52 protein-coding genes and 3 pseudogenes (2 of these 55 running past the window's edge) are annotated in these 57,113 nt (G+C 62.6%); 23 read left to right on the top strand and 32 right to left on the bottom strand.

Going from position 1 to position 57,113, the window contains the following annotated elements; genetic code table 11:
* Nucleotides 1-377 carry the end of a xanthine dehydrogenase family protein subunit M gene (locus J0I47_RS09540; RefSeq protein WP_294046679.1) on the top strand. It extends 610 nt beyond the left edge of the window, so only the last 377 of its 987 coding nucleotides appear in the window; its start codon lies beyond the left edge, outside the window; the stop codon is at nucleotides 375-377.
* Nucleotides 374-2,734 (top strand): xanthine dehydrogenase family protein molybdopterin-binding subunit, encoded by a 2,361-nt coding sequence (locus tag J0I47_RS09535; protein ID WP_294046677.1) that lies wholly within the window; start codon nucleotides 374-376, stop codon nucleotides 2,732-2,734. The genes J0I47_RS09540 and J0I47_RS09535 overlap by 4 nt, the downstream gene beginning before the upstream one ends.
* Before the next feature lie 147 nt (nucleotides 2,735-2,881).
* Here J0I47_RS09535 and msrA read toward each other — a convergent pair whose 3' ends face one another.
* The 4 genes and pseudogenes from msrA to J0I47_RS09515 form a co-directional block, all read right to left on the bottom strand.
* The gene (gene msrA / locus J0I47_RS09530) at nucleotides 2,882-3,391 is read right to left on the bottom strand and encodes a peptide-methionine (S)-S-oxide reductase MsrA (RefSeq protein WP_294046675.1); all 510 of its coding nucleotides are present in this window, start codon (nucleotides 3,389-3,391) and stop codon (nucleotides 2,882-2,884) included.
* On the bottom strand, nucleotides 3,388-3,813 hold the full coding sequence (gene msrB / locus J0I47_RS09525) for a peptide-methionine (R)-S-oxide reductase MsrB (protein ID WP_294046673.1): 426 nt from the start codon (nucleotides 3,811-3,813) through the stop codon (nucleotides 3,388-3,390). Before msrB ends, msrA begins: the two co-directional genes overlap by 4 nt.
* Before the next feature lie 955 nt (nucleotides 3,814-4,768).
* Nucleotides 4,769-5,308: pseudogene (locus J0I47_RS09520) on the bottom strand (Plug domain-containing protein); the annotation flags it as partial.
* Between the two features lie 151 nt (nucleotides 5,309-5,459).
* A complete protein-coding gene (locus J0I47_RS09515) occupies nucleotides 5,460-6,338 on the bottom strand; it encodes a LysR substrate-binding domain-containing protein (RefSeq protein WP_294046671.1) in 879 nt (292 codons plus the stop codon).
* 149 nt (nucleotides 6,339-6,487) lie between these two features.
* On the opposite strand from J0I47_RS09515, the gene J0I47_RS09510 reads away from it, so the two are divergent.
* From J0I47_RS09510 to J0I47_RS09495, 4 genes are read left to right on the top strand one after another with little or no spacing between them, the layout of a single operon-like run.
* Nucleotides 6,488-6,799: a putative quinol monooxygenase gene (locus J0I47_RS09510; protein WP_294046670.1), complete on the top strand. Its 312-nt coding sequence runs from the start codon at nucleotides 6,488-6,490 to the stop codon at nucleotides 6,797-6,799.
* A 2-nt stretch (nucleotides 6,800-6,801) separates the two neighbouring features.
* Nucleotides 6,802-7,530: a glucose 1-dehydrogenase gene (locus J0I47_RS09505; protein ID WP_294046668.1), complete on the top strand. Its 729-nt coding sequence runs from the start codon at nucleotides 6,802-6,804 to the stop codon at nucleotides 7,528-7,530.
* On the top strand, nucleotides 7,527-8,261 hold the full coding sequence (locus tag J0I47_RS09500; protein WP_294046667.1) for a glucose 1-dehydrogenase: 735 nt from the start codon (nucleotides 7,527-7,529) through the stop codon (nucleotides 8,259-8,261). Before J0I47_RS09505 ends, J0I47_RS09500 begins: the two co-directional genes overlap by 4 nt.
* Nucleotides 8,262-8,276: 15 nt before the next feature.
* Complete coding sequence (locus J0I47_RS09495) at nucleotides 8,277-9,401, top strand: NADH oxidase (RefSeq protein WP_294046665.1); 1,125 nt, start codon at nucleotides 8,277-8,279, stop codon at nucleotides 9,399-9,401.
* 2 nt (nucleotides 9,402-9,403) lie between these two features.
* Here the strand turns inward: J0I47_RS09495 and J0I47_RS09490 are convergent, their stop codons facing one another.
* The 3 genes from J0I47_RS09490 to J0I47_RS09480 form a co-directional block, all read right to left on the bottom strand.
* Nucleotides 9,404-10,606 (bottom strand): acetyl-CoA C-acyltransferase, encoded by a 1,203-nt coding sequence (locus J0I47_RS09490; RefSeq protein WP_294046664.1) that lies wholly within the window; start codon nucleotides 10,604-10,606, stop codon nucleotides 9,404-9,406.
* A 1,111-nt stretch (nucleotides 10,607-11,717) separates the two neighbouring features.
* Entirely contained in the window at nucleotides 11,718-13,988 is a 2,271-nt protein-coding gene (locus tag J0I47_RS09485) for a hypothetical protein (protein WP_294046662.1), read from the bottom strand.
* A gap of 10 nt (nucleotides 13,989-13,998) precedes the next feature.
* Nucleotides 13,999-15,015 (bottom strand): hypothetical protein, encoded by a 1,017-nt coding sequence (locus J0I47_RS09480; protein ID WP_294046661.1) that lies wholly within the window; start codon nucleotides 15,013-15,015, stop codon nucleotides 13,999-14,001.
* Between the two features lie 320 nt (nucleotides 15,016-15,335).
* Between J0I47_RS09480 and thyX the strand changes: the two genes are divergently transcribed.
* Nucleotides 15,336-16,271 carry an FAD-dependent thymidylate synthase gene (gene thyX / locus J0I47_RS09475; RefSeq protein WP_294046659.1) on the top strand — a complete coding sequence of 312 codons (936 nt, stop codon included), beginning with the start codon at nucleotides 15,336-15,338 and terminating at the stop codon, nucleotides 16,269-16,271.
* A gap of 81 nt (nucleotides 16,272-16,352) precedes the next feature.
* Here the strand turns inward: thyX and J0I47_RS09470 are convergent, their stop codons facing one another.
* The 12 genes and pseudogenes from J0I47_RS09470 to J0I47_RS09415 all read right to left on the bottom strand — a co-directional run bounded on the left by J0I47_RS09470 (nucleotide 16,353) and on the right by J0I47_RS09415 (nucleotide 27,896).
* The gene (locus tag J0I47_RS09470; RefSeq protein ID WP_294046657.1) at nucleotides 16,353-16,826 is read right to left on the bottom strand and encodes a hypothetical protein; all 474 of its coding nucleotides are present in this window, start codon (nucleotides 16,824-16,826) and stop codon (nucleotides 16,353-16,355) included.
* A gap of 9 nt (nucleotides 16,827-16,835) precedes the next feature.
* Nucleotides 16,836-17,966 carry a HigA family addiction module antitoxin gene (locus tag J0I47_RS09465; protein WP_294046656.1) on the bottom strand — a complete coding sequence of 377 codons (1,131 nt, stop codon included), beginning with the start codon at nucleotides 17,964-17,966 and terminating at the stop codon, nucleotides 16,836-16,838.
* 11 nt (nucleotides 17,967-17,977) lie between these two features.
* Complete coding sequence (locus tag J0I47_RS09460; RefSeq protein ID WP_294046655.1) at nucleotides 17,978-18,274, bottom strand: type II toxin-antitoxin system RelE/ParE family toxin; 297 nt, start codon at nucleotides 18,272-18,274, stop codon at nucleotides 17,978-17,980.
* 204 nt (nucleotides 18,275-18,478) lie between these two features.
* Nucleotides 18,479-20,023 (bottom strand): MFS transporter, encoded by a 1,545-nt coding sequence (locus tag J0I47_RS09455; RefSeq protein WP_294046653.1) that lies wholly within the window; start codon nucleotides 20,021-20,023, stop codon nucleotides 18,479-18,481.
* A gap of 198 nt (nucleotides 20,024-20,221) precedes the next feature.
* A complete protein-coding gene (locus J0I47_RS09450; RefSeq protein ID WP_294046651.1) occupies nucleotides 20,222-20,506 on the bottom strand; it encodes a hypothetical protein in 285 nt (94 codons plus the stop codon).
* 182 nt (nucleotides 20,507-20,688) lie between these two features.
* Complete coding sequence (locus tag J0I47_RS09445) at nucleotides 20,689-21,480, bottom strand: sulfite exporter TauE/SafE family protein (protein ID WP_366809983.1); 792 nt, start codon at nucleotides 21,478-21,480, stop codon at nucleotides 20,689-20,691.
* On the bottom strand, nucleotides 21,477-22,841 hold the full coding sequence (locus J0I47_RS09440) for a RimK family alpha-L-glutamate ligase (protein ID WP_294046649.1): 1,365 nt from the start codon (nucleotides 22,839-22,841) through the stop codon (nucleotides 21,477-21,479). Before J0I47_RS09440 ends, J0I47_RS09445 begins: the two co-directional genes overlap by 4 nt.
* Before the next feature lie 68 nt (nucleotides 22,842-22,909).
* Nucleotides 22,910-23,856: pseudogene (locus J0I47_RS09435) on the bottom strand (LLM class flavin-dependent oxidoreductase).
* Between the two features lie 62 nt (nucleotides 23,857-23,918).
* On the bottom strand, nucleotides 23,919-24,821 hold the full coding sequence (locus J0I47_RS09430) for an alpha-L-glutamate ligase (protein WP_294046647.1): 903 nt from the start codon (nucleotides 24,819-24,821) through the stop codon (nucleotides 23,919-23,921).
* A 171-nt stretch (nucleotides 24,822-24,992) separates the two neighbouring features.
* Complete coding sequence (locus J0I47_RS09425; RefSeq protein WP_294046646.1) at nucleotides 24,993-25,352, bottom strand: SLC13 family permease; 360 nt, start codon at nucleotides 25,350-25,352, stop codon at nucleotides 24,993-24,995.
* Entirely contained in the window at nucleotides 25,345-26,472 is a 1,128-nt protein-coding gene (locus tag J0I47_RS09420; protein WP_294046644.1) for a metallophosphoesterase, read from the bottom strand. The genes J0I47_RS09425 and J0I47_RS09420 overlap by 8 nt, the downstream gene beginning before the upstream one ends.
* A complete protein-coding gene (locus J0I47_RS09415; protein ID WP_294046642.1) occupies nucleotides 26,469-27,896 on the bottom strand; it encodes an MFS transporter in 1,428 nt (475 codons plus the stop codon). Before J0I47_RS09415 ends, J0I47_RS09420 begins: the two co-directional genes overlap by 4 nt.
* Before the next feature lie 660 nt (nucleotides 27,897-28,556).
* Here J0I47_RS09415 and J0I47_RS09410 point away from each other — a divergent pair.
* The 5 genes from J0I47_RS09410 (at nucleotide 28,557) to J0I47_RS09390 (ending at nucleotide 34,095) form a co-directional block, all read left to right on the top strand.
* On the top strand, nucleotides 28,557-29,102 hold the full coding sequence (locus tag J0I47_RS09410; protein WP_294046641.1) for a hypothetical protein: 546 nt from the start codon (nucleotides 28,557-28,559) through the stop codon (nucleotides 29,100-29,102).
* A 236-nt stretch (nucleotides 29,103-29,338) separates the two neighbouring features.
* On the top strand, nucleotides 29,339-31,414 hold the full coding sequence (locus J0I47_RS09405) for a catalase (protein ID WP_294046639.1): 2,076 nt from the start codon (nucleotides 29,339-29,341) through the stop codon (nucleotides 31,412-31,414).
* 28 nt (nucleotides 31,415-31,442) lie between these two features.
* On the top strand, nucleotides 31,443-31,907 hold the full coding sequence (locus J0I47_RS09400; RefSeq protein WP_294046637.1) for a hypothetical protein: 465 nt from the start codon (nucleotides 31,443-31,445) through the stop codon (nucleotides 31,905-31,907).
* Complete coding sequence (locus J0I47_RS09395; RefSeq protein ID WP_294046635.1) at nucleotides 31,904-33,586, top strand: FAD/NAD(P)-binding protein; 1,683 nt, start codon at nucleotides 31,904-31,906, stop codon at nucleotides 33,584-33,586. Before J0I47_RS09400 ends, J0I47_RS09395 begins: the two co-directional genes overlap by 4 nt.
* Nucleotides 33,583-34,095, top strand: coding sequence for a DUF1543 domain-containing protein (locus tag J0I47_RS09390; protein ID WP_294046634.1), 513 nt, complete (start codon nucleotides 33,583-33,585; stop codon nucleotides 34,093-34,095). The genes J0I47_RS09395 and J0I47_RS09390 overlap by 4 nt, the downstream gene beginning before the upstream one ends.
* A 40-nt stretch (nucleotides 34,096-34,135) precedes the next feature.
* Here J0I47_RS09390 and J0I47_RS09385 read toward each other — a convergent pair whose 3' ends face one another.
* From J0I47_RS09385 to J0I47_RS09360, 6 genes are all read right to left on the bottom strand, one after another.
* A complete protein-coding gene (locus J0I47_RS09385) occupies nucleotides 34,136-34,321 on the bottom strand; it encodes a helix-hairpin-helix domain-containing protein (protein ID WP_294046632.1) in 186 nt (61 codons plus the stop codon).
* Nucleotides 34,322-34,421: 100 nt separating this feature from the next.
* Nucleotides 34,422-35,201, bottom strand: coding sequence for a transglutaminase family protein (locus tag J0I47_RS09380; RefSeq protein ID WP_294046630.1), 780 nt, complete (start codon nucleotides 35,199-35,201; stop codon nucleotides 34,422-34,424).
* A 184-nt stretch (nucleotides 35,202-35,385) separates the two neighbouring features.
* On the bottom strand, nucleotides 35,386-36,816 hold the full coding sequence (gene cls, locus J0I47_RS09375) for a cardiolipin synthase (protein ID WP_294046628.1): 1,431 nt from the start codon (nucleotides 36,814-36,816) through the stop codon (nucleotides 35,386-35,388).
* Nucleotides 36,817-36,876: 60 nt separating this feature from the next.
* Nucleotides 36,877-37,092 carry a hypothetical protein gene (locus J0I47_RS09370; RefSeq protein ID WP_294046627.1) on the bottom strand — a complete coding sequence of 72 codons (216 nt, stop codon included), beginning with the start codon at nucleotides 37,090-37,092 and terminating at the stop codon, nucleotides 36,877-36,879.
* Between the two features lie 195 nt (nucleotides 37,093-37,287).
* A complete protein-coding gene (locus J0I47_RS09365; RefSeq protein ID WP_294046625.1) occupies nucleotides 37,288-38,307 on the bottom strand; it encodes an aldo/keto reductase in 1,020 nt (339 codons plus the stop codon).
* A 560-nt stretch (nucleotides 38,308-38,867) separates the two neighbouring features.
* Nucleotides 38,868-39,848: a YihY/virulence factor BrkB family protein gene (locus tag J0I47_RS09360; protein ID WP_294046623.1), complete on the bottom strand. Its 981-nt coding sequence runs from the start codon at nucleotides 39,846-39,848 to the stop codon at nucleotides 38,868-38,870.
* Between the two features lie 237 nt (nucleotides 39,849-40,085).
* Between J0I47_RS09360 and J0I47_RS09355 the strand changes: the two genes are divergently transcribed.
* Nucleotides 40,086-40,922, top strand: a complete 837-nt coding sequence (locus tag J0I47_RS09355; RefSeq protein WP_294046622.1) for a formate/nitrite transporter family protein — start codon at nucleotides 40,086-40,088, stop codon at nucleotides 40,920-40,922.
* Nucleotides 40,923-40,999: 77 nt separating this feature from the next.
* Here the strand turns inward: J0I47_RS09355 and J0I47_RS09350 are convergent.
* Nucleotides 41,000-41,197, bottom strand: a pseudogene (locus J0I47_RS09350) (transposase); the annotation flags it as partial.
* A 418-nt stretch (nucleotides 41,198-41,615) separates the two neighbouring features.
* Here J0I47_RS09350 and J0I47_RS09345 point away from each other — a divergent pair.
* Nucleotides 41,616-43,085, top strand: a complete 1,470-nt coding sequence (locus J0I47_RS09345) for a metallophosphoesterase family protein (RefSeq protein ID WP_294046620.1) — start codon at nucleotides 41,616-41,618, stop codon at nucleotides 43,083-43,085.
* 725 nt (nucleotides 43,086-43,810) lie between these two features.
* Here the strand turns inward: J0I47_RS09345 and J0I47_RS09340 are convergent.
* Entirely contained in the window at nucleotides 43,811-44,206 is a 396-nt protein-coding gene (locus J0I47_RS09340) for a BLUF domain-containing protein (RefSeq protein ID WP_294046618.1), read from the bottom strand.
* A gap of 250 nt (nucleotides 44,207-44,456) precedes the next feature.
* On the opposite strand from J0I47_RS09340, the gene J0I47_RS09335 reads away from it, so the two are divergent.
* Nucleotides 44,457-45,098 (top strand): SOS response-associated peptidase family protein, encoded by a 642-nt coding sequence (locus J0I47_RS09335; RefSeq protein ID WP_366809975.1) that lies wholly within the window; start codon nucleotides 44,457-44,459, stop codon nucleotides 45,096-45,098.
* Nucleotides 45,099-45,191: 93 nt separating this feature from the next.
* Here the strand turns inward: J0I47_RS09335 and J0I47_RS09330 are convergent, their stop codons facing one another.
* Nucleotides 45,192-45,389 (bottom strand): hypothetical protein, encoded by a 198-nt coding sequence (locus J0I47_RS09330; protein WP_294046614.1) that lies wholly within the window; start codon nucleotides 45,387-45,389, stop codon nucleotides 45,192-45,194.
* Nucleotides 45,390-45,605: 216 nt separating this feature from the next.
* Here J0I47_RS09330 and J0I47_RS09325 point away from each other — a divergent pair, with 216 nt between their 5' ends.
* From J0I47_RS09325 to J0I47_RS09315, 3 genes are read left to right on the top strand one after another with little or no spacing between them, the layout of a single operon-like run.
* Nucleotides 45,606-45,809, top strand: a complete 204-nt coding sequence (locus J0I47_RS09325; protein ID WP_294046612.1) for a hypothetical protein — start codon at nucleotides 45,606-45,608, stop codon at nucleotides 45,807-45,809.
* Between the two features lie 20 nt (nucleotides 45,810-45,829).
* Complete coding sequence (locus tag J0I47_RS09320) at nucleotides 45,830-46,798, top strand: SOS response-associated peptidase family protein (protein WP_294046610.1); 969 nt, start codon at nucleotides 45,830-45,832, stop codon at nucleotides 46,796-46,798.
* Nucleotides 46,798-47,130, top strand: a complete 333-nt coding sequence (locus J0I47_RS09315; RefSeq protein WP_294046608.1) for a hypothetical protein — start codon at nucleotides 46,798-46,800, stop codon at nucleotides 47,128-47,130. The genes J0I47_RS09320 and J0I47_RS09315 overlap by 1 nt, the downstream gene beginning before the upstream one ends.
* Nucleotides 47,131-47,281: 151 nt before the next feature.
* Here the strand turns inward: J0I47_RS09315 and J0I47_RS09310 are convergent, their stop codons facing one another.
* The 3 genes from J0I47_RS09310 to J0I47_RS09300 form a co-directional block, all read right to left on the bottom strand.
* A complete protein-coding gene (locus tag J0I47_RS09310) occupies nucleotides 47,282-50,107 on the bottom strand; it encodes a hypothetical protein (protein ID WP_294046606.1) in 2,826 nt (941 codons plus the stop codon).
* Nucleotides 50,108-50,677: 570 nt separating this feature from the next.
* Nucleotides 50,678-51,919, bottom strand: coding sequence for a hypothetical protein (locus tag J0I47_RS09305; protein ID WP_294046604.1), 1,242 nt, complete (start codon nucleotides 51,917-51,919; stop codon nucleotides 50,678-50,680).
* Nucleotides 51,909-52,607 carry a phytanoyl-CoA dioxygenase family protein gene (locus J0I47_RS09300; RefSeq protein WP_294046602.1) on the bottom strand — a complete coding sequence of 233 codons (699 nt, stop codon included), beginning with the start codon at nucleotides 52,605-52,607 and terminating at the stop codon, nucleotides 51,909-51,911. The genes J0I47_RS09305 and J0I47_RS09300 overlap by 11 nt, the downstream gene beginning before the upstream one ends.
* Nucleotides 52,608-52,740: 133 nt before the next feature.
* Between J0I47_RS09300 and J0I47_RS09295 the strand changes: the two genes are divergently transcribed.
* The 3 genes from J0I47_RS09295 to J0I47_RS09285 are packed head-to-tail and all read left to right on the top strand — an operon-like array spanning nucleotide 52,741 to nucleotide 55,276.
* On the top strand, nucleotides 52,741-53,079 hold the full coding sequence (locus tag J0I47_RS09295) for a hypothetical protein (RefSeq protein ID WP_294046601.1): 339 nt from the start codon (nucleotides 52,741-52,743) through the stop codon (nucleotides 53,077-53,079).
* Nucleotides 53,080-53,138: 59 nt separating this feature from the next.
* On the top strand, nucleotides 53,139-54,305 hold the full coding sequence (locus J0I47_RS09290; RefSeq protein WP_294046599.1) for a hypothetical protein: 1,167 nt from the start codon (nucleotides 53,139-53,141) through the stop codon (nucleotides 54,303-54,305).
* Nucleotides 54,302-55,276, top strand: coding sequence for a hypothetical protein (locus J0I47_RS09285; RefSeq protein ID WP_294046597.1), 975 nt, complete (start codon nucleotides 54,302-54,304; stop codon nucleotides 55,274-55,276). The genes J0I47_RS09290 and J0I47_RS09285 overlap by 4 nt, the downstream gene beginning before the upstream one ends.
* Before the next feature lie 423 nt (nucleotides 55,277-55,699).
* Here J0I47_RS09285 and J0I47_RS09280 read toward each other — a convergent pair whose 3' ends face one another.
* A complete protein-coding gene (locus tag J0I47_RS09280; protein WP_294046595.1) occupies nucleotides 55,700-55,948 on the bottom strand; it encodes a hypothetical protein in 249 nt (82 codons plus the stop codon).
* Nucleotides 55,949-56,358: 410 nt separating this feature from the next.
* Here J0I47_RS09280 and J0I47_RS09275 point away from each other — a divergent pair, with 410 nt between their 5' ends.
* Nucleotides 56,359-56,817, top strand: coding sequence for a helix-turn-helix transcriptional regulator (locus J0I47_RS09275; RefSeq protein WP_294046593.1), 459 nt, complete (start codon nucleotides 56,359-56,361; stop codon nucleotides 56,815-56,817).
* Between the two features lie 53 nt (nucleotides 56,818-56,870).
* Nucleotides 56,871-57,113: the 5' portion of a hypothetical protein gene (locus J0I47_RS09270; RefSeq protein WP_294046591.1), read on the top strand. Its footprint extends 111 nt past the window's final position; only the first 243 of its 354 coding nucleotides appear in the window; the start codon lies at nucleotides 56,871-56,873; its stop codon lies off the right edge, out of view.

Genomic DNA, 57,113 nt, shown 5'->3' with positions numbered 1-57,113 from the left:
TGCTGGAGCCCGGCGAATTGATCACCGCGGTCGAATTGCCCGCCTTGCCGATCGCGTCAAACTCGACCTATCGCAAGGTGCGCGACCGGGCGAGCTACGCCTTTGCGCTCGTGTCTGTTGCCGCCGCGCTGAAAGTGACCGACGGCCGGATCAGCGACGTCCGCATCGCGCTTGGCGGGGTCGCCCACCGGCCATGGCGCGCGTTGAAGGCCGAGATGGTGCTGCGCGGCAAGCCGCCGGGCGACCAGTCATTTCGCGACGCCGCCATTGCCGAACTCGCAGACGCTCGGCCGCTAAGCGATAACGGTTTCAAAATCCCGCTCGCCACGCGGACACTCGTCGCCGTGCTGGGCGAGTTGGCGGGAGGCGCGGCATGAGCATCGTCGATAACGCGAAGGGGATCGCGCAGGGTCTTCTGCAAGGCGCGATAGCCAAGTTGGTGCCGCTGGCGCCCGACAGCTGGATACCGGGGGGCAGGCCCGACCCGCTTATTGCGCGCAAGCATGGCCTGATCGGTTCGCCGGTGTCGCGGCTCGACGGACCGCTGAAGGTGACGGGTGCCGCCCGGTTCGCCGCGGAGTTCGCTTTCGACGACATGACCTATGCCGCGCTCGCCTTTGCAAAGATCCCGCGCGGACGGATCGTCTCGATCGACAGCGCCGCGGCCGAGTCCGCACCCGGCGTCGTGCTGGTGATGACCCATCGCAATGCGCCGCGTATGAACACGCCTGGCGTGTTCGGGTCGTCGCCGACTGCGGTCGGCCCCGCCGACCTGCCGATCCTACAGGACGACCGCGTTCACTGGAACGGCCAGCCGATCGCCTTGGTGCTGGCGGAAACGCAGGAGCAGGCCGATTACGCCAAATCGCTGCTCAACTTCACGTATGAGGCCGAGCCTTCGACGACAACTCTCGAAGAAGCGAAAGCGAACGGCGTCGAGCAGGGCCTCTTCATGGGCGAGCCGCTACTTGACGAGGTCGGCGATGCCGAAGGCGCGCTCCGCGATGCGCCGCATCGGGTCGATCACCTCTATCGGACGCCGCGCCACAACCACAATCCGATCGAACCGCACGCCGCGACGATCGCGTGGATCGACGGCGAACTGATCCTGCACGACGCAAGTCAGATGGTCACGGCGCAGGCGCAAACGATCGGCGAGGTGTTCGGCCTCGAGCCGGGACAGGTTCACCTGACCTCGCCCTATGTCGGCGGCGGGTTCGGCTGCAAGGGGCTGTGGGATCACCAGATCATCGGCGCGGCCGCGGCCAAACTGGCCGCGCGGCCGGTGCGCATCACGTTGTCGCGCGAAGGCGTCTATCGCGTGGTCGGCGGACGCACGCTGACCGAGCAGCGGGTCGCGCTTGGCGCGAACCCCGACGGCAGCCTCGAAGCGGTCATCCATACCGGCCTGTCGGTGATGACGCCGCACAACAACATGCCGGAACCCTTCATCTTGGGCACGCGTGCAGCTTACGCGTCGCCAAACATCAAGCTGCAGACGAATGTCGCGAGGATGAACATGCTCGCAAACACGTTCATGCGAGCGCCGGGCGAGTCGGTCGGGACATTCGCGCTTGAATCGGCGATTGATGAGCTTGCGGTCGAGCTGGACATGGATCCGATCGAGCTCCGGATCAGGAACGAGCCCGACAAAGATCCGGTCTCCGGACTGCCCTTCTCGTCGCGCCACATCGTCGAGGCATGGCGCAGCGGCGCGGAACGGTTCGGCTGGGCCGAGCGAAGCGCGGTGCCGGGGATGCGCCGCGATGGCGAGTGGCTGGTCGGCATGGGCTGCGCGACCGGCACCTATCCCTACTACCGCATGCCGGGGGCGGCGGCGCGCCTCACGCTGGTTCTTGACGGCGACGGTGTTCGCGCCAAGGTCGCGGTCGCCGCGGCGGAGATGGGGATGGGCACGTCGACCACCACCGCGATCGTTGCGGCGGAACGGCTCGGCCTGCCACTCGAGCGGGTCGAAATTGCCTATGGCGACTCCGCGATCCCCGGCGCGATCATGGCGGGCGGATCGCAGCAGACCGCAGCGATCGGCGCCGCGGTGATTGCGGCCCACAATGCGCTGGTCGCCGAGTTGCTGACGCTGGCCGGCAACGACTCGCCGCTCGCTGGTCTGTCTCCCGACGACGTCGGCAGCGAGGATGGCGGGCTGGCCAAGCTCGACGATCCGGCCCGCCGTGAAAGCTACGCGTCGATCCTCGCCCGCGCGCAACGTGATCAGATCGAGGTCACGCAGAAAGGAACGCCGCCGCTCGAGCTGATGCACTGGTCGATGCACTCTCACAGCGCCATCTTCTGCGAAGTGCGGGTGAACAGCGTCACCGGTGAACCTCGCGTCAGCCGCATCCTGGGCTCGTTCGATTGCGGCCGGATCCTCAATCCCAAGACCGCGCTTAGCCAGTTCCGCGGCGGCATCATCATGGGCCTCGGCATGGCGCTGATGGAGGAAACGCAGTTCGATGAACGTAACGGGCGGATCATGAACCCGAGCCTCGCCGAGTATCACGTGCCGGTCCACGCCGACCTGCCCGAGATCGATGTGATATGGACCGACATACCCGACCCGCACACGCCGATGGGCGCGCACGGGATTGGCGAGATCGGCATTACCGGCGTCGCAGCGGCAGTGGCGAATGCGGTCTACAACGCTACCGGAACGCGCATTCGCGACCTGCCTATAAGGCTCGACAAACTCTTTTTGACGGCGGGCGAAAGCTGACCTGCATTGGCGAACCACGGGCGGGATTGCGCCCCTTTGTCGTCGTTCGACGAGGGATCGAAGAACCTCAAGAGCAGACATGCATAAGAACTAGTCTCGGATCAGAAGCACGACCTCTCCGTTCAGAAGCGAATTCGAAACCGTCTGTCAGGTGAGGTCGGCGCGATGCGGCAGCCTCCAGCCCGGCCTGAAGAAGTGGCAGGTGTAGCCGTTGGGGATGCGCTCCAGATAATCCTGGTGCTCGGGCTCCGCCTGCCAGAAGTCGCCTAGCGGAGACACCTCGGTCACCACCTTGCCCGGCCAAAGGCCGGAGGCGTCAACGTCGGCGATGGTTTCCTCCGCCACCGCCTTCTGCTCGGGCGTGGCGTAGAAAATCGCGGAGCGGTAGCTTGCGCCCCGATCGTTGCCCTGCCGGTCGCGCGTCGTCGGATCGTGGATTTGGAAAAAGAACTCGAGCAGCGCACGATACGTCGTCCGCGTCGGATCGAACACGATCTCGATCGACTCGGCATGGTTGCCGTGGTTGCGGTAGGTGGCGTTAGGCACCTCGCCGCCGGAATAGCCGACGCGCGTCGAGACGACGCCGGGCAACTTGCGGATCAGGTCCTGCATTCCCCAGAAGCACCCACCGGCCAGCACCGCGCGCTCGGTGCTCATGCCACGTCCTCCACCTGCGTGAGATAATTGCCGTAGCCCTGGGACGCCATTTCGTCGCGCGGCACGAACCGTAGCGACGCGGAGTTGATGCAGTAGCGCAGCCCGCCCCGGTCGCGCGGGCCGTCGTCGAAGACGTGGCCGAGATGGCTGTCGCCGTGCTTCGAACGCACTTCGGTCCGGGTCATGAACAACGACTTGTCGACCAGTTCGGCGACGTTGGCCGGCTCGATCGGCTTCGTGAAGCTCGGCCAGCCGCAGCCGGATTCATACTTGTCCGCGCTGGCGAAGAGCGGTTCGCCGGAGACGACGTCGACGTAGATGCCCGCCGCCTTGTTGTGGAGCAGCGCGCCGGTGCCGGGCGCCTCCGTGCCGTTCTGCTGCGTGACATAATGCTGCTCGCAGCTCAGCGAGGCGACCGGCAACCGTTCCTAGGAGCGTCGAGCGGCAGACGACGTTGCCGGTCGCCGGGTCGACCACCGCGTCAGCGGCGTTGTACATGTTGCGGACGATCTGGGCGTTGGTCTGAGTGTAGACCACGTGCGATTCGCCATATTGGACATAGGCCGAGCCGCGCCAGCTGCCGCCGAACTTGGCGTCGAGGCCGCCGACGAAGCGCTTGGTCGTCGTGTCGTTGACGTCGTGCGTGGGACCGACCTCGATCGAGTTGCGCCCTAACGTGAAGGAGGTCAGCCCGGCATTGGCCATCGCGGCTTTCACCGCCTGCGGCAGATAGGCGTTGTCCGAGAAGATCGTGAACGCGTTCGCGCCGATATTGAAGGTCTCGAGCGTCGCCAGATAGTCCGAGTGAAGCTTGCCGTAGAGGCCTTCGCCATAAAGCGTCAGGTTCGGCGTGGCTTCCCAGGTCACCCGACCGAACACGTTGGCCAACTGCAGCGACGGCAGGAGATTGGTGCGCCGGGCGGTACCGTCACCGCCACTCATCAGACCCGACGTGACATATTGCCCCTTGTTGAATGCGATCAGCGAACCGTCCGGCGCGAACTGCATGTTGGCGAGCGCCGTCGGACACGCGACGGCCCCCGCGGCATTGCGGCAGCCGGTGATCAGCCCGCCGCGCGTGCCGTTCGAGTCTTCGACGTTCGGGGCGATCACCTGGTACGGGGAGGTCGTGCTCTCGCCGATAATGCCCCAGCCCTGCTCCGCCCAGGTCCGCCCGTTATAGTCGAGGTTGATCCCCTTCTGGCGGAAGAAATCCCCCGAGACGACGAGGTTGAGTTTGTTGTCGGGCGTACCGAACCCGAGCGTCAGGTTTGCCTTCATCGATGGTGCGTCGCCGCGACCGGCGACCCCGCCCTGAACGTTCCCCTTCACACCCTTGAACTTGGAATCGAGCACGAAATTGACGACGCCGGCCAGGGCATCCGAACCATAGGCGGCCGAGGCGCCGCCGGTGACGACATCGACCCGGCTCACCAGGCCTTGCGGAATGAGATTGGCGTCGGTGGTCCCGTAGAGCGTCGTCGGCGCGATACGGCGCCCATCGAGCAGGACGAGCGTGCGGAACGGCCCAAGACCGCGCAACGCGAGGAGATTGGCGCCAGCACCCGACGTGCCGAACGCGGCGCCGGCCGAGGACGGCCGCTGCGATCCGCGAAGCACGGGAATCTGATTGAGCGAATCGGCGAGGTTCCCCGGCTGGGCGGCGACGAGCTGCGCGGTCGACACGACGGTGACCGGGGTCGGGGCCGAGGCACCATTGGTGACCGTGCGCGAACCGGTGACGACGATGTCCTTGCCTGTGTCGGCGTCGGGCTGGTCCTTGGCGGGCTCGGTCGGTTTCTTGTCGTCAACCGGCTTGGTCTGGGCACATGCCGGCGCTGCGGCGGCGATCAGTCCAAGGACGCTGACACCAACGAGTACCCCGTATTTGCGTCGCGAATTGCGGGACCACGTCATACCTTCTGTCCTCCTCTCTGAACCCGCCGCACTCTGAGTTGCGTGTGGGTTGCCGATGCAGGGATCGACCGTGCCAGTAGAGGCGGAGCGATTGGACGCGACAAACGAAGCTTTTCCGCTTCGCATGAGCCAAGCTTAGGTGAAATGGTGGTCAGGCGGCGATGGGTGGCAGATGCGGTGTCTTGATTTCGTCGCGCAGCCAGCGCTCGATCCGACGGATCTTCATGGTATGCTCTTCGCCCCGGCGGCACGCGAACCAGTATTTGTACTGGCTGATGAGATCGTGATCGAACGGCGCCACGAGCCGGCCGGCTGCGAGATGCGACGCAACGATCACGCGCGGCAACAGCGATATGCCGAGACCGTCCAAGGCGGCTTGTACCGAGACGTTGAGCGTTTCGACCTGGAGCTCCCGGCCGCCGGCGACGGTGCGTCCGGTCCCGGCAAACCAGTTGGTCCAACCCTGCGCATGCTCGCGCACCAGCACGCGCTTCGCCTGCAGGAGGTCGTCGACCGTGTGCAGGTTCTCTGCCAGCGCCGGCACGCAGATCGGCGTGTAGGCGAGGTCGGCGATTTCCTTGGCGTAGAGGTCGGCGGGCGGATTGATCGAAAAGCGGATCGCGACATCGAGCCCGTCTGCCACCAGGTCCATCACCGAATGCGCGACGACCAACTGAAGCTCGAGTTGCGGGTTGGCGAGCTCGAACGCCCGGATGCGGTGGGTCAGGAAGGCGTTGGCAAAGGCGGGTGCGCAGGTCATGCGCAGGACGCGCGGATTGCGGACCTGTTGCACGGCGGCCGCGCCATTGCGCAGCTCGTTGAAACCCCGTTGGACGAACTGGTTGAGGATGTCGCCCGCCGAGGTCAGGCTGACCTTGCGGTGTTGCCGGACGAACAGGGGTTGGCCGAGCGTCGTCTCGAGATTGCGGATTTGATAGCTGATGGCCGACGGCGTCAGGCTCATTTCCTGCGCCGCCAGTTGGAAGGAGCCGAGCCGAGCCGCAGCTTCGAACGCGCGCAGCGCGCTCAACGATGGCAGAACGTCCAATGGCCCTCCTCTTGCCCAATCTTCGGTTGAGCCAGATTCAGCCTAAAACGAAAAGCTTCGTTTGTCGCGGACAAGTCGACACGGTCTTCTAGCGAGCACGACGCGGCGGATGACCGCGAGAAAGAGAGACCATGGCGGCCATCGTCACCGTTGTTCACATGCACCCGAAACCCGGCCAGCGCGACGCGCTGCTTGCGGCCGTCGAGACGATCGCGTCCGACATCCGCGCGGAAGCCGGCTGCGACCTCTACGCGCTCCACACGACCGACGACAGCGTCGTGACCATCTCGAAATGGGCCGATGGTGATGCGCTCGCGGCGCACGCGAAGGGCGAGCCGGTCGTCAGGCTTCGCGCTGCAATCGCCGACCTCGTGACCGGGCCGTCGTCGATCCTGCGCCTGTCGCCCACCAACACGGCGAGCGCCGAGCGAGCGGAGCTCTGAGGGTGCTCAATCGACGCACCGTCCTGATTACTGGAGCGGCACGCGGACAGGGTGCGGCCGCCGCCCGGCTCGTCGTCGAGGCAGGCGGCCGGGTTATCGTCAGCGATATTCGGGTGCCCGAGGGCGAGGCGATCGCCACCGAACTCGGCGCCGCCGCTACCTTCGTTCGCCACGATGTCGGCGACGAAAACGATTGGCGCCATGCCATCGAAATCGCGACGCAGATGGGGGGCCTGCACGGTCTCGTGAACAACGCCGGCGTGCTCCTGACGAAGGGGCTGAGGGAGACGACGCTGGACGAGTGGCAGAAGCTTGTTCGGGTCAACCAGACCAGCTGCTTTTTGGGGATGCGCGCCGCAGCGCCGCTGATCGAGCAATCGGGGGGTGGGTCGATCGTCAACATCTCGTCGATCGCCGGGCTGCGGGGTTCGGCCCGCAACTTCGCTTATGGCGCGACCAAATGGGCGATGCGCGGCATGACTCGTGCCGCCGCGGTCGATCTCGCGCCGCGCGGCATCCGCGTGAACGGCATCTATCCCGGCTCGATCGATACCGAGATGTTGTCGATGTGGACGCCCGAACGGCGGGCGGAATGGCTGCAGCGGGTGCCGCTCGGACGCATGGCCGAGCCGTCCGAAGTGGCCCATCTCGTCTTGTTCCTGCTGTCAGACGAGAGCCGCTTCATCACCGGGGCCGAGATAGCGGTTGATGGCGGGAGTTCTGCGACATGACCGCCATTCTCACTGGAAAAGTCATCATCGTGACGGGGGCAGCGCGGGGCCAGGGCGCCGCCGAGGCCGAATTATTCGTGAAGGAAGGTGCGCGCGTCGTACTGACTGACCTGCGCGACGCGGGTCAGGACGTAGCAGCCTCGCTTGGCGAACAGGCCCGCTTCGTCCGCCACGACGTATCGAACCCCACCGACTGGGACACCGTGATCGCCACCGCCGAGGACTGGGGGGGCGGGATTGACGGCCTCGTCAACAACGCCGGCTTGCTCGACCCCGCGCCACTTTTGGAAACGAGTCTTGAGCTCTGGGAACGCCATATCGCCGTCAATCAGACCGGCGTCTTCCTTGGCATGCAAGCGGCGATACCGGCGATGCTGCGTCGTGGCGGCGGGTCGATCATCAACGTCTCGTCCAGCGTTGCCATGCGGAGCGCGCCGCGCGGGTTCGCCTATGGCGCCAGCAAATGGGCGGTGCGCGGCATGTCGCGCGCCGCAGCCATCGATCTTGCCGCTTCCGGTATCCGGGTTAATTCGGTGTATCCGGGCCCGACCGATACCGGCATGCTTGACGCCTGGTCACCAGAGCGTCGCAAGGCGGCACAGTCACGTATCCCGCTCGACCGGTTCGGACGCGCCGAGGAAATTGCCCCGGCGGTTCTGTTCCTGCTGTCGGATGCGGCGAGCTTTGTGACCGGCGCCGAAATCTCGGTCGACGGTGGCTTTACCGCCTAACCCACAGGAGGAATCATGAGCGAGACCGTAAGCGGCGTCGAACTGCGTTCGCGCGTCGAGGCCGATGCTACCCTGACGATCACGCTTGAGACGGTCGAACACGAAAAACCGATCGGGGACGAGATCCTCGTTCGCATGGCAGCGGCGCCGGTCAATCCGTCGGATCTCGTCCTGGTGTTGGGGCCGGCCGATCTCGAAACAATGCGAGCGACGGCCGATGGGTTGGTGTTCGATATCCCGGCGTCGCGAATGTCCGCCCAGGCGAATCGTATCGGCCAGTCGCTGGTGGTCGGCAATGAGGGCGCCGGGATCGTAGAAGCGGCTGGTCCGGACGCCCAACAACTGATCGGTCGTAAGGTGGCGCTGACTGGAGGCGGCATGTACGCCAGCCTCCGCAAGATCAGCGCCACGCAAGCGATCGAACTGCCGGATGAGGTCAGTCCCGCCGACGGCGCCTCGGCGACGATCAACCCGATGACGGCCCTGGCCATGGTCGAGACGGCGCGGATGGGGGGTCACCAGGCGATCGTTCATACGGCAGCTGCGTCGAACCTCGGGCAGATGCTCAACCGCGTCTGCATCGAAGACGGAATCGGGCTGGTCAATATCGTCCGATCAGCAGCGCAGGCCAAAATCCTGCGCGATGCCGGTGCGCGCTATGTCGTCGATAGCTCGGCGGCCGATTTCTCGGAACAGCTCGACGCCGCGCTGAGTGCCACGGGCGCGGTGCTTGCGTTCGACGCCATCGGTGGTGGCGATCTCGCCGCACAGATCCTGGTCGGAATGGAGGCCGTCGCCAGCCGTGGCGCTGCCTTCAGCCGGTACGGGTCAGCGGTCCACAAGCAGGTCTATATCTATGGCCGGCTCAATCCGGCTCCGATCGCGGTCACCGGCAGCATCGGCATGGCGTGGGGCATTGGTGGATTCCTGCTCTCGTCCTTCCTTGCTCAAGCGGGCCCGGAGCGCGCGACGGCGATGCGCCGCCGGGTCATGGCCGGCCTGCGCACGACCTTCGCAAGCAGTTATGCCGGAACGGTCAGCCTGACCGACTTGCTGGAACCCGACACGCTGCGCAAGCTGACGCGCCGAGCGACGGGCGAGAAATACCTGGTCGACCCCTCCCTGCGCGATCCCGCATAGCTTTAGGGGCGGACAATCGACAGCGCGACGCCCTGCCCCACCCCGACGCACATTGTCGCAAGCGCCCGAGTGGCATCTGTCGCGGCAAGCGAGCGGGCCGCCGCGAGAGCGATCCGCGTACCCGACATGCCAAGCGGATGGCCAAGCGATATCGCGCCGCCATTCGCATTCACGTGCGGAGCATCGTCCGGCAGCCCAAATTGGCGCGTGCACGCCAAGACCTGCGACGCGAACGCCTCGTTGAGTTCGATGACGTCGAAGGCGCTGATATCGAGTCCGAGGCGGTCGCAGAGCTTTCGGGTCGCTGGGACCGGGCCGATCCCCATGACCCGCGGCGCGACGCCGGAAACGGAGGCGCCTTCAATGCGCGCCAGCGGGTTGAGACCGTAGCGCGCGACCATGGCCTCCGAGGCCAGCAATAGTGCCGCAGCCCCATCGTTCAAACTCGAGGAATTGCCGACGGTTACGGTACCGTCGCGCCGGACGTACGGGCGAAGTGCGGCCAGGCTTTCGGCCGATGTGGCCGGTCGCGGATGCTCATCGACGCTCACGCGTGCCGCATGGTTGCCAGCGGTCACGGTGACGATTTCGTCCGTGAACCACCCACGCGCCCTTGCGACCTCGGTTCGTTGTTGGCTGCGCAGCGCGTAAGCATCCTGATCCTCGCGGGAAATTGCGAAGTCGGACGCCAGATTCTCGGCGGTTTGCGGCATCGTGTCGACGCCCCAAGCGGCCTCGAGCTGCGGGTTCACGAACCGCCACCCAAACGTTGAGTCGAACATCGCCACGTCGCGGGCGAACGGCGTTGCCGACTTGCTGAACACGTACGGCGCGCGACTGGCACTCTCGACGCCGCCGGCAATAACCAGCCCGGCGTCACCGGTTGCGATCATTCGGCTGCCCACGATCACTGCTTCCAATGCGGAGGCACAAAGGCGATTGAGGGTTATCCCGCCAACGGCTGCCGGAAGCCCGGCAAGGAGCGCCGACATTCGGGCGACGTTGCGATTGTCCTCGCCAGCCTGATTGGTCGACCCCAGCAGAACATCGTCGACGTCGTTCCAGTCGATCTGAGGGAAATCGTCCATCAAGCCGCGGATGGCGATGGCCGCGAGGTCATCCGGTCTCACAGCCGCCAGTGCGCCGGCATAGCGGCCGATCGGTGTCCGCCGGCCACCACACAGAAAAACGGGTTCGCCCTTCATGTCATCCACCCCATCCTGAACAGCACGGTGGAATGACGACGATCAGAAGGGCCGGCAAACGAGGGTTTTCACCGCGACACGAGATCAACTTGAGCGAATCCCGGCGGCGACTGACAGTGAGCGGCCTGCACGTGTGGCCTAAACCATCGGCAGTTCGAACAGCGCCAATCAGGCGGAGCGAGATGCGTGTGAGCCTTATCGTCGTGCGGATCGGAATTCTTCGGCGCCGATACGCTGATGCAGCCAGCGTGCTAGTGCATATCGAGGGGGAGCTCAGCGGGCATCTCGCCGCCGACGACACCGCCAGCGCGTGCCTCGTGCCGTACACTTGGTCGAGCAAGTTCCGACTGAGAACGGCAATGCGTATCGAGCTGCCCGGCAGTCGATAGCCGATCTCTTTGTTCACCATCGCATAGGCGGCTGCGTCAGTCGCCCGTCGAGCGTGCGATCGTACGCGCCTGAGAACTGCGCGCCGGCATTTAGGGACAGGTCGCCACCGCCAAGCAGCGCATGAGTACTGTCGGTTTCTGATTTGGGTCGGCGGGGGCTTCGAACTGACTCATTGGTTCGTCCGGGTAAAAATAGCGCGAATGGTGGCCACTGCCCTCGTCCTTTCCGTCGGCGCCGTAATTTGGCTGGAAGCAGCGATCGGTCTGTTCAGTGTTATTCCCCTGCTGAAGGTGCAGTAGGTGATGTCGCCGCGTCGCGACCGTCGGACATAGACCTGTCCACAGACCAGCGAGCGCGGACACGACAGAATAGCGCGCCAAACGGCACCAAGTTCGGGTTGGTCGCTCGCTTGAGACAATTGTTTTTCCACGACCTCCCGCGTTCGCGAACCAAAGCGATCTAGCAACCGATCCGTAAGGTCGTCGAGCTTGTCAGCGCGGTGATCGTTGTCGTGCATCGGATAGGTCCGAAACGGCAACACCATCAATCGCGGACATCGCCAAGGCAGGAATTGTCGCAACACGTACGCTGGCGTCCGCACGGGCGCCTTGGCGAAGGCTTATTCGCTACAACCGCAAGTGGGCCGGTTTCAGACTGTCCGCTCTTGGGCTGCTGGCGGCAACAGTGGACGTTGGCCGATCTTGCGTCGGATCGAGACCAGCTAGATCTGACCGGCTTCCTTCAACTCCTTTAGCCGCTCGATCAAATACCCAGCCGAACCATCGGTCGTCAGCGACTGTATGCGGGCCACGAGCGATGCATCGGCAAGATTGATCGTCACCTTGCCAAGGCAAGCGGCAATGAGCAGTTCGAGGACGATATCGTGCTCGCTAGCGTCTGCGTGATGGATCAGCTTTTCGAGCGCAGCCGCGCGCTTGCCCTCCTTCGCCTTCTCCGTCCAGACGAGTTCGTCGCGGGTCGCCGCGCGCAGGAACGAACTCCGTAACACGGTGTCGGTCCACTTTTGCAACAGATAGTCCTGATGGTCGAGAATCGTCGCCACCGGATAATGCCGTTCGCCGAGTTTGGGCTTGTCCGGCTGACCGACAGCGCGCTGGTACTGGATCGCCGCTGCCGCCGCGCCGATCACGTGTGCCTGGCTGCAACCGGCGTTGCTGTAAAAGGATTTGGGTCCGAGTTCGGGCGCAGCGAGCTGAGCAGGATGAAGGAGCGCATTGGCGGTCAAGCCGGCCGTGCCGGCGCCGACAAGGCTTTGGCGCCGTTCGAGCAAGGCGGGTGGCAATGGTGGGCCGTGCTGGGCCCAGCGATCGTAGAGTTCGAGCTCCCTGCACCACGGGCAAGCATCGCTCCCGCCATCCGGCATGGGTAATTCTTCGACGACATGGACGGTGTTGGGCCCCAACCGTCCGCAAAACGCCACCCACTCCTCAGGATCCTCGTCGGTATGGATGCCGATTACGAAGTTGACCTTCCCGGCAAATCCTTCGGTTCGAAGCATCTTATCGATCTGCGCGACGCGATCGGTGCCGCTCGCGACGTCCTCAACGATCGTGATTTCGTCACCTGTCTTGGCCGCGCGAATGATCGCGGCGGCCTTGGCGCGATCGCCAGTATCGGTGGCAGCACCGAGCGCCGGCAAATGGAGAACCAGGATCTTGCCAAACCGCGATTCGAGCTCAACCTCGACCTGTCCGGCGAATTTCCAGGCGGCGTCGTGGCTTGGCGCGAGCACCGCCAACTGCGGCCCGAAGCCAGCGAGCGTCGTCGCCAGCTTTGCCCTGAACGGTGCCGTCTCGCGTATCTCGTCGAGATCGAGCCTGATCATGTGATGCGGCTGCCGTGTCGCGTCGAGCCTCACCCCATCGGCATGCAGGCGAACCACCTGCGTTTCGGCATAATCGTCGAAGAAACGCCGGTACCGCTGCGCATCGGGTTTGCGGAGTCGGTAGGACACGTCCTCATAAGCGAGCGGAAAATAGACCTGGCGGTCGATCTCGATCGTCGCGGTCGCCTCGTCGTCATCCTTGTACGAAAACCGCTGATCACTCACCATATTAGAGAGCCGCGGTAGGTCGCTATCGGCCAGCGCGAACAAGGCGAGAAAGGTCGGATCGCAGCGATGACCGCTATCGGCGCTCGCTTCTTTCAGGACTTTGCCCAGGCTGCCGGATTGGGTCGCACTGATGAGGATGAGAACTCGTGTCTTATCTTCGGGCGCCGCGCCGACGTCGGCATCGATACGCTTGAGGATGCGAAGCGCCTCATCCTTCGCGGCAGTACTCCCGTCGTTATAGCCCGGCAGAATTTCCAACCTTGGCATGGGCATTGCGAGATGCTCGCTGGCGATCCGCGCCGCGTGCGACGCCAGCGATGAGATCGACCAGGTATCGACGACAATTGCCTGACGGTCCTTGAGATGCTCAAGCATCCAAAACGCGATCGCATCGAGCGCATCGCGATCGATCTGGATGTTGCCGACCCGAATGAAGTTGCTAACGATCTTGCCGCTCGGTGCGCGAAACGACGTGCCAGGCGGTGCGCTCAGCAAGGCCTTTGACCGCTCGACCAGATAGCCGAACTCGGCCTGGCGGAGCTGGTCGACGAGCTCTGCAGGCACGAATCCGGCGAGGTCGTCGGAGATCAGCGAGGTGTTGAGCGCGCGCGACAGATACGGCTGCGCCTGATGCGCGTAGAGGAGGTAAACGGAGCGATCCCTCGCGCGCCCGAACATGTCCGCTGGCTCGCCGACCAGGTCGCGGACAGGCCCGGTCCATTCCGCAGGATCGGCGGCGATGATCGCAGGATCGACCGACCATTCGACCGGCAGTCTGATGACAACGGGCTCGGTCGCGAGACCCTGCTGGCGCAGGGCCTCCAGGATGTCGCCGATCGTCTGGCCTTTCTCGGCCTGAACGATCCGGAGCGGCTGCTTGCGACCGGTGCCGCTGACGGAAGTTCGGAAGGTGTACAAGCCAGCGCCGTTAGGACTGCAGCGCGTCCGGGTAGATGATCGTCCAGTGCGTACCCTTGACCGGCGGATGCTCGCCCGGGACCGGGACCATACGCTCGGCGTCGTGGCGCGAGCCGTCGAGCACATACCAATGCCGTCCGGTCCGCAAGGTCACGAATCCCTCGATCCGTCGCGCCGCCCCAATCGCAATCACCGTGCCGCGGCCGGCATTGGGATCATCGGCATTGCTGCTGAGTTGTTCGTGGAGGAGCTTGTCCATCAGTCGGTCGTCGGCCCAATCGTCATACCCCCGGCCAACTTCGCTTGCCCTGAATCCCTCCAATATGCCCGGCCCGAAATCCGAGACGCTGGCTTCGATCAGGTTGAGACGATCCTGCCGTTGGCCGGCAATATAGTCGCGCAGCAGCGGGAAGCCGGTGGCGCGCTCGAGCGCCTGATCCTTGGCCTCCAGGTTCTTGCGGAATTTGAGCACGCGAACCGCGCCTGCGGCGCGGGCATAGGCATAGCCGTTCGAATGCAGTTCTCGAAGGAAGTCGATTAGATCGCTCTTCCCGATCGCGGTCAGGTCTTCGTCAATGTTGCGCGCGATCGCCCCGACCTCGACGCGGCGCATCATCGAAACGACGACATGCTTAAACGCACTGACATAGTCGCCGTGCTCGCGCAGCGCGGCCGCGACGGGTTCGGTCCCATCGAACTCGACCAGACGCTGGGTGCGCCCGCCGACGCCGGCGAGGCCGCCTCGGCGGACCGAGACCAGGTTTTTCACGACCTCTAGCGGAAGCCGGAGCGCGTCGTTGCCGTCGGGCACGACCGTGCCGCCGGTCTGCAAGGTCAGCAAATAAGCGAGTGACAGCGCCGGCGTCTCGTCATTGTCGAAGTCAGGATCGGCAAAAACCGGCCAGGCCTTGATGCCCGGCGACAGCAACGTGAAGGCGTCGGTGCTGTCCATCGCAGCCGCGACCGCCAAGGCAAGCCAGGTTTCGCGCAAAAAAACTTCGGGCTGCGGGGAAGCAATCCGCAGCACGGTGCGCGACGACGGGGTACGCGCGGTGAAGCGGCGCAGGAGCGTCTCGATCTCAGCGATGCCGTCATTGGTTGTGATCGTATGAGTTGGCCTCATACTAGTCCCGCCTCCCCCACCCCCGCAGGGATCCTCGAAATCGAGTTAGACGTTAAGTGCATCCGCGCAAAGAATTTCTCGATCCAAATCTGACACTATTGCGGGCATGAGGCCATGCGACGCAGGTCGATGTCGCCGGGCCGGCCAGACGCGGCGAACAAGTGTGGTCGACAGACCATTTCAACATTGCCATGGGCGGCGCAGCCAGGATTTCGGAGGGTGCGATGCTGGACGACGATCAGCGAAACGAAATCGAGCGCGCGCGTGCGACCGTCACGACGACAATGCGGCCCACCGTTCCCGAACTCGAAGCGGTGATGCACACGCCATTTCCCGTGCTGGACCACGGATTCATCCGCGTCGTAGACTATATGGGTGATGATAGCGCTGTGGTGCAGGCAGCACGCGTTTCCTATGGTCGTGGAACACGTAAAGTCAGCGAAGATCGCGGTCTCATCCGCTATTTAATGCGCCACTGGCACACCACCCCGTTCGAAATGTGCGAAATCAAGCTTCACGTTAAGTTGCCGATTTTCGTCGCCCGGCAGTGGATCAGGCATCGCACGGCTAACGTAAATGAGTATTCTGCTCGCTATTCGATACTTGATCGTGAGTTTTATATTCCGGAGCCCGACCAGATCGCGCCTCAATCTGCGGCAAACAAGCAGGGTCGCGCTGAGCCTGTCGATACCAATGCCGCCGAGGCGGTTCGCGCGCTGCTACGGGGCGAAGCTGAACGTGCCTATGACAACTATCTCTGGATGCTCAATGATGAGGGAGGCAATCATGAGCCCTCCCGCCCCGGCGTCGCTCGCGAGCTAGCTCGGATTGGTTTAGGTCTTAACACGTACACTCAATGGTACTGGAAGGCTGATCTTCACAACCTCCTCCGTTTCCTGCGTTTAAGGGCTGATCCTCACGCCCAATATGAAATTCGCGCATATGCCGAAGTGATGCTCGACATTGTCAAACGCTGGGTCCCGATGGCTTATGAGGCATTCGTGGAATATCAGATGAACACGGTTTCGCTTTCAGCGACTGCTGCCGACATCGTCCGACGCGCGCTATCGGGTGAAGCGATTAGTTTTGAGACTTCAGGTCTCTCGCGCCGCGAATGGGACGAACTTGATGCCGCGCTCGGGATAACTAATCAGCCCTGAATGTGCGGAGATCCTTTGCGGGCGTTCCGCGGTCGTGATCTCAGGTTTAGTACTCTTCAGAAACCACGGGACGCAGGAGAGCTAGGCCGCTTTCTTTCCGTCCCAGTAGCGATGTTCCTCCACGTCATCACGGAAGTCGAACAGCATGGGGATCGGCGGCTGGTCACATCGCATCGCATTATAGGCCTCGACGTCGGTACCTAGCTGCACACAATCGCCAACGATTTGCTGGCGTCGCTGGATGAAGGCCTTTTGCATATGTTCTCGCGGAGCATCCTTCATAATCGCCCAGAACGTGTATTGGACGCCCCCTTTGCTCACGCGCACCGCGTGATTAACCCGATAACGCCTGCCTTCGGGGTCAGTGGCATATTCTTCGCGCAGGGCTGCAGACATATCCTCCGCCAGCTTATCGAACGGGTCCACCCGGGGCATTTCGATCATCCGTTTCACAACGCCCCATTGCGCGGCTTCACGAGTCGTCGCAGGAACATGGCCGTTCTCGCGCTCAAACGCGTGCCAGACTTTCTGAAGTTGCTCACGATAGGTCGCCATCTTTCGCTCCTACAGTTCAGCCGGGGCAACATCGCCCCAACCGTCAACCAACGCAGATCCTGCGAGATGCTGGCGGACCTTCACCTTGTGACGCGCCAACCAGTTGTACCTGTCCATTTTGCGCTGAAGTTGGCCGACCACGATACCTGGGTGCCGCTGGATACGCCGCGCGAAGGCCATGACGTCCTTCTCGGCGATATAAGGATACTTGCGTACATAGAACGACGCGAGTTCATCGGTCGGCACACACGCATTTTGCGCCGCCTTGTTCGCCTTTACTTCGCAGGCCGGAAGCGCCTCGTCTCCTACACCTTCGATATCAACATCCACCGTGTCCGCGTTTAGCTCACCGCGACCATCCAAGTTAAGCACGTGCTCGATCTCGTGGCGTAGGACGAACCAGAAATTGTCGATGCGGTCGTGCCGTGTCGTCATTCCGATCACAGGCGACTTGTCATCAATCCAGAAGCAGACCCCGTCGATGTTAGCCTTAGGCAGGGTCTCGACAACTACGAAGCGCACGCCACATTCTGCCAGTGCGCGCGGGACGTGGCGAACCTCCTCGGGATCAAGCATGTAACGGGGCAACTCGTCAGTAAACGTCTTCAGCTTCTTCATCGAGAAAGCAGGCACGACCATCTCGCCGGCGAGTTGCCGAACGCGAAACAGCCAAGCGAGCTGCAGGGGGTTTGTTTCGCTATAGTCTGCTTTCTTCGCCGCGTGAGCCAGGTAAGGAACATCCTCCAGGCTGTTTCTCCGAAAAAACCGCATCACCTGCGCTTCAAGCATGCCAATGTCGGTATCGGACAACCAGCCGCGGCGGATCATTTCGCGGACGGGGAAAATCGCTTGGAGCGCTGCGCGCCGCGCGACCGCAGGGTCCGGCGCCCGAGCGTTCGCCATCTCATGCGCTTGCTGCAAATTAGCGAAATATGCCGCAGACACATCAAAAGCGGTTCCAAGCGCTTTTGCCATTTCCGGGCTGATGCCACGCTTGCCGGACGTGATCATGTTGACGGCCTGCTCCGGCACCCCCAGAATATAAGCGAGGTCGCGCTGAGACCAGCCGCGGGCATCAAGCTCTTCGCGCACATATTCACCGGGGTGAGGCACATCAGATAGACAAGAAAAAACAGTCATGACGGCATCCCTCAGTGATTATCGCAAATTGCGAGAATATTGATTACCGGAGGCTTCTCCGTATCAATAAGCGTGAACACGATCCGATATTGATCGTTCACGCGCACAGTACGTCTCCCATCTTTATCCCCCTGCAGCTTCTTGTAGTTCAAGCTCTTCAGATTCCTTAGGTCCCGTTCGTCCGACGCGGCTTCCAGCTGTACCAGTCGACGCCGCGCGGACTGGATGACTGTGACTGGCAGCCCCAGCTTATGCGCTTCGTCGGTACAGATGCGGCACAGGTCGGCATCGGCGAACTCGATTTTCATATCGCACAGCCTTACAGCCACGCATGACCAATCGTCAACACACGACTGAACTAGGGACGTTCAGTTGGATTATTCGGGGCGTGTGTCTTTGATCAGTGAGTTGGTGTCAGTGCTGCGGCTTTCGGGATCAAAATCGCGACCGCTTTTGGGATCGAGGCCGCCCACGCCCAACGACCGAATTTGGGGCGCTTAGCCGCCATTTCACTACGCCTCGGCATGACCAATCTGGCCGTTGTCAGCATCCAGGTCGCGCAAGTCGCTGCCACGCGTTTCACGACCGAACCAGGCGACCAAAGCGAGCGACAAGAGCGTCGGCACCATTATCGTCACGGCGGAAACACCCACGGAGAGCGCGACGCCGCTGATAGTTAGAGCCTGCGCCAGTAATCCGCCTGCCTTAGTGCAGGCCGCCACCCAACCCGTGGCGCGACCGCGAACGCGTAGCGGAAAGCTTTCCGCGGCATAGGGAAGGACGATCGCGATGATCGCGTTCGTGCCAACGATCAGCAGCGCCACTGGCAGCACCGGACTGCCCGCACCCGCAAGTTCCAGTCTCAAGACCAGCAACAAGCCGGCGAGCGTGACGACAATGGCCGCAAGCAGCGAAAACTTGGTGCTCCAGCGACTATAGAGAAAGGCCGCCAGGAAAACGGTCGGAAAGGCGATCAACGCGCTTTCCGCGAGCAACTTGCTCGACACACCGACGGAATAGCCCTTCGCCACCAAGTCAGCTGGCAACCACAACAACAGGCCGAAATTGATCAGACCCCACGACAGGGCGCATATGCTGAGCGCTGCCAACTTCCCGAAGAGATGAAGTCCCGACAGCGGGCTTGAGTTAAGCGACCGCGAAACAGCGATTGGCGCGGCCTTTCGTGCCCTTGCGCCAAATCGCCGCATGACCGCCTCCGCTTCGCCAGTACGACCGCGTGCCAGCAGAAACTTAGCGGACTCAGGGATGAAAGCGCCGAGCAGGACCAAGGTCAGACCTGTCGGGAGGTTGGCGAGCCAGAGAATACGCCAACCAAAGATAGGCTGCAGCAACGCCGACAAGCCGCTCGCTGCAAAATAGCCTCCGACCGCTCCCAATCCGCCAACGAGAACTAGACTCCAGCCACGGTGCCGGTTCGGCATCATTTCGGCGAGCAGCGCGTACGTCACGGGAAGCATACCGCCGGCAGCCGCGCCCATCATGAAGCACATAACGATGTTCCAGGCGAGGCTGGGCATCGCGCCGCAGATGGAGGTGCCGACGAACATTACTGCCGACAGCAGGATCGAGGCCTTGCGACCATAGATATCGGCGATCCAGCCCCAGACGACCGATCCCACAACCGTGCCCGCCAGCGCAAAGAAGGGGACGAGCGACACTGTCTTCTTAGGAACGCCATACTCGCTGATCATGCCGGGCACCGTGAAGCCCAACGACGCCGGCTTCATCACGTCGATGATGAGGGCGATGACCAGCACCCCCATCAGGCTCCAATGCGCCACGCCAAGCGGGGCATCCTCTGGAGCTGCCACGATAATGTCGGCCGCTGATGCTCGTTGAGCCGCAAGATTTCGGGGAAGAAGCCCGTACGCAGCAACCAAAACGCCCGCGACAATGAGCGCCATGCCGGCGGTCATCGTTCTGCCCATCGGCATGCCCGCCAGATGATAGTGCATCGATCGAGCCATCGCGAACATGGGAAGGTGCATAATAACACCAGCCGTGACAGCGGCACAGCCGATGACGAACGCCCACACCGCCTGGCGATCGGACAAAGTGCTACTCAAACCAGGCACGGACGCTCCCTCTGCGACAGTTGCGGTGATCCAATACTATAAAAACGGGTTGCCGAGCAGCTGAACGGTCACTCGGTCACCGTCTGTGTCTGCTGGACCATGATCCTGTGTGATCGCGCTTAGAGCTGCCATTCGAGCGTCAGGAAGACCTTGTCGGTATCAGTAGCAAACGTCGCCGCAGTAATGTGCGTAGCGCGCGGCGATCGCGTAACGCTTAATCTTGGCGGACGCGATCAAGTCGATCTCGTCGCCATACAGTCGTATCAGACGATCGCTGGCGAAGCGGTGATAGGTCGCGCCGATACCGTATCCGCTCATCCAGCCTTCACGCTTCCAGTTAGCGCCGATCGTCGCATAGGCGTCGCGCAGGCCATCGGGCGGCGTGACGGTGAACTTGCTCGCCCAGCCCTGGAAGCGGGAGAACGACGCGAGCGGGGTGAACATTGAATCTCCCAGTTCCCGATTTTCGGGTTTTTGTCGGCATGCATGAAATGCGTCTAGTAATGGTCACTCGCGGAAGGTGCGGTTTCATCCTATACGATCGTTCTCGCGCTCTTTCTCACGGGGCGGGCAGAGTCAGCCAAGGCTCGATAGCCTGTGCCAGGCGCTACGCAACCGCTAGACTGCTAGAAGCGCGGGAAGGACGGTATTGGTCCGATCGCAAGCGCCAGAATGCCGTAGATACTGCTCGCCAAGAGAAATGCGCCAACGAGCACCATCAAGAGCCGGGGCGCCAGGCGGCTTGCCAGAATAGCGCCAACGGGCGCGGCTACGACGCCACCGATCAGCAGGCCTGCCATCGCGGACGTCACCGACGCCAAGCCGATCGTGCCGATGAAGGCGCTCAGCACCGTGATCGTCACGAAGAACTCGGCGGCGTTGACAGTGCCAATGATCGTTCGCGGATTTCCGCCTTGCGCCAGCAGACTTCCGGTGACGATCGGGCCACAGCCACCGCCAGTGGTATCGACCAGCGCGCCAACAATGCCGATCGGCGTCGCGCCGCGGAGCTGGCGATAGGCATGTGGGCGACGCGGCGCGCGCCAGAGTAGGTAGATACCGAGGGCGCCGAGGTAAGCGAATAGCAGCGGCCGCACGACCTGTGCGTGTACACGCAAGATCAAGTAGGCGCCGATGAACCCGCCAATAATTCCCGGGATGACGAGGCGAGCGAAAAGAGGCCAGTCGACATTCCGGCGCAGGGCATGGCTGATGCCTGAAACGCCGCTGGCGAAGCCTTCCGCGGATCGTACTGTCGCCGACGCAACCGCCGGCGGGAAGCCGATAATGATCAGCAAGGTATTGGACAGGACACCAAACCCCATGCCGATAGTGCCGTCTACCAACTGAGCAATGAATCCGATGGCGATAAAGGGCCACAACTCGGCCCAGGCCCAAGAGAGATTGCTCGCCATCATCTCTTGATCCGCTTCGATCTGCCCGAAGCCAAGCGACGTGCCGGGGAGGCCAGGAGGAACACGACAGGAAATGACAATGCCAGGATGGACAAAGCGCCAGCGATCGCCGGCTCGGCCGCTGCAAGCCACGGCAGGACCGCTGTCCAGATCGAGACCGCTAGCACGGTGATCAGCAAGCGCTCCTGCTCGGCGTCGCTCAGCACCGCGAGCGAGGTTACGCGTCCCTCGTACAGGCTGCGCAGTTCGGATCGCGTGCGGCCCCGGCGGTTCGATACGCTGTCCGGCAGAACGGCCTGCAGCAAGGCGCGGGCGCCCGCGGCAAACAGCTGGAGGGCGACCGACCCGGCAAACCGCTGAAAGGTCGAGCTCTGGTCGGCCAGGGCGCGGATGCCGGTCCTGCCGTAGAACACGAGATCGACGACCGCATCCGGTTCGACGGCGGGCGCTAGCTCCGTGCGGGCAGCTTGCGTGTCGGCAATCCAGCGCAGAATCGCGCCCGGAATGTCGACGCCCGACGCACGTTCCAGCCCCTGGAAACCGGGGGCCGAATTGGCTTCGCAAATGCGATACCCATCCTCGTCGAACAGGATGTCGATGCCCGTCACGTCGAGGCCGAGAACCTCGGCCGATCGGACCGCCAGTTCCGCCATTTCGTTCGGCGGATTATAGGCAGCGCCAACCCCACCGAGCGAGACGTTCGACTTGAATCCCCCGGTTAGCGACCGCCGCTCCATCGCCGCCACGACACGCCCGCCGACGACCAGCACGCGTACGTCGCGACCGTGACTCGCGCGAATGTAGCGCTGTAGGATAAATTCAGCCTGCGTGACCGTGCTGGCGAGGAGGCCGGCCAAGTCTTCGAACTGCGATGCATCCTCGCATTTCAAGACACCCGCACCGCGCGTGCCTTTCAACGTCTTGACGATCAGCGGGAAGCCCAGCTCACGCTCGACCAGCGCGCTGTCGATCGGGAATTTGCTCAGGATCGTCCGCGGCACGGGCAGCCCGGCTCGCGCGAGGGTCTGCAGCGTGTGCAGTTTGTCGGCCACCGCCTCGATCGTCGCCGGACCGTTGACGAGGCGAATGCCACGTCGTTCAAGATGGCGCAGCAAGGCGAGCGTCGCATAATCGGTTTCGGCGCCGGTGCGGCACAACACAAAATCCGGCCGCGCGACGGGCGCGCCCTGGTAGGTGAGCGACCACCCTTCCCCACCGCCGACGATCAGGTCGAAATCCTGTGGCTTGAACACGAGCAACGTGATGCCTTGAGCGGTCGCAGCCTCCTGAAAGCGCAGCACCTCGGGCACTTCCGGGAGGGAAGGCTCCAGGTCCCGGTGGAAGAGCAGCCAGCCGACCAGCATCGCGTTCCCTTTAACGCCTGCGATCCCAATTGGAACGCGACGTCAGATCAGATAGCGATGGGCAACGCTCAATGCATCACCTGTGCCGCGAAGCGTTCCATCTCTTCGGCTTGCGGGCTCATCTGGAGGAGCAGGAGGTCGAGCCCGGCATGTTCGTATTCGGCGATCCGCTCCTTGAGCTGCTCGGGCGTGCCGACGAGGTTCGGGCGCAAGCCGCGATTGGACACCGAATATTCTTGAATCTTGAACTCGCGCTCGAGTTGCGTGCCCGACAGCCACTGATCGAAATTCGCGTAGCCCGCCGGGAAGTCACTAACCGTGGTGATCCGCTCGAGCACGCGCTTCGCCTCGGCCTCGCTGTCGCGGACGATCGCATAGGCAGCCATGCCGAATTGCAGGGGCGGTCCGCCGGCCGCGTCGCGCCGCGATGCCATGTCGGCGATCTTGGGGGAGATCGCATCGACTGGATCGCCGTGCATGACATAGGCGTCGCACTGCGCGGCGATCATCGTCTTGGCCTTTTCGCTCTCGCCCCCGGCATAGACTGTCGGCCGCTTGGCAGGCTTGGGCGAACAGATCGCGTCTTCGGTCTTGTAATACTGTCCGTCGAAGCTGAACCGTTCCTCGGTCCACAGCCCATCGACAACCGTCAACCACTCCTCGGTCCGAGCGTAACGATCGTCGTGCTGGTCGAATTGCAGGCCGTACTGCTTCGCCTCGTCCGCCCACCAGGATGAGACCACGTTGAGCGCGAGCCGCCGTTCGAAATGCGATCGATGTTCGCCGCTGCCTTCGCGAAGAGCGCCGGGTGATGGAAGTTCGGTCGCACCGCGACCATCAGCTCGATACTGTCGGTCACCGCCGCCAGGGCCGCCGCGGTCGACCAGGCATCGAGCGCGGGCTGTTCGACGCCCTTGATATCGTTGAGGTTGAGCTCGGCGATCAGCGATAGGTCGTAGCCGAGTTGCTCCGAGCGCTGCGCCAACCGCTTCACATAGTCCCAGCTGGCCGCCATCCCCTCGTCGGGCACATTCCTGAGCCATCCGCCAAACACCGGCATCCAGTAACCGTAGCGCATCAGCGGCCTTTCGCGATCAGGGTGTTGAGCCAGTCGATCAGCTTCTCGTGCGGGTCCCAGCCGAGCAGGTCGAGCGGCCTTGCGACGAAATTGGACAAAGCGTTGATGTCGTAGAAGCGCGGCATTCCGTCGCGATCGTCGATCATCACTTCGATCCCGCCGACGTCCAGATTAATCGCGGCAGCGATGCGCTCGACGGCGTCGACTAAGGCGGGCGCCGGGTCGGCCGGGCGCATCGCGACACCCGAATCGGCGACGCAGGCGTCAGCGGGACACAGATCGAAGGCGCCGCCCCCGGCAATGTCGATCGCGTAAAGATATTTACGGTCGAGCGTCTCGATCCGCGTGATCTCGCCGCCGCGCGCTGGCACGTAATCTTGCACGAGCAGGACGCCGTCGACACTCTTGGGCAGCTCACCCTCGGCCACCGCCCAGCGCAACTCGGCCAAATTGTCGAACTTGACGATCCCGGCGCCCGATCCCCCGATATTGGCCTTCACCACCAGCGGAAAGGCGAGCGTCGCGGCGGCCGCCTCGACGTCCGCCGTACGATGGACAACACGTGTCTCGGGGACGGCAAGGCCGAGCGACGCGATCAGCGCAAGCTGTCGCGCCTTCGACGCGTCGATCGCCATCACGTCGGCGCCATTGACCACCCGCGCGCCCGAACGCCGCCAATGGTCGAGCAGCGCCATCGTGTGGAAGATCGGATGTTCGTCGGCGCGCAGGAAACTCGACATCGCGATGCGGTTGAGCACCACCGGCGCCGGGATGGCAGTGTCGGCCGGGTTCCAATCACCGTTCGGTCCGAACTTCGCGTAATCGACGCCGCGCTGGTCGAGAGCAGCGAACAGCGGCTCGAACCATTGTGGGTGCTCGTATAGAATCGCAAGATTAGCCATCTGCCTGTCGTTAGAGCTATGCCGAGTCAAACACACCGGGCGTTTGGTTTAGGTAGGGCAAAGACCCGCGATCTCGCACGGCTGACGGCAGTTGGCGTGTTTGTCACCAGCAAAATCGATCTGTTGAGCGATGAACTGGCTGAGCATTGCGACGAGCTCGACAGACGGCTGTCATCGGGCTCCGCGTGAGAAGCAGATAACGGCTGATGTTTGGGCGCGTAGCAAGAAAAGCCGTCCTGTTGACTTGTTTGCCCGATTGACCGCGGTTGCCGCGATCCAGTCGAATACGCCATGGGCCCGGGCCGTTTCGCTGAGCAGCATCATGCCTGTCAGGAAAAGATAGACGTCGAGCCCCTTGGCCGTGGCCGAAGCGGCAACGCCGAACGGCAGCAAGCCGAGAATAACGAGTAGCACGGCGCCGGCGACCGCCCAGATCCATTCGGGCCAGCGCATCGGTCGGCCGATCACCCCGACCGTCGCCAGCGCCGCGATTGCCCAAGTCGCGCCGGTGGCGACTGTGACGTCAGGCATCCGGCGGGCCGCCGTTCTTGTTGGGGCCGAGTTGAAAGCCGTCAATCCCGGCGATCGGCCACGCGCCGATCGAATGTGCCTCGGTGCCCGCTCCGGCGAGAAGCCGCCGCTTGGGAATGTTCTTTGCGTCGCGGACGAGAATATCGATGCGATCGCGACCATCGCCGCAGGTGACTTCGATGCCGTGTATGCCGGCGCCGTCGACCCGTACTTCCACGCGCCATAGCCCGTCGCTGCCGCACGTCATGGGGACGGGAGCGGTGCCGTCGACCCGGGCCTCCAAAATGGCGGCGCCGGTTGCGCCGAGCACCCTCGCGATAATAGTGACCATTCCGGGACGGGGAACTTGGTGCGTATCGGCGGGACGGGTGACCAGGCGCACGTCGCAGGGGCTGACGATCTGGACATGCGGCCAAGGCGCATCAAGGCGGCGGAAGCGCCAGCTCGGCACCCGGCCGTGAACGCAGACGATCGCGAAACCGGGCCTGCCATCGTCTTCCTCGATCTGCGCGGTCGACCGCGTCGCGCCATAGATGACGCGGCCATCGTTGAGCAGTTCGTTGTAGTGTGTGTGGCCAGTGTCGACGAACGCGACGCGGGCATCGGCGAAGGCACGCGCGATCGTATCGCCATCGGCGGCGAGATCGCCGGGATAGGCGTGCATGAACACGAGCGGAACCTGCCCCGCGGCCTCGGCACGCGAAAGCTCCTCGGCCAGGCGATTGCGATGGTGCATGGTGACGCGAAAGTCGGGACCGCCGGCACCCGGCGAGATGATGTCCAGGAACAGACACCGAAAACCCGCTATCGTTTCCGCCTCGGGGCGGTTCTCTGCGGGGATCGCCGCGTTGTAATTGCCGAGATCGCCCGGTTCGAAATCATGATCGCCGGGGATGATCCGCCATGGCCGTTCCAATGGCGCCAAGGCCTCGATCAGCCGTTCGTATTGCTCGACGGTGCCGTGATTGGCGTTGTCGCCGGGCAGGAACACGAAATCGATGCCCTCGGCGGCGTGGTTGATCTGGTCGACGGCCGTCTTCAACCGCGTCAGGCCGGCCCAATCATCCGCCTCGTCGAGATGAAGATCGCCGATATGTGTCCAGCAGATCGTGTCGCTCACCGTGCACCCTCCTTGCTGCCTCGATCGGCACCGGCCCCATCTTCATCGCCCTGCCCGCCCCCGTCCGTGCCGGCGCAGGCGGGCCGCAGCGTTGCGGCGAACCCGATCCACAACGCCAGGCTGGCGATGGCGAAGCCACCAAGGATGAAGAATGTCGCGCGATAGCCGAGTTCCTGCGCGATCCAGCCGCCGATCGCAGGCGACAGGCTGGCGCCCACGCCTTGGACCGTCATCACCGCACCCTGCCCGACATTGACCCGGCCCGTGCCCTTCAACAGACACGCGACCAGCCCGGGCACTGCGACGCTCTGCAAGCCGGCACCGATGCCGTCGAGCGCCTGTACCGGCCAGACCCCCCAGTGCTCGATGAAGCTTCCGGCGAGGAGACCGCGTGCCGGGAGCGCGGCGAACGAGATCAGCAGCACCAGCCAGTAGCCGCGTCCCGCCGCCACCTTCATCGCGATCAGGCTGACGACGATCATCACCGCCTGCGCGACCACGACGGTCGTGGCGGTGAAAACGGCAGGGTTGCCCTTGCCCGCGCCGACCACCGCCAGCGTGTAGAGCGGCAGCATGCCACCATTGCCGAGATGGAAGCAGGCGAGCGCGAGCGCGAGGATCAGCATCGGCTTGTTGCGGATCAGAACCTTGAAGCCCTCTGCCTTGCCGGGTTCGCCGTCATCGTCTGAATCTTCGCCTTGTTCGAGACCGCGTGCCGCCTGGTGGTCGATCGCTTTTTCCGGGATCGCCAGCACGGAGAGGATCGCCAACACGCCGAACGCCGCCGACAAATAGAAGATCGCCGGCATCCCGAATTGCCAGCCGAGCCAGCCCGAGAGTCCAGCACCGATCATGTTGCCGGCATGGTTGAATGCCTGGTTGCGGCCGTTCTGCGCGTTGAATCCTTTTTGCCGGACCACGCCGAGCGTCATGCCTGCCACGGCCGGACCGATGGCAGCCCCGGCGATCGCGGTCGCCACTTGGCTGACGGTGACCACCGCCCACGCCTGCGACCACAGGATCAGGAACGAGGCCAGCACCGTCGCGATCCCGGTGACAACGACGACCAGCTTCTTTTTCTTGGTATGGTCGATGAACGCCCCGGCCGGCGCCGTAAACAGCATGCCGGCAACACCGCCGGCCGTCATCACCGTCCCGATCGGTCCCGCCTGCCAGCCGCGCTGCTGCAGGAACACGCCGAGAAATGGGCCGATCCCTGCCTGCATATCGGCCATAAAGAAATTGAGCGCTTCGAGCGCACGGCGTGCGCGAGTTCGCCCGTCGTCATGACCTGACGTGGCGGCGCGTTTGGTTGAAGAAACAGCGGTCGCCATGGTATGATCTCCATCAGGTCGACGCAGAACTCTGAGCCTGCCCAATATATCCGACCCGGGCCCGATCATTGTTGCGGCGCCGGGCGCCACCGGCCAGTATGCCGCTGGGAGCTTGCGTACCGACAGACGGTATCGCCGCATCGATTTGCCGAGCGGGAAATAGCGGCGCGCGCGAAACGGCGGATGAACCGCGTCGTTCAGTTCCGGTTTACTATCGTTAAGTCGGAAATTGAAACGCTACGTTTCGATTCAAAAAGGGTGCGTCCTAGCCGATCGAGGCTGACAGATCGGCAGGATGTCTCCCGCGTCCGCTGCCATCTTGCGCTTGGATGTTGCAGGTCTCAAACCGCATCCGCTAGCGGCAGCTTTTGGCGCGTATTAGATCAGCGTTAAACGACTGACATTGAGGCGCGAAGCTGGCATGCGACATGTTGCTCCCGGCAGGCAACCTCCATGCGCCATCTGGTTCTGGCGCAGTGTGGTGGACCTCGCAGCTTCCCTCGAAGCCGGATAGCGAGCATTGCAGTAAATTACGATGGCAGCCTAGGTGCCGATCGTCAGGGCGAACGTCGGCGGAAACATTCTTCGGGCGCCGTGTTTACGAGAAAGGAGGCGGTATGACGCGAGCACATGACGATCCTTCCGACGTCGAGTCCTTCGACGGTCACATCTTGGTCGATGGTCCCGGCGGCGTCGCCTTGACGCTGACGCCAGCAGCCGCGGTCGCTATCGGTGAGCGATTGCTCGAGCATGCCGCAATCGCCGTCGAGCAGCCGACGACGGGTAAAGGTTCTCTCGCTTGAACCGGCCAACGTCCGAATCGCGGGCGCCGTGACGACCTCGGCGATGACGACCGAGCGACTTGACGCCCTGCGACGGGAGTGCCGGCGGCTTGTTACGACCCGCGCCCTGCTATCGGCTGGCGCGGCCGTAGTGCCGGTCCCGGGCGCCGACGTCGTTGCCGACGTCGGTCTTCTCGCCACGCTGCTTCCAGATATCAGCGGGCGGTTTGGACTGGATCACGAGCAGGTCGAGAAGCTCCCACCGCACGTCGCCGAGAGAGTTTTCGTGGTCGCGTCTAGCTTGGGCAACAATGTCATTGGCCGCATGGTCACAAAGAGGCTCGTCACAAGCCTCCTCCGCCGGGTTGGCGCCCGTGTCGCGACTGCCTCCGTTGCGAGGTATGTTCCGATCGTCGGGACGACGGTTGCCGCGGCGATCAGCTTCAGCGCGATGAAACTTGTGGGCAATTCCCATATCGAGGATTGCTATCGAACGGCCAGGGCCATGATTTGACGGACGCGACCGTCATCAGAGCGCTGGCGACCAGGCGTAGCTTCATTTCGTTAGACTAGGCCAGATCGCCGGCCTCCTCGACCATGCCCGGGCGTTGATCCCGGTCAGTGCGATAAATGGGCACATTGAGGGACAGATCGAGCATGTCGGTCGTTCAGCGACAATCGGCGCGGAGCGGCGGGACGTTTGAGCGTCCCGACCGTGACGCCCTCACCATTCCTAAAAGGGGAAAATCGATGACGTCCACCGATGGCGAGACTACGCTGGGCAACGGCGGTGAGATTCACCAGCGGGCAGCCGGGGATGCTGCATCATTGACGACAAATCACGGCGTGCCGGTAAGTGACAACCAGAACAGCCTGAAGTCTGGCGCGCGCGGCCCGACCCTGCTCGAGGACTTCGTGTTGCGCGAGAAGATTTTCCACTTCGACCACGAGCGCATCCCCGAGCGGATCGTACATGCGCGTGGTTCCGGCGCGCACGGCGTGTTCGAGGCGACCGACGACATCTCCGAACTGTCGAAGGCGGCTGTCTTTACGAAGGGCGAGAAGACCGAGGTATTCGTGCGATTCTCGACGGTTGCGGGCGGAGCCGGGTCCGTCGATACGCCGCGCGACGTGCGCGGCTTCGCGGTCAAGTTCTATACGCGCGAGGGCAACTGGGACCTCGTCGGCAACAACATCCCGGTGTTTTTCATCCAGGACGCGATCAAGTTCCCCGATCTCGTCCACGCCGTGAAGATGGAGGCGGACCGCGCCTACCCGCAGGCCGGCTCGGCGCACGACACCTTCTGGGACTGGGCGTCGCTGATGCCCGAGACGACGCACATGCTGATGTGGGCGATGTCCGACCGTACCCTACCGCGGTCTCTGCGCATGATGGAGGGCTTCGGCGTCCACACCTTCAGGCTGGTGAACGCCAAGGGCGAGTCCAGCTTCGTCAAGTTCCACTGGCGACCTCGACTGGGCATTCAGTCGACGATCTGGGACGAGGCGCTGAAGCTCCAGGCGGCCGACAACGACTACCACCGCCGCGACCTGTTCGAAGCGATCGACAGCGGGGCGTTCCCCGAGTGGGATCTAGCCGTACAGGTGTTCGACCAGGCGTTCGCCGACGCGCAGCCCTACGACGTGCTCGACGCGACCAAGCTGATCCCCGAGGAGGACGTGCCGCTGCGCGTCATCGGCAAGCTGACGCTCAACCGCAACGTCGACAACTTCTTCGCCGAGACCGAGCAGGTCGCGTTTCTGCCGACCAACATCGTGCCTGGCATCGACTTCTCCAACGACCCGCTGCTGCAGGGTCGGTTGTTCAGCTACATGGACACCCAGAACTCGCGGCTCGGCACCACCAACTTCCACCAGATCCCGATCAACGCGCCGCGCTGCCCATTCGGCAATTTCCAGCGCGACGGGAAGATGCAGACCATGGTCCCCAAGGGCCGCGCCAATTACGAGCCGAACAGTCTCGCCGAACATGGCGAGGACGGCGGCCCGCGCGAGACCCCGCGCGGCTTCGCGACGGCCAACGCCGCGACGGGACCCGACGAAACCGGCGACAAGCTGCGCATCCGCGCCGAGAGCTTCGCCGACCATTATAGTCAGGCGCGCCTGTTCTACCGCTCGCAGGACGAGCACGAGCAGGCCCACATCGCCTCGTCGTTCGTGTTCGAGCTGTCGAAGGTCGGCCTGCTCGACCAGGTGCCGCCGCGGATGGTCGCGAACCTGCGCAACGTCGACGAGGATCTCGCCAAGCGCGTCGCGACAGGCCTCGGCATCGATCTGCCCAAGAAGGCCAAGGCGGCGAAGGAGCCGGTCGACATGCCGCCGTCCGACGCGCTGTCGATCCACAAGAAGATGAAGGACACGCTGGAGGGGCGCGCCGTCGGCATCCTGATCGCCGACGGAACCGACGCTGCGGTGCTGAAGTCGGTGACGGCTGCCATCGAGAAGGCCAAGGGCAAGGCGGTGATCGTTGCGCCAAAGGTGGGCGGCGCGAAACTGTCGGATGGCAATGTGCAGAAGGCCGATGGCCATCTCGCCGGGTCGCCGTCCCAGATATTCGACGCCGTCGCCCTCATCCTATCCGAGGATGGATGCGCGGCGCTACTCAAGGAGGGCGCGGCGGTCGAGTTCGCCATGAACGCGTTCGCGCACCTCAAAGCCATCGGCGCCAGCGACGAGGCGAAGCCGCTGCTCGACAAGGCCGGCGTCGAGCCGGATGACGGCGTCGTCGGGCTGGACAAGGCCTTCGTCGAGGCGGCCGGGCGGCGGTTCTACGACCGCGAGCCGAAGCTGCGCACGCTCGCATGACCAACGCCGAGCCGAACCCGGGTCAGCCATGATCGATCCGTTCACCTACTGGTCCCGTGTGCTCGACAGCTGGCGCGTCATGGGATCGACCGGGGCGATGATGGCGCGGACGTTGGCCGCGTCGCAGGACGTGATCGCGGTGCGCACCGGCATGATGCGGGCGGCCGCCCATTCCCCGCTGGATGCGAACTATGCCGAGCTGTCAAGGATGGTGCCGGAGAAGGTCGCGGCATTCTCGGCAGCAGGGGATGCAGTGATGGCGGCCTGGTGGAAGGCGCAGGCGGACGGCATGGCGCAGATGTCGAAGGCGATGTCCGGCCCATTCCGCGCGCCGTCCCCGTTCTCCGTGGCGGAGTACTGGGGCGATGTCGCCCTCGCCATGCTTCGCGGAGCCGAGTCGGGCGTGCGCCTCGGGCGCGATGCGATCGGCCCGATCCACCGGACCGCGACCGCCAACGCCCGCCGGCTGGGTAACCGTCGAGGGGCTTCATGAGCGGATCCTCGCCGTCGATCGCCTTTGTGGGCGCAGGCCCGACGACCATCTACACGCTGTGGGCGCTGGTCAACGAGGCGTCGCGGCCGTTCCGGGCGACGATCTTCGAGGAGCAGGGCAAGCCCGGTCTCGGGACACCCTACCGCCCCGGCTGGAACGATCCGGCCATGCTATCCAACATCGCGAGCGTCGAGATCCCGCCGTTGGAGGAGACGCTGATCGGCTGGCTCGGGCGCCAGACGCCTGCCCGGCTGGTCGAGTTCGGCATTGGGACTGACGAGATCGACGACCACGCCTTCTATCCCCGACTCGTGCTCGGCTCCTACTTCCTCGACCAGTTCCACGCGCTCATCGAACGCGCCCGTGCCGAGGGTCATGACATCGAGCTCAGACCCCGGTGCCGGGTGCTCGACGTCGCCGCCGAGGACGACGCCCTGCTCCTAACGGTGAAGCCCCGTCACGGCGCGACCTTCGAACAACGGTTCGACCACGTCGTGCTCGCGACCGGCCACCAGTGGCCCGAGGAGCCGGAGGTCCGGCCGGGCTACTTCCTTAGCCCGTGGCCGGCGACCGCGCTGGCGAGGATACCGCCGTGCCATGTCGGCATCAGGGGCTCGTCCCTGACGGCGATAGACGCGGCCGTCGCCCTCGCAGGCGGCCATGGCGACTTCATCGAGGGTGACGACGGGACGCTCGTCTACGAACCCAAGGCGGACACCGAGGCATTCCGGATGACGATGATGTCGCGCAAGGGCCTGCTGCCCGAAGCCGACTTCTACCATCCGGTGCCTTACGAGCCACTCTCCATTTGCACGCCCGAGGCGATCGAGCGGCTGATCGACGACCCGGACGGCGATCTGCTCGACCGGGCGTTCGCGCTGTTCAAGCGGGAGCTGGCCGCGGCGGATCCCCTCTACGCCGAAGGGATCGGGCTCGACGGTCTCGGCTTGGAGGCGTTCGGGGAACGGTTCTTCGCGGAGCGGATGGGCGCCGACACGTTTGAGTGGGCGCAGGACAACCTGGCCGAGGCGGAGTGGAACTTCGAGACGCGGTCGACCGTGCCGTGGCGCTACGCGATCCTGCGGATGCACGAGGTCATGGCCATCCTCGTGCCCTATCTCGAGGCCGACGAATTCCAGCGGTTCAGCCGCTCCTTCAAGCCGGTTTTCGTCGACGACTACGCGACGGTGCCGCACGTCTCGATCCGGCGGATGCTGGCGCTTCACGAGGCCGGCAAGCTAGACGTCATCGCGATCGGCGACGACTACCGGATCGACACACATCCGCCGGACGGTGGGGCCGTCCTGCGCTTCGACGGCAAACGCATCGCGTTCCCGGCGTTCGTCGAGGCGACGGGCCAGCGCGCGCTGCCCGCCAAGGACTTTCCGTTCCCGTCGCTCCGGGCGCAGGGTCTCGTCCGCGACACCGACGCCGGCGACGGAAAGCCCGGGTCGCGCGGCATCGTCGTGGACGACGTCTTCCATCCGGTGTCCGACGGCGAGTCGGAGGGCCGCCTTTACTGCCTGAGCCTGCCCTTCCTCCTTGGGCGCCACCCCTTCATCCAGGGGATCACCAGTTCGCATGAGATGGGGACGGTGGTCGGCGCCGAACTCGCGCGGGCTGTCGACGGCGTCAGGCCGCTGGGCGCGGGCGTCGCCTCCGGCGAGATGCGGATATGATGAAGCTGTTCGCGGTATATGTCGGCGGCGAGGCCGCGGGCGCGAACATCGAGATCCACGACATGCGCTTCGTCGCCGCGCCGTCGATCACCGACACCTACGACGAGCTGCGTCGGCAGTGGTGGGGGACGCCGTCGAGCCTGCATGTCGATTGCTGGGCCGAGATTGACCAAGTCGACGGCTACGACGTCATCCTCCGCCCGGAGCCGGCCACTGGTGAGAACAGGCTCTACTACGTCAACCTCGGCGGCTACGACCGAGGCGAGTTCCTCGAGAAGCACCGCAACGTCTTCGTGGTCGCGGGTTCGCTTAAGGAAGCCAAGGCGGAGGCGCTGAAGCGTGGCGTCGGTTGGAAGGATCTGCACCGCGACGATCTCTACGAGGCGGAGCAGGCGTTCGAGCTCGACCGCTTCGACGGGGAGCGGCGCCTGTATCTCCATCTCGAGCCGACGAACGCCCCGCGCGAGGTCGCGTTCATCTGCCGGTACACGCCGATCGGCAAGGTCTGACGCCAGGGCACGCGCTCGCACGCGCCCTTCAGCCCCGGACTCACACCGTCAGTCGAGCCCTCGTCTCGTCGGACACCTTGCCCGACAGTCCGGGGACCTCGTCGAGCTGACGCAGGTCGGTGAAGCGGCCACGCTCGCCGCGATACCTCACGATCTCTGGACCGTGGCCCCGCAGCCCTTCGACGGAATCCAGTGCGTCCTGGTCGGCCGTGTTGATGTCGATCATTCCCATCCCAGCGTTCTCCGGTCCTCGTGCGATCCGATGCGCTCCGCGTTGGTCATGGCCGACGGCATCCACCAGGGCGGGTCCTACCGGCCGCATCGTCTCACTCGGCAAGTTCCACCGACACGCTCTGGCCATTCATGACGGCATTACCGTAGGCGGTCAGGAAGGCGACGTCGGCGGCGTCGCGGCCGACGCCGATCTTGGCCATCGCCGCCTCCTGCGCCATGCCCGTCGCATCGACGAGGTGCCACTCGCCGCCGACGAAGACCTCCGCGACCGCATGGAAGTCCTGCGGCTCGACGCCGAGCGCATAGACGCTCGCGATGCGGGCCGGGATGCCAGCGGCACGGGCGAGCGTTATCATCACGTGCGCGTAGTCGCGGCACACGCCCTGTCTGCGGATGAAGGTGTCCGCGGCGGTCGTGTCCGAGGTGCTCGATCCAAGGACGTAGCTGAAATGGCCCTGCACCCAGTCGCGCATGGCGATGACCTTGCGACCGCCCTCCGAGTCCCCGAACGTGGCGCCGACGAAGCTCTGGAACTGGTCCGAGGGGCAGTATCGGGAGGGCATCAGATACTGCACGGTCTCACCCGGAAGCTGGTGCGGCGGGACCGCCGGCAGATCGAGGCAGTCGGTGAGGATGGGGTTGATCGCGATCGTCGCCGTGTAGTCGACGGTGAAGCGACCTCTCGCCCGGATCCACATGCGCTCGCCGATGCCGTCCTGCGCCGGGACCCGAGCGAAGTACTCGTTGTCGGATACATCGACATAGGCCGACAGGATGGTCTGCTCGGGGATGGCCGCCGCCTCCACCTGAAGCAGGATGTCGGTGGGTTCGCCGAATGCGTAGTCGAGATGGGAGCGGACGTTGATCTTCATGGCGGCCGGAACGCCCGGAGTCGGATTTAGCCGCACACGAGGTCCGTCCGCGACGTATTTTCGCCGCTCCCCTCCCCGGTTGCGTGAAGTAGAATGCTCCGACCATCGACGCACTGCGGCTCGGGTCCCGGTGCGACGGCTCCGCTTGACGGGGCCGAAGATCGCCCCTCGCCAGCAGTGGGTCTCAGAAGACGGCCGCGACCATCGTCAGGACGTTGTCGGCGAGCCGACGCGGCATCGGTCGTGCCGCAACGACCGCGCGGTCGATCTCGGTCGCGTCGGCCAGCCAGCGTCGCTGGTGGTCGATGACCTGCCCGGCAAGCTCGGCGGTCTCGAACAGGACGTTGTTCTCGAAGTTCAGGTCGAGGCTGCGTCTGTCCATGTTGGAGGATCCGACCAGCGCCAGCCTGTCGTCCACCACCAGCGTCTTGGCGTGCAGGAGCCCGCCGTTGAACTCGAAGATGTGCACGTCCGCTCTTGCCAGTATCGGATAGTAGGCCCTCGCGATCGCACCGAGGATCCGGCTGTCGCAGCGTCGCGGAAAGACGATGGTGACCTTCACGCCCCGACGCCCCGCTGCCACGATCGCGCCGATCAACGGTGGGTCCGGCGCGAAATACGGCGTCGTGATGGTCACGCGGTCGCGTGCCGCCGCCAGGACCGCGACGAACATCTCGGTCATGGAGCCGCGTGGCGAAAGTGGACCGTTGCCGACGGCTATCGCCGGAAAGCCATCGGACGCCGATGGCACCGGCTCGGCGACGATGTCCGAGGTCAGGTCCTCGCCCGTCTCGGTCGTCCATGCCGAGGCGAAGATGAGCTCGGTCTGGCGCACCACCGGTCCTTCGTATCGGATCATGATATCGACCCACGGTGCGAACTTCGGCTTGATCCTGAACGCGGCGTCGGCGCAGTTCTCGCTGCCGCAATAGGCGATGCGGCCATCCACCACGACGATCTTGCGGTGGTTTCGGAGGTCGACGCGGTGGCCGGCGAGGAAGCCGAGCCCTAGCGGCGCCTTCAGTGACGGGCACATCCGCGCGCCGGCGTCTCGCATCCCTCGCCAGAGCGGCGAGCGGATCATGGCCCTCGACCCGATGGCGTCGGCGACGACGCGGCATGTCACACCCCGTCGTGCGGCGCGGCATATCGCTTCCGCGACCCGCCCGCCGTTGCGGTCGGTGAGCCAGATGTAGATCGACAGGTGGACCGTCCGTTCCGCTGCATCGATGTCCGCGACGATCATGTCGATGGCGTCGTCGGCACCGGCCGCGACCCTTCCGGAATTGCCGCCGGATGCCGGCCAGCGGCTGACCGCGGTGCATGTCCGGAACGCGTTGACGACGGGTTCGGCGAGTTTGGTCTCGGAAATGCCGGCAGGCGCCATCGGCAGCAGCGCCTCGTATGCGGCGCGCGAGCGGTCGCGGAATCCGGTCGAGATCCACGGCTCGCCGAACAGCAGGTAGAGGATCACACCGAGCACGGGCAGCGCGACGAGCAGCAGCAGCCACGCGGTTCTGGCCATGGGCTCGCGGTCCTCCACGAGCATGGCCCGCAGGATGACGGCGGCATGGACCGCAAGGACCGCGAAGCCGATCGCCAGTTCGGCGCTCACCATGTCCGGACCTCTCTGCGAGGCCGGGGCTCGATCCCGCGGGGAAGCGCCGCTGCCACTCTAACGCGCGTCCACATCGGCCGCCGTTATGAGGATTGGCGGCTCGCCGCCGAGCCGCTTGACGAATTCGAGCCGCGCGATTCGGTGTATGTCGGCCTCGAACTCGGTGAACGTCTCCAGGGCCAACTCGGGATCGATCGCGTCGAGGCCCGGGTTGAGCAACTCGGTCAGGGCGTCGGCGGTGATGAGGAAGTCCACGGGACCGAACTTGGTCATACCCATGTATCCTACACTCCCCCGCTCGGGCACCCATTCCCCACCGCCGAGTTCGAATGTGATGCTTGGCCGTGCCATCGTGAGCCCTCCCGTCGGCGCCGCCGGTGATGGACGGCCCTCTTGATAAGGTCGGTGCCGCGCGCCGCGATAGCCGCCTGCCTCGTGCGGCCGAGCAAGCGAGCGGGGCGCTGTGCGTCAGCCGCCGGTGCTCTCCGGCACCGCGGCGTCGGAGTGGATGAGCCCCTCCGACCGCAGCTCCTGCCAGAACTCCGGAGCGATCTTGGTCTGCAGGGCGGCGTGGTCGGCTAGAATGTGGTCGGGCTTCGCGGTGCCGACGATGAGCGACGACACCACGTCGGGCGCCCTGCTAAATTGCAGAGCGGCGGCGACCGGATCGACCCCATGTCTCGCCGTCGCGGCGCGCAGCTTGCGCAGCCTCTCCAGCTTGTCCTCGGCGATCAGCGTGTTTTCTTCGCCGTAGTTGTAGCGGTGCTCGCCGCCGATGAACCCGGCGTTGAGCGAGGAGCCGACCACAAAGCTCACGCCTTTCTCGCGCGCCTTGGGGAAGACCTGCTCGACGGCGTTGGCGTGATCGATCAGCGAATACTGCGAGGCGAGCAGGTGCACGTCGCTGTCCGCCTCCTCGAGGCACCGCAGGATGGGCTGCGGGCAGTTCACACCCATCCCCCAACCGTCGATAACCCCTTCCTCGCGAAGCCTCGTTAGGGTGGGGAATGCGCCGTTCGCGGCCGTGGGCCAAAGCGTCTCCCAGTCCTCGGGTAGGAATTTGTTGTCGGGCGACAGGTCGTGGACGAAGACGAAGTCGAGCCGGTCGAGCCCGAGGCGCTGCAGGCTGTCGTCGATCGAGCGCAGCACGCCGTCGGCGGTATAGTCGAAATGGGGCGTGTTGGGCGAGGTGGTGAAGGGGAAGAATCTCTTCGCCTCGTTGTCTCGGCTGGCCTTCAGCAGCTTGCCTACCTTGGACGAGATGACGAACTCGTCGCGCGGCTTGCGGGCCAGGAAGCGTCCGAACCGGCGTTCGGCGAGACCCAGGCCATACCAAGGCGACACATCAAAGTAGCGCACGCCGGCGTCCCAGGCGGCGGAGAGCGTCGCCTCGGCCTGCTCGTCGGTCGCGAATTGAAATTCGTTGCCGATGGCGACGCCGCCGAGGCCAAAGTTGTGTGGGGGGCGGTAACGTGGCGACGGCATCATGGTCCTTCCGAGATGTGAACCATAAGAACGACTAATGTCCGCTGAGGCTGCATGGATCGGCTGAATTGATCACCCGCTCGGGCGCTGCGACTACAATGTCGGCGTGGCGCAGTTGCGCGACGCGCGAACGCGGTGATCGGCGTGCCGCTTTGCGGCAAGCGCAATGTGGTGTTTGCGAGCCTTGATCAATATCGCTTTCCGCGAACGCTTTAGCTGCACGGCCACGAATGCTCCGCTACGTCCGTCCGCTGCCATCTGACGCAGCGCATCAAGGTCTTCTTCCGTCCAATGTCCGGATGGGTGATCCGACATCCTTGAGCTCTCAGCGGTCGATCGACAGCGCTGGATTGAGGACGCGCGCCGAATAGAAATAGGCACCGCCAGCGACCAACGCGATCGCCCCTAACAACAGCGGCAGAAAATAGCGTCGCTTCACTCGCAATTCTCTTTTTCCCGTCGCGCAGCGGCGCGACAATTTTACGCAGACCCACGTCGCGGCATTTGGCAACTTGACGCGCCTCAATTGCCTGCTGTTTGAGCGTCGGATGGCGCATTGCGGATCAAAGTGACGGCACGTCAGGACCAGTGGCGTCGGCGACAGCCGCCCCCCGTTTGCCTAACGGCACCGGCGGACCGGTCGTGGTATCCCGCGCTGTGCGGCGTTCGAGTTGCGAGTTCAGCTCTGCACCCATCAGAAAGATATAGGACGACAGCCACAGCCATAGCTGGAGCACGATGACGGCGCTCAACGAGCCATAGGTCGCGCCATAGCTCCCGAAATTTGCGACATAAAATGCGAATGCCGCGGTCGTCGCAAGCCACAGGATCGTCGTTAGGATCGAGCCCGGTGTGAGCCAGACCCACTTGGCGTGCGCGCGGTCGGGTCCAAATCGGTACAGCAAAGCGGCGACCATCGATGCCAGCACGGCCAGCAACAGATAGCTAGTGAACCTGATTGCGGTCGAAGCGAGCGGCGGCATGGCGGGGAACAAATCGCCCAGAAATGCCGTCGCCGTGGTGGACACTGCGGCGGCGATGGCCAAGATTACCGCCGCGCCGGTAATCGCGAACGCCAGCAAATAAAGCTGGACGATGCTGCGTCGCTCCTTTTCCTCGTAGGCGACGTTGAGCGCGGTCACGATTGCCGACGCCCCCTGCGTCGCGCCGTACAGCGCGAGGGCTAAGGCAAGCGCCAACGCCCATCCCTTCTTGCCACCGGACGACCCGACGACGTTAGTCAGCTGGTCGGCAATCAGGCTGGCGGCGTCGCGGGGGAGCACCCCGAACAGGGCGCGGATGTTATTCGCGACCGTCTCTGGCGTCGCGAACAGTCCGTAGCTAAGCACGACCGCCGCCAGCAACGGGGCGATCGCCGCAAATCCCCAGAAAGCGGTGCCCGCTGCGATCAGGCCAATATTGTCGGTACCACTGTCGCTCCAAGTCTGGCCGAGCACCGACTTCCAGTCGTGGCGCAGGATGGTCCAGGGACTATCAGCCCGCAGGATCGCGCGATGCTCGCTCGCTGTGATGTCGCCGGTCATCGCTACTCCCCCCGTTGCGCCAACAACCTTCACCGCCGGGGGCGGTTCCTGATGCTATACGAGCTTCCTGTCACTTCCTGCGATATCCGCGATCCACCTCCCTGGATCACGTCCGGCTGCAACTGTCAGAGACCGGGGTTCTCGCCGACGCAATGTTCGCAGGAAATTTCGGTCCGCGCGTGTTTGACCAATATTCTGTCAGTATCTCCCGCGCCGGGGATTCGATACGCTGGATTGATGGATGAGCTTGAACAGCGCGAGCAGGACATCGATCTAACCGATGAGGAGCGCGAGGCGGTCGCTAAGCGGCAGAGTGCCAACGCCCGTGTCATTCACGAGGTTATCCGGCGGCATGGAGACGAAGAGATGGAGCGCCCGACGCTCTCGCTCGTCTGGTCCGGGTTGGCGGGTGGCGTCGGCATCAGCGCATCTGTGCTGGGCCAGTCACTGCTGGAGGAGCATTTGCCAACGGCGTCCTGGACGCCTCTCGTCGCCAGCCTTGGCTATACGGTCGGATTCTTGATCGTCATCCTCGGGCGACTGCAGCTCTTCACCGAGAGCACGCTGTCGGCGGTCATTCCTGTCGCCACGCATCCGAGCTGGAAGAATTTCGGCCGGCTGACGCGGTTCTGGGGGGTCGTGCTCGTCGCAAATCTGATCGGCACGCTATTCATCGCTTTACTAAACGAACATCAGCTGATCACCACGGCTGCGCACCGCGACGCCATGCTTGAGCTTTCCCGCCACCTCCTCGAGCGGAACTGGCTGACCACGCTCAAGCTCGGCATACCGGCCGGCTTTCTCATCGCCGCCGTCCCTTGGGCGCTTCCCTCAGCGCGAGGGCAGGAGTTTTGGGTCGTGCTCGTTCTCACCTACTTCATCGCCCTTGGCGGGTTCGCTCACGTAGTCGCCGGGTCAGGTGAGGCTTGGCTGCTCGCGCTGAATGGCGAGACGACGTTTGTGCACGCGCTTGGCGGCATCATCCTCCCCACGCTCATCGGCAACATCTTGGGCGGGACGGGTCTGTTCGCGCTGCTCGCACACGCCCAGGTAAGGCCCGAACTCGGCACATGAAATGGCCACGGGTCGCGGTAGCGCCCGATACCTCGACAGGACTCAGCCTCAAAAACACCCGCCATTCGACCACCCCTACGCTTACACCGGTTGTAGAGCGTCTTGTGCGGCCAGTAGACGCTCGGCGCATTATGCCAGCGCAGCCCATTTCGGTTGACGAACACGATGCCGCTCAGCACCCGCCGGTCGTCGACCCAAGGCCTGCCGTCGCTCTTGGGATAGAACGGTCGCAGCCGTTCGACCTGCTCATCCGTCAGCCAAAACAGGTCGCTCATCCTGGCCTCCCTACGGAACCTGAATCAGATCGCGACGCTCACATCAATGGGTCCTGACCCTAGTGCTACGCTGCGCTCGTGCGAACTAAACCGGCGTTTAAGATCAATCTCGAAAATGCGCGGGCTGAGCTTGCGGCGCTGCGAGCAAACCCCGCCTCCGCCAAGCCGCAAGGTTGCGAGGCAGAGACCGCACTGATCGAAGCACTGGTCGTTATGCCCCGCGCCAAAATGCGATAGCGGAGGTCGCGAGCATTGGGGTCGATGCCGGCGCTTTTTGCCCACTCTCGAACCAACAAGCTCCAACAGCATTCACCCGATGGGGTGAACGCGACACGAAACGCCGCCTTCAGCCTACCAACCAGAGTCCGTCATTCACCCTGGGATGTTCAAACGGCGGCCTTCAGGCGATCCGACCGGAATGCCGAACGACCGAAAATGGGGCGTTGAGCGGAACGGCAGCTACCAGCTTCGATGCGCGTTGCGGCAGGAGCGCGACTCGCTCAGTGTTGATTCTCCCAACTTGCAACCCTTACCGCATCTGCTCATTCCTGTGAACGTGTTCACTCGATCTAGTCCCCCCACGCGCCCATCGATACCGAAAGGACATCGGGTATATGCGATTGGTGATATCCACGGCGAAGCCGGCCTCCTCCGAGAACTGCTCAAGGCGATTGAGGAAGATAGCGGCGCGCAATTCGACGCCTTTATAACCCTCATTTTGCTTGGGGATATCATTGATCGCGGGAACGACGCGGCAGCGTTGGTCGCAACATTTGCCCACCTGAAACTCGCTCAGGTGATCGTGATTAGGGGGAATCACGAGGACGCCCTCGCTCAAGCCTATCGCGGAAATGACGAAGTTCTCGACGCCTGGATGCCGTTCGGCGCCATAACGACGCTCAAGGGCTTCGGGATCACGCTCCGGGAGGTCGACGCCACCAATGCGGTATTCTCGAATGCGCTACGCAGCCGCATCGATTCCAATTTAATCGAGTGGATCGAGGGCCTGCCCACCTCGTGGGAATGTGGCGACTATTACTTCACGCATGCAGGCATTCGGCCCGGCGTGGAACTCAAAGATCAAGACGATGCCGATCTTCTGTGGATCAGGGAACCGTTTCTCTCGAGCAAGCGCAACCATGGCAAGGTGATCGTACACGGCCATACGGTCGAAGTCGGCGTCCCTACGCTTGGCAGCAATCGGATCGGCATCGACACCGGCGCGCACGAGCACGGCGTGTTGACCGCCTTGGGACTGGAAGGCGACCGGCAGTGGCTACTCCAAGCCGTTGCCGCAGATCGTCACCCAGCATCTGCCGATGAAGAAAGGCTAGCTGAGGTCGAGCTAGCGCTTGGCAATTGCCAGCCTTTGCCGGACATTGCGGCCCTGATCACCGCGATCGTGACACCGAGGCCGTTAGCACCGGATGCGCCACTGCTGCTAACGGCAGGCCGTCGACTTTTGGACCGGCAGCCAGTGCCCAGGCGGCTTGGCACCGGCGGCTACGTAGCAGCGGGATTCGCACTTGTTCTGGCGTTAGTTGGAGGAGGAATGGCATATCGGTCGGGCTCTTGGCGGAAGGGTTCGGGCGACATCGCGATCTCCATGCCTGACACATGGGTCGGAAAAAAACCGCCAAAGTTTACCGCTGCACCGTCGCAGTTGAGCGTAGAGACACCCGGGCCGCGGATCAATGACGGTAACAGATCACGACGTCAGTCAGCTCCCCGCTCCAGATATGTCACGCGACAGTCGACTCACGATAGGGAAACGTCGCCACGGCTTTACGGCAACGCGCTCGAAAGGGCATTAGAGGATGATCGCATTGCGACCCGTCGTCTCAATGCGGGAGAGCTATCCCGACATGAAGGAAAGCCTGTAGACTGAACCGGCAGATCGGTTGTCAGAAACACAACAAATGCGGCCCTACGCATTTGGCGCCAGTGCCGAAACAGTCCAAAAAGGCGCACCGCATTTCTGAGGAGTGCATAACAACCGACGAAACATCCATGATCGATCCGATTGAACTGGTCGCTGAACTGACCTCCGCTTGGCTATCCAATCCTAACACTCGCGCGAGCGGAGGACGCACTTGCGTTCTTTCAGTCAATGCAAAGCGCGGTCGAACCGACCGCCGAATCCGCGAGCGCTGCGCCTCAGCAAAGTTACGAGCTGAATTGCCCATTCTTGGGGCGCATTACTGCCGGTGTGTGTCGGCTCGATCCCGACATTCAGGTGGCACGCCACACATCGAAATGACGCTCACCCTGCGAGACGACCACTTTAATTGCCAATGGCCAAAGGTCGAAAAGCTCGCTCGCGCGGCGCCTCGCTGCGGTATCGTCGGCGCATACGTCCATGTGCACGGCAGGTCCAGGTCCGTTCTCCCGCATGCACTTAAAAGTGTAAGTTTTCATCGGCCAGTCAGTAACGGGTGCGAAACGGTCGTGGCAACAACACCGATCAAGATCCGGTTTCCCGACGGCGTTCTTCAGGAACAGCAGGCCACGATGCGATGTCCGCAAATAGGGCGCGTTCCTGACTGCTGGCTTTTGATATATCTACGCGCTGACGCGGATCGACGCACGGCGTCCTGCTGACATTTCCTCCTCTTAGGCGGCGTGACGTTTAGCGAATTGGCTGAACTCAGCTGCAAGGGCGGGATCGCGGATCTCCTTGATTAGCTTGGCGACAATTGCTGGCATATCGCGACCGCTGGCGACGTCATGAAATGCCATGGACCAGTCTCCGGTCTGTCGCTGGTCGATCTCGTGGTTTGACAGCTTCACGATGGCAAAATGACGCGGGTCGCGCTGGATCCGGGCGAATACTGTCTCGACCGCGTCGGCCGGTCCTTCGAGCAGCTGCAGAAACCGGCGTCCGCCGACCGCCAAAATGCCTGTAACATCAACCGCGGCATTGGCGACCCTGGACGTCCGCAGAATGCCTTCAAGTTCGGTGTTTGCCAGCAGCCGGCGCGCCGTGCTGATATATAGCAGTCGGTTCATGATCGCTCCCTTGGGTTCGGACGGAACCTAGGCGGCGACTTGTAAGAAACCGTGAAAAGCCAATTGATTCAAGTTAGTATGGCATCCCGCCTGCGCATTGCGATGTCTGGTGTGTGCGGATTGGATGAAGAATCCTTGTAAGGCCGATCATCGGGCGCTGAGCTGACGTCCTCAATATCCATTCTGATCCGAACGGGTAACGCGATCAAACTATTCTTGTGGGGCGGTATCCCGCAAACGGTATCATCGGATGCTTGCGTCTCAGGACGAGATTTTTCAATCTCCTGGCATGTGCAACCTCTACCGCATGACCGTACAACGTTGGGAGCTGGCGGCCTATTACGAGGCGAATGACGCATTCCGCTGCGAGCTCGGCGAATTGGAAAAGGACTATGTCGCACCCGGCCGACCAGGCTGGGTGATGCGACAGCATGAAGGTCAGCGAGTTGTCGACCAGATGACCTGGGGCTGGCCAAATCCTCGCGGCGGTAAAGCGGTCGTAAACGTCCGCAACTACGACAGCCCGTTCTGGCGATCGGCGCTGGCAAACCCTGCACGTCGCTGCCTCGTGCCATTCACTCAGTTCCAGGAATGGACCGTCGAGCCTGATCCCGAGACGGGTAAGAAGCGCCCGCACTGGTTCTCGATTCCAAGCCGCGCGATCGGCACGTTCGCCGGCATCTGGCGGCCGAGCGAGGCGGGGCCAATCTTCGCATTTCTGACCTGCGGTTACGACGGCGAGGCACAAAAGCACGTAGTCGGTGCGATCCACCCAAAGGCGATTCCGGTGATGCTGCACGACGAGGACGTCGACCGCTGGCTGACGGCACCGATCGACGACGCGCTGTCGCTCGCGTGTGCCTTCCCCTCTCAGTTGATGGCGGTCGACTAGAGCATGGCGCGCCGCGCGCTCGATGGCTTATTATGGTGCCTCGTCGGGCTGGCGGTGCTGTTCTGGCTCATCGCACCACCTTGGGGTGGCTAGCTAGTTGAGTGGTTCGCGGATGAGCGCGCCGGGTAGGCACATCTCGTCGTCGTCTTCCCCGAGGACGAACGTCGCCGAGTAGGTGTTTGGCCCATCCTGACCGAGCGGCACGATGAGTGTGGTATGCTCGTCGAGCCCTGCGACGAACTGTGTACCGCTCTGCTCATAGACCCCCACTTTCGTTCCCTCGCGGAACACATGGCCGCCCTGGAATACAAAGACGGGAGCCTCCTAAAGCGGCTGCGCCTCCATCGGAGCCCGCCAGCGCGCGCAGGTGAAATTCTCCATGATCGGCCTCCATGCCGCGAATCGACGGCGACGGCTTTAGCATGAAATGATTGCAATCCGTTCTTTTTTTGTTCTAGCTCTGGGCTCCCCGCCGACCCGGCGATTCGACAGCGATGGAGATTGAACGTGCAGCACGATCCGCTGCTGCGTGCGATGGCGCGCGCGGTTTACGATGCCTGCTACCCAACCGAGGATTGGGCACCGATCGGGTTCGATGAGGCCGAGCGCACAGGCACGGTCCATTACCGGCAAGCCGTGGATGCCGCCCGCCAGGCCAAGGCGCTGACGGCCAATGCGGGCGAGCAATTGCCGCTATTCGCCGCAGCCTGACTCGCCGCTCCTGGCCCGACATGTCGGTCATCCGTATCCGGGCGATCATCATGGCGCTGGCCGCGCTCGATCGAACGCGAGATGCTGCGGCTCACCAGAGCATGACGGCCTCGCCCGACCTGCGCGCGTTGCTGGCCTTGCTCGCCAGTCTCGGCGATGGCGACCCGCGGCCCTATGGCGCGTTCATCCACGCGCTGGAACTGATGCGCACGTCGTCGTCGAGCAACAATAACGACGTCGGTCGCAGCAACGACTTGAGCGCTGCTCGCATTGGCATTCTTCGCGACCTGGGCATCGACGACGACACCGCGCTGCTCGACGAGATCGGGGCGATCCGTGACAATGGGCGGATCGCGATCGAACGCGGGATCTGCACGCACATTGCGCTCGATCGCGATCTGCCAGCGCTGTTCCGGCGGTTCGCGATCGAACAGTTGCGGTCGGAAAACACGGCACCATTGACCGGAGTAAGCACGCGCGGGATCGCGTGGATCGTGAACAAGCTCGGCATGCTTCGCCAGCTTGAACCGGCCGTATGGGGCTTCGAGCGGCGACTATCGGGGCGACGCGGCGGCCCTGTGCAGAACGCGATCACCAACGTCAGCACGGCATGGGGCCGGCATTGGCTCCCGACGTGCAATCAATTCTCTCGATGCCTCGTCCCGTTTCAGTCTTTCGCTGTCGCCGGTGGTCGTGACGCGCAGGGTGGCCGCCAGACGCATTGGTTCGAATTTGCATCGAACGAGCCCGCCAGCTTTGCGGGCGTGTATCGATCGAACGGCGATCATCGCGCTTTCGCCATTCTGACGACCGAGCCTAATGCCGCGTTCGCTGCGATCGGCGTCAAGGCGATGCCAGTGATATTGCTGCCCGAGGACGAGGCGCGCTGGCTGGACAAGATGCAGCGATACGATGTGTTCAACCTGGTTGCGGCACTACCGTCGCAGCTTCTTCGTCAGGTCGATCCGATCAGCCGCCCTGGTATTTGATGGCGCGCTGGACCAGCGATGGCACGCGGGAGGCGACGAGCCTGTTCGAGGCGGCCGCCTGGCATAAGGCGATCAAGCTCACCTGCGGACGATGCCGGCATTCGATCACGTTCAACCCTCACGGGTTGTGGTGGCTGTTCGAACGCAAGGGTTGGAAAGGTAAGCTTCGTGACGTTCCTCAGCACCTCTATTGCAAGCGATGCCGTGATGCATTTGGCAAAAGGGTTCGGGCACTACGGATCGAGCTGGTGACGGAGTCGCCGGATGATTTCCAGCTGCCGCTTCCCGATGAGCGTGACTGGAAGCGGGCAGTTAGTCGGCTCAGGACCTGAAACGTTAACCGATCGGCCGCTTTGACCATCCAATTGTCTGGTTCAGCGGGACCAGACGGGGGGACGAAAGGTTTGCGGCAAGAAGCAGTGGCAACGGGTCACCCAAACCGCAGGACATTGGCGCAACCGAGTGGAAGACGAGAGCATCGATCTAATGTAGAGGGCGGGTGGCACCGATTGGCGGTACAAATACCGAAGCGGAATTTTTCAAACCGTTAGTCGCCGTGATCCGCAGCGGTCTTCCAATGATTTCGCGCAGCGGCAAGATTGTTGTTGGGTTGGATAAATTGATCGCTACCGTTTGCCACAAGCCTTCGCTTTGTACTTCGATGATGTAGCGGACGTCTCCGTCCGACAATGCGTGAGAGGCCGCCCAGCTCAAACGAACCCGCGGCTCGATTTTGCGCTCCGCCAAGCCGAATGACAAAGACGTCAATCGCGGTCGTTCCGGTGCCGACGGCGCCGTCAACCCAGATTTGAACGTAGCAGCGGTTCGACCTCTTACAGCGAGATCGATGCGGGACATGGTCGGCAGAGCGGGAATCTCCGCGGATATCAGGGCGACTATTCGATCGGGACCATGGTCGCTTATTGGAGTCGCATCGACGGCGAAGCGCTGTATCTCTTGACCTGAAGGATCGAACGCGATGAGTTGAACGTCAGCCAACGCGTCGACCGGTGCTTCGGCCCGCGTGACCGGGAAGACTGCTTCGATCGAACCCGTGCCGGCGCTGAGATCGACCAGACCGCTGACATGCACGAAGTCGCCCGCTTTCATGCCCCGCTGGTCGGAAGCTCGGCTCTTCTCGTGTAATGGGCCAAACTTCTGATCCTCTGCTGTCACCTGCGCGAGAACCCCCTTGTACGTGTAAGCGCTCAACCACTGCGGAAGGTTACAGTAGGTCATGATTTCCGTGCCGACATGTCCGGGGATAATCTGTAGTGGGATCGGGTTGCCGACCGTCGGCGGCGTGATAACACTCCCATCGAGATCGACCCTGCTGTCGCCCATGTCCCAGCCCTCGAACGTACCAGCCACGTCCGAGATAAAGCCATCGGAATACGGGTAGGATGGATCGTCCTTGGTTTCGCCGCAGATGCCCGGATGCTTTCGGCCGAAACTATGGCCCAGTTCATGCCCTCCATACCAATCGGCATAGCTTCCGTCGGTGTCGCCGAAGGCGTTTTTGCCGGCCGGTCCGGATGCGACAGACTTGGGTTGAGGCGATGTGGGGACGGCCGAGCAGCCGCGGTAGAAATTCGCTGAAGTGCTGGCGACTAAGCCGAAATAGTGAGTGCGTGCATCGGCTCCGTTCGAAATGTCCTTTGCCCGTATTGCGCCGACGAACGAGTTGACGTGGTCGCACGTCATTTCGTGGTTGATGTCGTTCTTGAAAGGCGGTGCGAAATCGCCTGTCACTTCCGCACGCGTCCATTGGACCGACGGCACCGGGTACGCCCTGCCGAGCCAGCTCGCGAGCATATTGTAGTCGGCATCTGCAGGTGCGAGCGTCGCCGTCGTCGCCGGATCGATATAGGTGACTCCAATGACCCGCAGCCGCAGCGGTGGACCCGACACAAATGTTGCCACCGTTGCGGTGCAGAGGTGGCAATCGATAGGTTTGCCGGTTGCCGCATCTGTCACATCGATGAGTGACAGAGTTGTCGGTCCTGCTGCTGTTGCGATCGCCGGAAGCTGATACTCTAGAGCGCCGTTCAAATCCTCCCGCCTTGCATGCAGCGAGGCAATACCAAGGGCCAGAGGCTTTTGCGGGCCAAGCGTCGCGACCATCGCGCCGTTGCGGGTCACGCGGAGCAACCCGTTAATGGAGGACACACCGGCAACCGTGCCCGACACATAAACGCGGACAAAGGTCGGCTTCGCGGCGACGAGCGGGACGGACAAACTCATGTCCTGGATCGCTTGTGTGACTTCCATTCCGTCAAACGTGATGTGCGCCGACGCCGGCATAGCGGCGTGAGTGATCGTCAGATCGAGATGCGCTTCAACCTCGCCATGGCATTGGCCGTCGGTTCCGTCGTCATGGCTCCAGTAGCCGTTGTCGCCTAGCCCACCCTTGTCGAGGTAGCCGAGCTGCAGGACGCCACCAGTCGAGGTAAGGGTCTTGCCGAGGATTGAGGAGATGCGAACCAAGCCTGGGGTCGCGCCCGGTATCGCGATTTCTCCGCTATAAGCATGATTCGGGTCAGATGTGTTCCGATCGGGGTCGACATAGCGTTTCCAAGTCTTTCCCGCACCGCCGGTCTGAACGCAGCCTCCGGCAGCTACCTGAACTTGATCCCCAGGAGCGAAAATCACGCTAGGGTAATTTTCGCTAGCCTGCGTCACATCGGGTCGATCGACGTGACACGCCGCCTGGTTGGTTCCTTGAGGCGTACATTGGCCGAATATCGTGCCAGCAGCGGCGAACGGGACGGACCCACGCTTGATGACGATCTTGACCGTGGCGCGCCCATGGTTCGATCCGTACACATCCGCGCACTGTCCACCGGTTCCGCTGTCATGGCTGTAATAACCGTTGTCGGAATAGCCATCATCCTCATAGCCGAGACCCAACGGCCCGTCGGCGACGGGCAACGCACTGATGAGGCGCTGCACATCGACAATACGTCTCACTGGTTGGCCCGGGATTTGGATCGTTCCGTAATATCGCACTGCAGGCGATGAGCCGGTCCGAGCGTCCGGATCGAGATAGCGCTTCCACGTCGCACCGGTCCCTCCGGTCTGGACGCATCCGTCAGCTTCGATCGACAGAATCTGGTCATTCTGATGCAGCATGATCGTGGGATAGGTCGTCATCGGCTTGAGGACGTTCGGCTGCACGATTTCGCACGTATCGACACCCGACCCATCGGATGTGCAGATGATTTGGTCCGCGAACGCAGGGCGCGCGGCGAACAGCGCGAACGCGCAAAAGAGCAGAGCGAACAGGCTTTTAAGGGACCCCATCGACATTTCCCTTCCAGGTCGTCGCGTGCCGTGCGGATCCGATCGCCGCAGTGCCCGAGTGGAACGCGCAAACGATCCGTTCACGATATCTCGCCTTCTGGCGAGAGCCAGTGAAATCGACACCGTTTTGCGAGTATTTGCCGTCAAAATGACGTACCGCGGAAGTGCCTAAGCGTTGGAAGGTGACGCCCGCATCGTAAGAAAGATTGTCGAAACTTCTCTTCTAAGACAGTTCCAGGCCGATGAGTTTTGCACTTTTTCCGGGTAGCGAGCTATCTTTGTGGCTGGATGAATCGGGCATCTGCCGCGAGCCGGCGTGACACTTGTGGAACAGGTTCAGCCGATGTTTGCCAGCAACATTCGTCGCCAGTGAGCGTCCCGCATACGCGCCGGCCTCCATTCGCGATCCGGGCGGCGGAGCCCAAGGTCAGGACGCATGGATCACAGCCAGAAGATGATGGTGGCAGAGCGCGCGATGGCGGAGCTGAAAGTGACGGGACAGCCAGTGAAGGTTCCTCGCATCTGTCTTTTACGGAGCCTCGATCAGATCGCGAATCACATCGATCTGTCCTCACCCTAGGCCGGTGTGGATCCCCAAAGGCTTTCCCGAGATACCGCAACCACTGGAATATTGGCGAGACCGGGCCAACGGTCACTGTCGAGTTGATCGACTTCGAGCAGCCCAACGAAATCCATGGGGAGACGCGACGCCCGCGCTGCGCGGAAACCAGCCGCCTTCACCATCTTGCGCTCCCGGCTCCCCCCGCCAGCAACGTGTCGATGCGTATGGATCAACATCGGAGATAGACCGCCGCCAAGAAACGCGCCGTCTTCCACGACCACGACGCCGGTCCCATCCAGCACGCAGGCTTTACCAACGATGGCGCCCTCCCCCAGGATGAAGAACGATGCTTCTGGGGTAAAACCATGTTCGACAAAGAGAACGCCCGCGCGCAGGCCGATCGTTGCACCGGGGAACGTCCGAAGTAGGTTGAGATGCACCGCGTCGGCCACCGCTCGTTGCCTACGCCCCGGCAAATGATATTCAGGGTCCAGCAGGAGTAGCCGCAACACCTCGGCGGTCGTGTATTGCTCGAGCGGCGTTTCCGTGAGGATTTCGTTCCACTCGATGACAAAATCGGGCCAGCGCAGGCCCGGCGCGGTGAATGAGGCGAACAACTCGTCGGCGTTGCGCGGTACATATGCGTGCTTCGGTGCACAGGATTCGGTGATCGGCGGATGGTCCTCTCCCAAGTCGAGCAGACGCCGGCACACGGTCGCTCGATCCCGAACCATGGCGGTGCGAGCGGACTCGAGGAGCAGAGCCGAGCGCTCGTCGCGACGATCCGGGATTTCGAAATCGTGATCGATATCGTTGCTCGGCGATGCCGATAAATCCTTGTATCGACGTCGAGAAGCGGCGTTTGCACATCCCCGAAGCGCGTCGGTTGTTATTCGATCACCGAGGTCGTCCGACTGCAATGCGGCGCCGGCGGCTGCTCTGAGCGGGAAAGGCACGTAGAGCGAATCGGACACGATTATGTCGACAAGAAGCGAACGTCTCGCCGATGGGGAAAGCAGATCCGCCGCCATCAGGATGGGATACTTTCCTTTCGCCCCGGCCAGCAGGAAGCTTGCCCTCCATTCCGAGCCTGCGCGCAGCACGTCGCGCGCGCCGTCCAACAGTTGCTCGTGGCTGAAGCGCTCGGTCAGCGCCGCCAGAACGCCGTCTGTGTCCGACGCATCGACTCCAAGCATCTGCTCCATCCAGTTGGGCGATGCCCGGAAAAGGCGTGTATCGAGTTCGTCATGAATCATGATCAATCCAGTACGGCAGTGGAGCGGAGCCAAGCGCGTCGCCTCGAAGCAAGTCGAGATCGGCATCTGGGTGAAGGGGCGCCTCTTGCGCCGGCGGCTTTATGCGCGCCGTTGGATCGGGGTAGCAGCGCAGCAGTGTCGCAAGGCGATCGTTGCCCATCAGATCGACTTCCGCGAAGGTCTCTCGTGGCGCGATCCATGACGGTGCGTACGTGATGAAGAGGCTGTATCGCGGCGTGCCATCGCCGCTCGATGTGGGGCGATGCCACAGATCAGAGTGATGGATCGTCACGTCTCCAGCCCGGACAAGGAGATCGGTCTGCCCCTGCTCGTCTTGTTCCAGATTGTAGATTTCGGTCGGTGCCCTCCGGTGGCTGCCAGGTAAAAACTGGTAGGCACCGGCCTTCGCGGTCTCAACATCTGTCAGCCAAACGCCGATCTTCAAGACCAGCGGGATCGACGGACTGAACGAAGAGTAGGGAAGACGGCGAGGTCCGTCGAAATGCCAAGCGCTTCTACGCACGCGATCGGGCTGCCGCACCAACACATCGAAGCCATGCAACGAGGTCTGCTCGCCATAAAAATCATACGCGGGTCCGAGCAATCGCTCATCACAGACGAGCTCGGCAAAACGCTGGCTCAATCCCAGGGTGTTTCGAAAAACCCCATCAACGGAAGATCCCGCCATATCCGATGCAATTAGATCGAAACCCGAACATATCGAATGTAAATCAGCGACCTCATTTGAGCCAAACGCACTCGGACGAATGATAACCCCCCGACTTTCAAATTCACTCCATTCTGAATGTTTCCATCCATGAGTGTTAAATCGTGGTGGCATTTCACTCTTCGCGATCGTTATTTCGATCTACGTTGACTCAATTTCGATTCGTTCGCAAGATTGTGGCGCGTGGAAAGTGAAAGTCCACGAGTCACGACAGGAGGAAGCTTTGGAAAAAGGAAAGTCTGACGCAGTCCACCAGCTTGTCGCCGACGTCGCTCGGAAGGCGGGGGTGGAGCCAGCCGCTGCCGAGAAGGTGCTGCGGGCCCTGAATATCGATTCTCACATCAACGAAGTCGCGGGCCTCACACGCGGCCCCATCGATGCAACCAAGGTCAAGCTGGCCTATCGCCTGAGTTCGGGCGGGATCATCGCCTGAGTCCCGACCTGCTTCGGAAGCTACATGCTCTGCAGGAAACCCGTCGGTTTCCTGCGGACATGGCGACCGAGTACCTGCTTCTGTTGGGCTATCGCGAGACCGCGCTGCAACGCCTTGAACGGTTCGATGGTCGCGCTGTCCGGACACCAGTTGGCGACGATAACAACACACTCACCGACAAGTCGCATCTCCGGCTCGCTCTGCAGTCCGACACGACCGCCGGAGCGGATAAGAGAGAAACGTGGTGGAAAACGACGTCTGGAACCACCGGATTGCCACTCGCCGTTCCCTACGCGGCGGACTTCTATCTCGATCTAAAATATGCGGTGTTTCACAAAGCCTGGCAGATGGCGTTTGGCTCCCGTTTGGGACCTCTGCCTTATGTTGCCTTGGTCATCACCGACCTCGCCGACGAGGTCGGCTCGCTTGCCGTCGATCCAATCCATTCAAATGGTATCGTGGCTCGACTATCGGTGGATGTCAGCAAACCATGTGAGCTGGCTTCGCTTATCGATCTCGCGGGAAGTGTCGTACCCGAGATCGTGTCGACCAAGCCCTCGGTTCTGGCCGCGCTGGTTACAGCTGGCGGGTTCCGCATGGCTGAGCACAGCCTTCTAATCGTCGGCGGGGCAGCGACGAGTGAAGAACTGCGCCGATGCGCGGAAGAGACGTTTCGCTCGCGACTGACGTCTATCTATGCGACGTCCGAAGCCGGCGTAATTGCTTCAGAATGTCGTGAAACGCGCATGCATGTTTTCGAATCGGAAGTCGTGGTGCGCGATGACCATCCGGCAGTGCCCGGTGAGCTTGTAGTCTCGAACGACTTCAACTCGGCGCTGGCAATCCGGTCGTATAAGACCGGTGACTTTGGTCGGATCAGCGACGAGCCATGTCCCTGTGGCGCCAAATGGCGGTGGATCGAGAGCCTCGACGGACGCGTGGTCCCGCTCTTTCATTTTGCCGACGGGACAATTATGTCGCCAACGCGTCTCAGCGGACTGATGCGGCTCGGACTGCCAATCGAAGAATTCCAAGTGCAATTGCATCATGGGCGGCGCGTCATCACGCGCCTTCAATTCGCTGATCAAGAGCACGACAAGGAGCGAGTTCTGCGGCATGTCAGCCGCTTCCTCTCGACTGAACTGCCGTCATGGGCTGAGATTGAAGTTCAACCCGCGGTGTTCGCGGCGAACGAAAAGTTTGCACGCTATCTGGTGTTTGCGTGAGTGCGCATGTGATCATTGGCGCGGGCGTCGCTGGACGCCATCATGAGCGCGTGCTCGTCAATGCCGGCCGTACGATCGTTGCGATATTGGACAGCGCGGAACCAGACTTCGCGACCGACCTTGAAGATGCGCTGCAGTCCGCACCTACCGACGCCATCTGGCATATCTGCACACCAACAGCGACACATCTCGCGTACATCCAACTCATTCGTACTCGGTGTCCCCTCGCCGGCGCAATCGTGGAAAAGCCTATCGGGCGTCCCGGCGAGGTTATCTCGTTCGCGTCTTTCGGCAAATCGGGCAGGATCATGGTGCAGTCTCAATACAGCTACGCACGCTGCGTGAGCCTGTATCGGCGGCACGTGAACCTGCTGCGCGAAGGCGGACCCACCGTTGTGCAGATCGACTTCGCCAAAGACAGAACCAAAGACATTGGTCGCTTCGTCGACAACGACAGGGGCGCCTTTGGATATGAGGGCTTCCATCAAATCGCGCTCGGCCTGCGCCTTCTCGGCGGGAACCGATGCCATACTCGTCGTCCAGTCGTGATCGAGAGCGCCTGTCGCAATCATCACGGCTTTTTCGCCAAGATGCGCATTGGCGTAGACCATCTCTACATTTCCAGTTCGCTTGACCGTCCGATGCGCCATGCTTGGGTCGAGGCGCGTGCGGGCGGGCAAAGCGTTCGATTAGATCTGGAAACGAGAGAATGGTTCACTGGCGTACCGCGCCAGACCCATTTCGTCGCCGCACGCAATATGGACAGCATCGTCGAGGAAGACCTGATCGAGACCGGAATCCTGGCGTGTGTAGATGCGTTAACGCGAGGCGACACGGCCCGCATCGAAAAGAACTTCCGCGCGGCCATTGCGGTCGAAACGCTGCTCGATCGCCTTGTGTCTTCGTCCACCGATTTCTCTCGAGGCACACGGTTGGCGGTCAGTGAAAAAGCCGGTGCGCCGAACGAATGATTAATTGAGTGGCTACGTCGTGGCCGGCCTCGGGCTGATGGCGCAATCTTGCGTCAACGGCGAGCACGAGCTCAAACGTTTTTTACATCATGCCGGCGCAGAATCATAAATTCCATAAATTGACAAGAGTCTGTTGTAGTATCAATCTCCACCTAAATATCGCTCTTTTATAGATCGCAGTCACCAGACCCACCTAGCTGTATAGGTCTTTAATGTTTATTCACGTTAAACAGTAGAGAGTCGCATTTCGCATGAAATCTCCTCCTATTTTCTTTGGCGTTACGCGCCAAATTTGACCGGGCGTTGTGCTCATGCTTGAGGGCATGTACTGGCGCCTTTAGCGACTGCCTGGACATTCGCGCCAGCCACCCGGCTCCTATAACAGATGTCTTCGTGATCTCGTTAGATCAAGTGCGCGATTACTCAGTTTAAGTGTTCCGCACCTGTTGTCAGTACGGACATCGATCCGTGCTTGGAAAGCTTGACGAGCTCGATCGCGCGGCGACTGGCAGCTACATCGTCGACAAAAACGTCCGCGTGAACGGACGACTTTAGCTCGCTTTCCCAGGTCGCATGAAAGGACAAATTTTCACTGCGCTTCTGTAACTTGATTTGCACGGTAGGACGACTGGCAACACCCGGTTCGCGTGAGGTCGCGATAGCCAGCAGCATTACTTAGGGCCAGCGATGATCAGCATGTGGCCGCCTTTGCAGGGCTGGCCGCAGTCGCGCCAATGACGATCACGTGCTCAACGAGCACTGAGGGTCACACGAGGATGTCGGTCTGCGCGATTGTGTCGAGTAGGCTTTGCATTTCCGCAAACGCCGTACGGTCAACCGCGGCGCAGGACCGGCCGAACGATCGGCCAGCAACGCATCGTCACGCAGCGGCGATTCGGCGAGCCGCCGAAGCAGCCCGAAGTGCACCATTGACAGATCAGGTCACCACTGCCGGTCAACTTGCTGGTCAATTGAGGCGCCGGACAGGGCGATCAGCGTTGATCGTCCGTACTGTAGCATAATCAAATTGAACCGTGATTTCCTCCACTTTAGTCTGAACCGAATCACGGCGGACGGAAACGATGTCGCATCCCATTGAGCAACTTAGCCCCCGAGAGCGCGAAATCCTTGAGCTGGCGGGGCGAGGCTTGCGGTCAAAGGAAATTGCGCGAGAACTCGGTATCTCTCCTAGGACCGTCGATACGCACATCGCCCGGGCAATATCAACATTGGGTGCGCGTAGCCGCCTCGAAGCTGTCCGGGTCATTGAACAGGTGCCCGCCTACGTAGATTTACCTACGGAACCGCCAGAGGTTGCCTCTTCCATATCGTCAATGACACCAGTCGCTCCGGAGCGAAGCCCGCTTCTCCGATGGGCGAGCGAGCTGTCAATCTTTCGTAACGGGAAGGAAAACAATGAGCTAACGGTCGTGAGGCGCCTTGCCTGGATATTGGCGGGAGCACTTGCGATCATTTTCATCTTTGCTCAGCTGACAACCGGACTGCGGGTCGCTCAAGAGATCGCCCTCGGTATCCGTTGACCTTCTCTGGTCCCAAACTCGCGCGCGATGGCCTGCCATCGTGGAGGAAGACAATGTCCGAAATTACCCGTCACGCCGAGAAGATCGCTACTGCTTTTCACGCGGCAGAGCACTCCGCCAATAAGACGATGATCGACATCTTTGCCTTAGGCACTGCGATGTTCGAAGCACGTCAAAGTGATGCGTTTCATAATCTAGAATGCCAGCGCGGCGTCGAGTTACTAGGCGCAGGCGTGGCAAAACTGACCGAAGGCCTTGGAGAGTTGGCACGCGCTCATCGCGAGGTTGTCGACTGC

Source organism: Sphingomonas sp., assembly GCF_017304635.1.
In the GTDB taxonomy this organism is placed as follows: Bacteria; Pseudomonadota; Alphaproteobacteria; order Sphingomonadales; family Sphingomonadaceae; genus Sphingomonas.
The sequence above is the reverse complement of the archived record's forward strand: the minus strand, read 5'-3'. Positions and strand labels throughout refer to the sequence as shown.

What these genes read in the sequence shown, in the direction of transcription:
- J0I47_RS09535 (WP_294046677.1), top strand. Translation starts at nt 374, where the DNA reads ATGAGCATCGTCGATAACGCGAAGGGGATCGCGCAGGGTCTTCTGCAA.
- msrA (WP_294046675.1), bottom strand. Translation starts at nt 3,391, where the DNA reads ATGAGCACCGAGCGCGCGGTGCTGGCCGGTGGGTGCTTCTGGGGAATG.
- J0I47_RS09510 (WP_294046670.1), top strand. Translation starts at nt 6,488, where the DNA reads ATGGCGGCCATCGTCACCGTTGTTCACATGCACCCGAAACCCGGCCAG.
- J0I47_RS09500 (WP_294046667.1), top strand. Translation starts at nt 7,527, where the DNA reads ATGACCGCCATTCTCACTGGAAAAGTCATCATCGTGACGGGGGCAGCG.
- J0I47_RS09495 (WP_294046665.1), top strand. Translation starts at nt 8,277, where the DNA reads ATGAGCGAGACCGTAAGCGGCGTCGAACTGCGTTCGCGCGTCGAGGCC.
- J0I47_RS09490 (WP_294046664.1), bottom strand. Translation starts at nt 10,606, where the DNA reads ATGAAGGGCGAACCCGTTTTTCTGTGTGGTGGCCGGCGGACACCGATC.
- thyX (WP_294046659.1), top strand. Translation starts at nt 15,336, where the DNA reads ATGCTGGACGACGATCAGCGAAACGAAATCGAGCGCGCGCGTGCGACC.
- J0I47_RS09470 (WP_294046657.1), bottom strand. Translation starts at nt 16,826, where the DNA reads ATGGCGACCTATCGTGAGCAACTTCAGAAAGTCTGGCACGCGTTTGAG.
- J0I47_RS09465 (WP_294046656.1), bottom strand. Translation starts at nt 17,966, where the DNA reads ATGACTGTTTTTTCTTGTCTATCTGATGTGCCTCACCCCGGTGAATAT.
- J0I47_RS09460 (WP_294046655.1), bottom strand. Translation starts at nt 18,274, where the DNA reads ATGAAAATCGAGTTCGCCGATGCCGACCTGTGCCGCATCTGTACCGAC.
- J0I47_RS09450 (WP_294046651.1), bottom strand. Translation starts at nt 20,506, where the DNA reads ATGTTCACCCCGCTCGCGTCGTTCTCCCGCTTCCAGGGCTGGGCGAGC.
- J0I47_RS09445 (WP_366809983.1), bottom strand. Translation starts at nt 21,480, where the DNA reads ATGATGGCGAGCAATCTCTCTTGGGCCTGGGCCGAGTTGTGGCCCTTT.
- J0I47_RS09440 (WP_294046649.1), bottom strand. Translation starts at nt 22,841, where the DNA reads ATGCTGGTCGGCTGGCTGCTCTTCCACCGGGACCTGGAGCCTTCCCTC.
- J0I47_RS09430 (WP_294046647.1), bottom strand. Translation starts at nt 24,821, where the DNA reads ATGGCTAATCTTGCGATTCTATACGAGCACCCACAATGGTTCGAGCCG.
- J0I47_RS09425 (WP_294046646.1), bottom strand. Translation starts at nt 25,352, where the DNA reads ATGCCTGACGTCACAGTCGCCACCGGCGCGACTTGGGCAATCGCGGCG.
- J0I47_RS09410 (WP_294046641.1), top strand. Translation starts at nt 28,557, where the DNA reads ATGCCGCAATCGCCGTCGAGCAGCCGACGACGGGTAAAGGTTCTCTCG.
- J0I47_RS09405 (WP_294046639.1), top strand. Translation starts at nt 29,339, where the DNA reads ATGACGTCCACCGATGGCGAGACTACGCTGGGCAACGGCGGTGAGATT.
- J0I47_RS09400 (WP_294046637.1), top strand. Translation starts at nt 31,443, where the DNA reads ATGATCGATCCGTTCACCTACTGGTCCCGTGTGCTCGACAGCTGGCGC.
- J0I47_RS09395 (WP_294046635.1), top strand. Translation starts at nt 31,904, where the DNA reads ATGAGCGGATCCTCGCCGTCGATCGCCTTTGTGGGCGCAGGCCCGACG.
- J0I47_RS09390 (WP_294046634.1), top strand. Translation starts at nt 33,583, where the DNA reads ATGATGAAGCTGTTCGCGGTATATGTCGGCGGCGAGGCCGCGGGCGCG.
- J0I47_RS09385 (WP_294046632.1), bottom strand. Translation starts at nt 34,321, where the DNA reads ATGATCGACATCAACACGGCCGACCAGGACGCACTGGATTCCGTCGAA.
- J0I47_RS09380 (WP_294046630.1), bottom strand. Translation starts at nt 35,201, where the DNA reads ATGAAGATCAACGTCCGCTCCCATCTCGACTACGCATTCGGCGAACCC.
- J0I47_RS09370 (WP_294046627.1), bottom strand. Translation starts at nt 37,092, where the DNA reads ATGACCAAGTTCGGTCCCGTGGACTTCCTCATCACCGCCGACGCCCTG.
- J0I47_RS09365 (WP_294046625.1), bottom strand. Translation starts at nt 38,307, where the DNA reads ATGATGCCGTCGCCACGTTACCGCCCCCCACACAACTTTGGCCTCGGC.
- J0I47_RS09360 (WP_294046623.1), bottom strand. Translation starts at nt 39,848, where the DNA reads ATGACCGGCGACATCACAGCGAGCGAGCATCGCGCGATCCTGCGGGCT.
- J0I47_RS09355 (WP_294046622.1), top strand. Translation starts at nt 40,086, where the DNA reads ATGGATGAGCTTGAACAGCGCGAGCAGGACATCGATCTAACCGATGAG.
- J0I47_RS09345 (WP_294046620.1), top strand. Translation starts at nt 41,616, where the DNA reads ATGCCGAACGACCGAAAATGGGGCGTTGAGCGGAACGGCAGCTACCAG.
- J0I47_RS09340 (WP_294046618.1), bottom strand. Translation starts at nt 44,206, where the DNA reads ATGAACCGACTGCTATATATCAGCACGGCGCGCCGGCTGCTGGCAAAC.
- J0I47_RS09335 (WP_366809975.1), top strand. Translation starts at nt 44,457, where the DNA reads ATGCTTGCGTCTCAGGACGAGATTTTTCAATCTCCTGGCATGTGCAAC.
- J0I47_RS09320 (WP_294046610.1), top strand. Translation starts at nt 45,830, where the DNA reads ATGTCGGTCATCCGTATCCGGGCGATCATCATGGCGCTGGCCGCGCTC.
- J0I47_RS09315 (WP_294046608.1), top strand. Translation starts at nt 46,798, where the DNA reads ATGGCGCGCTGGACCAGCGATGGCACGCGGGAGGCGACGAGCCTGTTC.
- J0I47_RS09310 (WP_294046606.1), bottom strand. Translation starts at nt 50,107, where the DNA reads ATGTCGATGGGGTCCCTTAAAAGCCTGTTCGCTCTGCTCTTTTGCGCG.
- J0I47_RS09305 (WP_294046604.1), bottom strand. Translation starts at nt 51,919, where the DNA reads ATGATTCATGACGAACTCGATACACGCCTTTTCCGGGCATCGCCCAAC.
- J0I47_RS09300 (WP_294046602.1), bottom strand. Translation starts at nt 52,607, where the DNA reads ATGGCGGGATCTTCCGTTGATGGGGTTTTTCGAAACACCCTGGGATTG.
- J0I47_RS09290 (WP_294046599.1), top strand. Translation starts at nt 53,139, where the DNA reads ATGGCGACCGAGTACCTGCTTCTGTTGGGCTATCGCGAGACCGCGCTG.
- J0I47_RS09280 (WP_294046595.1), bottom strand. Translation starts at nt 55,948, where the DNA reads ATGCTGCTGGCTATCGCGACCTCACGCGAACCGGGTGTTGCCAGTCGT.
- J0I47_RS09275 (WP_294046593.1), top strand. Translation starts at nt 56,359, where the DNA reads ATGTCGCATCCCATTGAGCAACTTAGCCCCCGAGAGCGCGAAATCCTT.